Source organism: Fibrella aquatilis (genome assembly GCF_017353255.1).
In the GTDB taxonomy this organism is placed as follows: domain Bacteria; phylum Bacteroidota; class Bacteroidia; order Cytophagales; family Spirosomataceae; genus Fibrella; species Fibrella aquatilis.
Genome location: NZ_JAFMYU010000019.1, coordinates 1 through 57671, shown reverse-complemented (window position 1 = coordinate 57671; position 57671 = coordinate 1). Strand labels below are relative to the sequence as shown.

Annotated in this window: 47 protein-coding genes (1 of these 47 running past the window's edge); 28 read left to right on the top strand and 19 right to left on the bottom strand. The window is 55.6% G+C overall.

Annotated elements, in window-relative coordinates; all coding sequences use genetic code 11:
- Positions 1-587, top strand: the 3' portion of a protein-coding gene (locus J2I48_RS20375) for an efflux transporter outer membrane subunit (protein WP_207337345.1). Its footprint begins 865 nt before the window's first position; 587 of the gene's 1452 nt are visible here — the last part of the coding sequence; the start codon falls outside the window, past its left edge; the stop codon is at positions 585-587.
- A gap of 15 nt (positions 588-602) precedes the next feature.
- Here the strand turns inward: J2I48_RS20375 and J2I48_RS20370 are convergent, their stop codons facing one another.
- Both J2I48_RS20370 and J2I48_RS20365 read right to left on the bottom strand, forming a co-directional pair.
- Positions 603-1124 (bottom strand): thioredoxin family protein, encoded by a 522-nt coding sequence (locus tag J2I48_RS20370; protein ID WP_207337344.1) that lies wholly within the window; start codon positions 1122-1124, stop codon positions 603-605.
- A gap of 140 nt (positions 1125-1264) precedes the next feature.
- Complete coding sequence (locus J2I48_RS20365; protein ID WP_207337343.1) at positions 1265-3340, bottom strand: peptidoglycan-binding domain-containing protein; 2076 nt, start codon at positions 3338-3340, stop codon at positions 1265-1267.
- A 232-nt stretch (positions 3341-3572) separates the two neighbouring features.
- Between J2I48_RS20365 and J2I48_RS20360 the strand changes: the two genes are divergently transcribed.
- From J2I48_RS20360 to J2I48_RS20350, 3 genes are all read left to right on the top strand, one after another.
- Entirely contained in the window at positions 3573-4931 is a 1359-nt protein-coding gene (locus J2I48_RS20360; RefSeq protein ID WP_207337342.1) for a Gfo/Idh/MocA family protein, read from the top strand.
- A gap of 120 nt (positions 4932-5051) precedes the next feature.
- On the top strand, positions 5052-6749 hold the full coding sequence (locus J2I48_RS20355; protein ID WP_207337341.1) for a hypothetical protein: 1698 nt from the start codon (positions 5052-5054) through the stop codon (positions 6747-6749).
- 39 nt (positions 6750-6788) lie between these two features.
- Complete coding sequence (locus J2I48_RS20350; RefSeq protein ID WP_207337340.1) at positions 6789-7067, top strand: hypothetical protein; 279 nt, start codon at positions 6789-6791, stop codon at positions 7065-7067.
- Position 7068: 1 nt separating this feature from the next.
- Here the strand turns inward: J2I48_RS20350 and J2I48_RS20345 are convergent, their stop codons facing one another.
- Positions 7069-7221, bottom strand: a complete 153-nt coding sequence (locus tag J2I48_RS20345; protein ID WP_207337339.1) for a hypothetical protein — start codon at positions 7219-7221, stop codon at positions 7069-7071.
- Positions 7222-7237: 16 nt separating this feature from the next.
- Between J2I48_RS20345 and J2I48_RS20340 the strand changes: the two genes are divergently transcribed.
- The 6 genes from J2I48_RS20340 (at position 7238) to J2I48_RS20315 (ending at position 14804) form a co-directional block, all read left to right on the top strand.
- Positions 7238-8311, top strand: a complete 1074-nt coding sequence (locus J2I48_RS20340; protein WP_207337338.1) for an NAD-dependent epimerase/dehydratase family protein — start codon at positions 7238-7240, stop codon at positions 8309-8311.
- Between the two features lie 94 nt (positions 8312-8405).
- Positions 8406-9374 (top strand): GDP-mannose 4,6-dehydratase, encoded by a 969-nt coding sequence (locus tag J2I48_RS20335; protein ID WP_207337337.1) that lies wholly within the window; start codon positions 8406-8408, stop codon positions 9372-9374.
- Positions 9371-10876 (top strand): ArnT family glycosyltransferase, encoded by a 1506-nt coding sequence (locus J2I48_RS20330; RefSeq protein ID WP_207337336.1) that lies wholly within the window; start codon positions 9371-9373, stop codon positions 10874-10876. Before J2I48_RS20335 ends, J2I48_RS20330 begins: the two co-directional genes overlap by 4 nt.
- Positions 10873-11814 carry a glycosyltransferase family 2 protein gene (locus J2I48_RS20325; RefSeq protein WP_207337335.1) on the top strand — a complete coding sequence of 314 codons (942 nt, stop codon included), beginning with the start codon at positions 10873-10875 and terminating at the stop codon, positions 11812-11814. Before J2I48_RS20330 ends, J2I48_RS20325 begins: the two co-directional genes overlap by 4 nt.
- A 117-nt stretch (positions 11815-11931) precedes the next feature.
- Complete coding sequence (gene asnB / locus J2I48_RS20320) at positions 11932-13806, top strand: asparagine synthase (glutamine-hydrolyzing) (RefSeq protein WP_207337334.1); 1875 nt, start codon at positions 11932-11934, stop codon at positions 13804-13806.
- Between the two features lie 38 nt (positions 13807-13844).
- Positions 13845-14804: a glycoside hydrolase family protein gene (locus J2I48_RS20315; RefSeq protein ID WP_207337333.1), complete on the top strand. Its 960-nt coding sequence runs from the start codon at positions 13845-13847 to the stop codon at positions 14802-14804.
- Between the two features lie 97 nt (positions 14805-14901).
- Here the strand turns inward: J2I48_RS20315 and J2I48_RS20310 are convergent, their stop codons facing one another.
- Positions 14902-15780, bottom strand: coding sequence for an OmpA/MotB family protein (locus J2I48_RS20310; protein WP_207337332.1), 879 nt, complete (start codon positions 15778-15780; stop codon positions 14902-14904).
- A gap of 163 nt (positions 15781-15943) precedes the next feature.
- Here J2I48_RS20310 and J2I48_RS20305 point away from each other — a divergent pair, with 163 nt between their 5' ends.
- Positions 15944-16891 (top strand): DUF1444 domain-containing protein, encoded by a 948-nt coding sequence (locus J2I48_RS20305; RefSeq protein ID WP_207337331.1) that lies wholly within the window; start codon positions 15944-15946, stop codon positions 16889-16891.
- A 100-nt stretch (positions 16892-16991) separates the two neighbouring features.
- Here J2I48_RS20305 and J2I48_RS20300 read toward each other — a convergent pair whose 3' ends face one another.
- Positions 16992-17909, bottom strand: a complete 918-nt coding sequence (locus J2I48_RS20300; RefSeq protein WP_207337330.1) for a DUF72 domain-containing protein — start codon at positions 17907-17909, stop codon at positions 16992-16994.
- 57 nt (positions 17910-17966) lie between these two features.
- Positions 17967-19499, bottom strand: coding sequence for a S41 family peptidase (locus J2I48_RS28565; RefSeq protein WP_207337329.1), 1533 nt, complete (start codon positions 19497-19499; stop codon positions 17967-17969).
- Positions 19500-19642: 143 nt separating this feature from the next.
- Between J2I48_RS28565 and J2I48_RS20290 the strand changes: the two genes are divergently transcribed.
- Both J2I48_RS20290 and J2I48_RS20285 read left to right on the top strand, forming a co-directional pair.
- Positions 19643-20107, top strand: coding sequence for a hypothetical protein (locus tag J2I48_RS20290; protein ID WP_207337328.1), 465 nt, complete (start codon positions 19643-19645; stop codon positions 20105-20107).
- Positions 20108-20192: 85 nt separating this feature from the next.
- A complete protein-coding gene (locus J2I48_RS20285) occupies positions 20193-20642 on the top strand; it encodes an ExbD/TolR family protein (RefSeq protein ID WP_207337327.1) in 450 nt (149 codons plus the stop codon).
- Between the two features lie 26 nt (positions 20643-20668).
- Here J2I48_RS20285 and J2I48_RS20280 read toward each other — a convergent pair whose 3' ends face one another.
- From J2I48_RS20280 to J2I48_RS20270, 3 genes are all read right to left on the bottom strand, one after another.
- Complete coding sequence (locus tag J2I48_RS20280) at positions 20669-21889, bottom strand: pyridoxal phosphate-dependent aminotransferase (RefSeq protein ID WP_207337326.1); 1221 nt, start codon at positions 21887-21889, stop codon at positions 20669-20671.
- Positions 21890-21967: 78 nt separating this feature from the next.
- Positions 21968-22462, bottom strand: coding sequence for a 2-amino-4-hydroxy-6-hydroxymethyldihydropteridine diphosphokinase (gene folK, locus J2I48_RS20275; protein WP_207337325.1), 495 nt, complete (start codon positions 22460-22462; stop codon positions 21968-21970).
- A 12-nt stretch (positions 22463-22474) separates the two neighbouring features.
- Positions 22475-24016, bottom strand: a complete 1542-nt coding sequence (locus tag J2I48_RS20270) for a capsule assembly Wzi family protein (RefSeq protein ID WP_207337324.1) — start codon at positions 24014-24016, stop codon at positions 22475-22477.
- Positions 24017-24219: 203 nt separating this feature from the next.
- On the opposite strand from J2I48_RS20270, the gene J2I48_RS20265 reads away from it, so the two are divergent.
- Entirely contained in the window at positions 24220-25209 is a 990-nt protein-coding gene (locus tag J2I48_RS20265; protein ID WP_229376559.1) for an aldo/keto reductase, read from the top strand.
- Positions 25210-25330: 121 nt separating this feature from the next.
- Here the strand turns inward: J2I48_RS20265 and J2I48_RS20260 are convergent, their stop codons facing one another.
- The 3 genes from J2I48_RS20260 to J2I48_RS20250 form a co-directional block, all read right to left on the bottom strand.
- Positions 25331-26119 (bottom strand): TspO/MBR family protein, encoded by a 789-nt coding sequence (locus J2I48_RS20260; RefSeq protein WP_207337322.1) that lies wholly within the window; start codon positions 26117-26119, stop codon positions 25331-25333.
- Between the two features lie 70 nt (positions 26120-26189).
- A complete protein-coding gene (locus J2I48_RS20255; RefSeq protein ID WP_207337321.1) occupies positions 26190-27299 on the bottom strand; it encodes a carboxypeptidase-like regulatory domain-containing protein in 1110 nt (369 codons plus the stop codon).
- A 194-nt stretch (positions 27300-27493) separates the two neighbouring features.
- A complete protein-coding gene (locus tag J2I48_RS20250) occupies positions 27494-29542 on the bottom strand; it encodes a CHU_0125 family OmpA-like outer membrane integrity protein (RefSeq protein WP_207337320.1) in 2049 nt (682 codons plus the stop codon).
- A 187-nt stretch (positions 29543-29729) separates the two neighbouring features.
- On the opposite strand from J2I48_RS20250, the gene J2I48_RS20245 reads away from it, so the two are divergent.
- The 9 genes from J2I48_RS20245 to J2I48_RS20205 all read left to right on the top strand — a co-directional run bounded on the left by J2I48_RS20245 (position 29730) and on the right by J2I48_RS20205 (position 42176).
- Positions 29730-30041 carry an EthD family reductase gene (locus J2I48_RS20245; protein WP_207337319.1) on the top strand — a complete coding sequence of 104 codons (312 nt, stop codon included), beginning with the start codon at positions 29730-29732 and terminating at the stop codon, positions 30039-30041.
- Between the two features lie 36 nt (positions 30042-30077).
- Positions 30078-30887, top strand: coding sequence for a DUF6597 domain-containing transcriptional factor (locus tag J2I48_RS20240; RefSeq protein WP_207337318.1), 810 nt, complete (start codon positions 30078-30080; stop codon positions 30885-30887).
- Between the two features lie 85 nt (positions 30888-30972).
- The gene (locus tag J2I48_RS20235) at positions 30973-31587 is read left to right on the top strand and encodes a DinB family protein (protein WP_207337317.1); all 615 of its coding nucleotides are present in this window, start codon (positions 30973-30975) and stop codon (positions 31585-31587) included.
- Positions 31588-31598: 11 nt separating this feature from the next.
- On the top strand, positions 31599-32039 hold the full coding sequence (locus J2I48_RS20230) for an ester cyclase (protein WP_207337316.1): 441 nt from the start codon (positions 31599-31601) through the stop codon (positions 32037-32039).
- Between the two features lie 178 nt (positions 32040-32217).
- Positions 32218-32967, top strand: coding sequence for a hypothetical protein (locus J2I48_RS20225; protein ID WP_207337315.1), 750 nt, complete (start codon positions 32218-32220; stop codon positions 32965-32967).
- A gap of 71 nt (positions 32968-33038) precedes the next feature.
- Positions 33039-33539 (top strand): SixA phosphatase family protein, encoded by a 501-nt coding sequence (locus tag J2I48_RS20220; protein WP_207337314.1) that lies wholly within the window; start codon positions 33039-33041, stop codon positions 33537-33539.
- A 101-nt stretch (positions 33540-33640) separates the two neighbouring features.
- Entirely contained in the window at positions 33641-34258 is a 618-nt protein-coding gene (locus J2I48_RS20215) for a LuxR C-terminal-related transcriptional regulator (RefSeq protein ID WP_207337313.1), read from the top strand.
- Between the two features lie 7 nt (positions 34259-34265).
- Positions 34266-37322, top strand: a complete 3057-nt coding sequence (locus J2I48_RS20210; protein WP_207337312.1) for a ligand-binding sensor domain-containing protein — start codon at positions 34266-34268, stop codon at positions 37320-37322.
- 87 nt (positions 37323-37409) lie between these two features.
- Positions 37410-42176 carry a M23 family metallopeptidase gene (locus J2I48_RS20205; protein WP_207337311.1) on the top strand — a complete coding sequence of 1589 codons (4767 nt, stop codon included), beginning with the start codon at positions 37410-37412 and terminating at the stop codon, positions 42174-42176.
- Between the two features lie 128 nt (positions 42177-42304).
- Here J2I48_RS20205 and J2I48_RS20200 read toward each other — a convergent pair whose 3' ends face one another.
- The 5 genes from J2I48_RS20200 to J2I48_RS20180 form a co-directional block, all read right to left on the bottom strand.
- Positions 42305-43489, bottom strand: a complete 1185-nt coding sequence (locus J2I48_RS20200; RefSeq protein ID WP_207337310.1) for an NRAMP family divalent metal transporter — start codon at positions 43487-43489, stop codon at positions 42305-42307.
- Positions 43490-43638: 149 nt separating this feature from the next.
- The gene (locus J2I48_RS20195) at positions 43639-44523 is read right to left on the bottom strand and encodes a 3-keto-disaccharide hydrolase (RefSeq protein ID WP_207337309.1); all 885 of its coding nucleotides are present in this window, start codon (positions 44521-44523) and stop codon (positions 43639-43641) included.
- Complete coding sequence (locus tag J2I48_RS20190) at positions 44520-48341, bottom strand: hydantoinase B/oxoprolinase family protein (protein WP_207337308.1); 3822 nt, start codon at positions 48339-48341, stop codon at positions 44520-44522. Before J2I48_RS20190 ends, J2I48_RS20195 begins: the two co-directional genes overlap by 4 nt.
- 48 nt (positions 48342-48389) lie before the next feature.
- On the bottom strand, positions 48390-48854 hold the full coding sequence (tnpA, locus tag J2I48_RS20185; RefSeq protein WP_207337307.1) for an IS200/IS605 family transposase: 465 nt from the start codon (positions 48852-48854) through the stop codon (positions 48390-48392).
- A gap of 389 nt (positions 48855-49243) precedes the next feature.
- Complete coding sequence (locus J2I48_RS20180; protein WP_229376557.1) at positions 49244-50923, bottom strand: OmpA family protein; 1680 nt, start codon at positions 50921-50923, stop codon at positions 49244-49246.
- Between the two features lie 77 nt (positions 50924-51000).
- On the opposite strand from J2I48_RS20180, the gene J2I48_RS20175 reads away from it, so the two are divergent.
- The 4 genes from J2I48_RS20175 (at position 51001) to J2I48_RS20160 (ending at position 54106) form a co-directional block, all read left to right on the top strand.
- A complete protein-coding gene (locus J2I48_RS20175; protein WP_207337305.1) occupies positions 51001-52380 on the top strand; it encodes a UDP-N-acetylmuramate--L-alanine ligase in 1380 nt (459 codons plus the stop codon).
- Between the two features lie 79 nt (positions 52381-52459).
- Entirely contained in the window at positions 52460-52891 is a 432-nt protein-coding gene (locus J2I48_RS20170) for a four helix bundle protein (protein ID WP_207337304.1), read from the top strand.
- Positions 52892-52936: 45 nt separating this feature from the next.
- A complete protein-coding gene (locus tag J2I48_RS20165; protein WP_207337303.1) occupies positions 52937-53488 on the top strand; it encodes an LOG family protein in 552 nt (183 codons plus the stop codon).
- Positions 53489-53614: 126 nt separating this feature from the next.
- Positions 53615-54106, top strand: coding sequence for an NUDIX domain-containing protein (locus J2I48_RS20160; RefSeq protein WP_207337302.1), 492 nt, complete (start codon positions 53615-53617; stop codon positions 54104-54106).
- 74 nt (positions 54107-54180) lie between these two features.
- On the opposite strand, the gene J2I48_RS20155 is transcribed toward J2I48_RS20160, so the two are convergent.
- Complete coding sequence (locus J2I48_RS20155) at positions 54181-55404, bottom strand: MFS transporter (protein ID WP_207337301.1); 1224 nt, start codon at positions 55402-55404, stop codon at positions 54181-54183.
- Positions 55405-55529: 125 nt separating this feature from the next.
- On the opposite strand from J2I48_RS20155, the gene treF reads away from it, so the two are divergent.
- Complete coding sequence (gene treF / locus J2I48_RS20150) at positions 55530-57011, top strand: alpha,alpha-trehalase TreF (protein ID WP_207337300.1); 1482 nt, start codon at positions 55530-55532, stop codon at positions 57009-57011.
- An 86-nt stretch (positions 57012-57097) separates the two neighbouring features.
- Here the strand turns inward: treF and J2I48_RS20145 are convergent, their stop codons facing one another.
- The gene (locus tag J2I48_RS20145) at positions 57098-57565 is read right to left on the bottom strand and encodes a hypothetical protein (protein WP_207337299.1); all 468 of its coding nucleotides are present in this window, start codon (positions 57563-57565) and stop codon (positions 57098-57100) included.
- Positions 57566-57671: the final 106 nt, after the last annotated feature.

Below are 57671 nucleotides of genomic sequence, written 5' to 3'. Positions count from 1 at the left end.
TGCCCGCCATTCCCTACGCACAAATACCCCCCGACCTGGTGCGTCGCCGCCCCGATCTGGTCCAGGCCGAACGGGCTGTGCAGGTTGCCGATGCCCAGGTGTTGGTGCAACAGGCCAGCATTCAGCCGCGAGTCACGGTAATAGGATCAGGTGGATTATTATCGGGGCAAATTGGACCATGGTTTACGCCCACCAGCGCGACGTATTTGCTGGGGGTAAACGCGTCGGTGCCACTCTACGAAGGCCGGAGAAACCGCGAAACGGTGTCCTTGTCGCGGCAGCAAATCACCACAGTGCAACAGACCTACCAGCAGGTGGTACAGGTGGCCCAGCGTGAAGCCGAAACCGCCCTGGATAACCTTCAGTACCTGCGCCTCCAACTCGACGCCCAAAATCAAGCTTTGGCCCTGGCCCGCCGCACAGAACTGTACAACAGAGAGCTGTATGTCAAGGGGTTAGTTACGTACCTTGAAGTGCTGGATGCCCAGCGTACGGTGCTGGCATCGGAGCAACAGATAGTTCAGCTTCGTAGCCAGGAGGTGCAGTTTGTAGTGGCCCTCATCCGCGCATTAGGCGGCGATTTTTAAGTCATTGACCGATGACTACTTCTTCTTCCGGGCTTTTGTGGGCCGGGCGGTTTCGCTGGCGATGAGTTCGCGCTGGAGGTAGGTGGGCAGGAAAAAGCCCGTAAGTCGGCGCACTTCGGCTCCGCTGGCATCGACCACCAGCATGGTTGGGTAGGCCTCCACCTTATATTTTTCGACCAGGTCCATACCCGAAAAATCATCGATATTGACGCGGTAGGGCACAAACTTGCTGTTTACGTAGTCGCCCAGGGGTACGTCGGTGAAGGTTTCGCGGTCGAGGCGGTGGCAGGGTGCGCACCAGGTAGCCCAAAAATCGAGCAGGATCAGCTTATTCTCTTTTTTGGCCTGCTTCAGCATGTCGTCAAACGTGCCGGTTTGAAATAATACGGCGGGCGGCAGGGCCACGGGTTCGGCTATTAAAACGCTGTCGGCGGGGGCTGTCTCTACCGAATCAGCTTCGGGCTGACCTGTTTGGGCAGAGGTAGTCGTTGGTAGCAAACCAACCAGCAGGAAAAGCAAATAAGCGAGGCGAATCATAGGTTGTAGTAGAATGGTACGGGTAATATACCAAAAAACGAGGCCAACATGGTTAGCCCCGTTTTTTGGTTACCCCGGTTCACTTGCGCAAACCGTTTTACACCAGCCAGTGTGTAGCGTTTGGTTGGCGTTGGTCTTGGTTAATACTGTACGCCTAGTGAGCGCATGGTTTCAACATTCATGTTGCCTTCGGGCAGCTTATTGTCATGCTGGTATTTTAGCAGAGCGGCGCGCGTTTTGGGTCCGATCACGTCGTCGAGGGGGCCGGGGTTATAGCCTTTGGCCTTCAACGCATTCTGGATGGCAATGATGGTGGCTCTGGTCATTTTGCTGTCGCAAACTACCTCAACCCACTCACCAACTACCTGCGCCTCAACGGTGGTCGTTGTTACCGTGCCGTATTGAGCCGGGATCTCGATTTCGCTGGTTGAAGCAGGCGTTTTCACTACCGTACGCGTAACAGCCTTATATTCAGCCGGAATCTCGATCTCGCGGGTGGCGGGTGCTTCGGCCACTACCTGCTTGCTGATCGACGCGTACTGTGCAGGTATCTCTACCTCACGTGTGCTGGCAGGGCTGGCCACTACCTGACGGGTGCGGGTGGCGTACACGGCTGGAATTTCTTCCTCCTGAATAGATGGAGCGCGTACCAACTCCTGACGGGTGTGCGTGGCATACACGGCCGGAATGTCGATCTCTTTCACTTCGGCAGGCGACACCAGCGACGTTTTTGAGCGCGTAGCGTATACAGCCGGAATCTCGATTTCACGTACCGAGCCGGGCGTGGCTACTACCTGACGTTTCACGCTGGCGTATTCGGCGGGGATGTCGTACTCCTTCACTTCGGCCTGACGGGCTACAACCTCTTTCTTGATGGTCTCGTATACGGCCGGAATAGCAATCTCCTTTACTTCACTTGGGCGAACCAACACCTGCTTGGTGATCGTGGCGTATTCTGCTGCCGACGTGCTGGGGCGGGTCATGCGGCTTACGCCCGTGGCGGGATCAACCGAGGCATCGCCCACAAACACCTGCTTGGTTACGGTGGTGTACTGAGCCGGAATGTCGAACTCACGCACGGTGGCGGGCCGCACCAGGGTCTGCTTGGTCATAGCCGTATATTGGGCCGGGATAACCTCTTCACGTACGGAAGCAGGCACTTTCAGTACCTCTTTCTTTACGGTTTCGTACTGAGCAGGCACTTCTACCAGACACAGAATCCGGCAATCGTCGGGATTAGCCGAGAGACAGTTGGGATCAGCTTTACCTTTCTCGTATTTGGTGTAGGCATCACGCACTTTCACGCGCTCAGTTACGGTTTCATAGACGGGCGGTACCGTAATCAGGCGCTTGCTGGCTTCTTTCACCAATACTTGCGTGGTCATGGTTTTGTATTCGGCCGGGATGATCTCGATGCGCTTGGTGGCCTCTTTTACCAGCACCTGCTCCGTCAGCGCCTTATACTTGCCTTCCAGCGGGGTATATTGTGTGATGGCTTCTTTTACCAGAAAACGCTCTGTAACCGTCTTATATTCAGCCGGGATCACTTCATAGCGTTTGCTGGCATCTTTGGCTACCACGCGCTCCGTGGACGCTTTATAGCTGCCGGGGATAATTTCCATCCGCTTGCCGGCGTCTTTCGACACGTACTGTTCAGCCACCGTTTTGTACGTTGGTTCTACCACTTCATAGCGCTTGCTGGCTTCTTTAGCCACGTACCGCTCGGTTTCGGTTTTGTATACTGCGGGGATCACCTCCAGCCGCTTACTACCTTCTTTTACCAGTACTTGTTCAGTTACGGTTTTGTATTCACCAGGAACGATTACCTGGCGCTTCGACGCGTCACGGAGCAACACCTGCTCCTGTACGGTCTTGTATTGAGCAGGTACTACCTCTACACGGGTACCGGCGGCACGGCTAACGAGTTGCTCCTGCACCGTTTTGTACTGACCGGGTACTACCTCCAGGCGCTTACCGGCATCCTTCACCGTCACCTGTGCGGTTTCGGTTTCGTACTGAGCCTGAATGGCTTCCAGGCGCTTGCCCGCTTCCTTCACCAGTACCTGCTCTTTGTTAGTGATGAAACGTACTGGCTTCAGACACTTCGCATAACACTTGCCCGGCAACGCATTGGGGGGCAGTTCAGACGGAGCCTGAGCTAAGGCAACACCGCCGAATAACATGCCGCTTAGCAGCAATAGGTAGGACTTTTTCATAAATATTTATGGGGTTAACTACACACACCGCAAATTAGACAAAAGGCCATTCAATAAGTTTCTTCTGCAGATGAAAAAAATTTGCAAAATAGTATTCAATAATTTCCTATATAGTCCAGTATATCAATAGATTGTTAACGGTTACTACTGGATAAAGCTTACCTGCTGATGGGTAAACCCGTTACACCTGTTTCTTTTTTTGCTCTGAACCATAATAAACACAGGTACCCAGATGACTACCAAGGAAATCAACGAGTTAGCGGCTGATCGCCGTCAGTTTTTAAAAACGTCGGGGCTGCTTACGGGTAGTGCGTTACTGGCTCAACTCCCGCTTGGCCTTTCGGCAGCACCGCGCTTTGGTGCCCACTCATCGGTCGACGATACGATCAAGGTAGCTCTCATTGGCTGCGGCGGCCGGGGAAGGGGTGCCGCCATGCAGGCGCTCAACACCAAGCAGAACATCAAAATTGTGGCCATTGCCGATGCGTTTCAGGACCGAGTCGACATTGCCTATAAAACACTGACAAGCAGGCAGGATGCGGCTCAGAAAATAGACCTACCGAAAGAGCGCCAATTTGTGGGCCTGGATGCTTACAAGCAAGCTATTGCGCTCGCTGACGTCGTTATTCTGGCTACGCCACCGGGTTTCCGACCCAGTCATTTTGAAGAGGCCGTCAAACAGAGCAAGCATATTTTCATGGAAAAGCCCGTAGCTACCGATGCGCCGGGTATTCGGCGGGTGCTGGCGGCGGCAGAAGAAGCCAAAAAAAAGAAGCTAAACGTAGTAGTAGGCCTACAACGGCATTATCAAAGCAACTACCGCGAAGCCATCAAACGGATTCATGATGGTGCCATTGGCGACATCGTCGGGGGCAGTGTCTATTGGATCAGCGGGGGGGTGTGGGTAAATCCGCGCAAACCAGATCAGACCGAAATGGAGTACCAGTTGCGCAACTGGTATTACTTCAACTGGCTCTGCGGCGACCATATTACTGAACAGCACGTCCACAACATCGATGTGGCTAACTGGGTGAAACGCGGTTATCCTGTTTCAGCGCAGGGCACGGGTGGGCGGCAGGTACGCACTGGTAAAGAATACGGCGAAATATTCGACCACCACACCGTCGATTTTGTCTACGCCGATGGCACGACGATCAATAGCCAATGCCGCCACTACGAAGGCACCTACAGCAAAGTAGATGAGCAGTTTTTGGGCACAAAAGGCCGTATCGACTCGTTCAATGGCAACAAGACGATATTGAAAGGCTATAAAGGCCAGCCGATATACGCCCACGGGAGTGCTAAAACAGACATTGATCCCTACCAGGTAGAACACAACGAACTTTTTGAGGCTATTGCCAAAGGGCAGTACAAATTCGCTGATGCCGAAAACGGGGCCAAAAGCACCATGACGTCTATTTTGGGGCGGATGGCTACCTACTCGGGCAACCTTATCAAATGGGACGATGCCATCAATTCGCAGATCAGCCTCTTCCCCGATCAGCTTGCCTGGGATGCCAAACCCAAAATCCTACCCAACGCCGACGGCTTCTATCCCGTAGCCGTACCCGGCAAGACGGTGACGGTGTAAGGGTGAGGGCAGAGTTGGTGGTTTGTAGTTTGTGGTTTGTAGTTGCTTCGCACGCTCAGTGTCTAGTGCGAAGCAACTACAAACCACAAACTACAAACCACCAACTGTATTTTTGCCCCCATGACCCCGCCTACTCGTTTACCAATACCCCGCACCAGTGCCTGGCTCTTGCTTTTAGCGGGTCTGGCCCCGGTGCTTGTTTTTTATGCTATTGTCTGGCAACAGGCCGTTAACGTACCCTTCCAGGACGACTACGATGCCCTTTTCGAGCCAGTAATGGCCCTTAGCCACGGGCCTAATTCACTGGCGAAAATCTGGAAAGTCTACGCTACCCAGGACGACGAACGGCGCATTATCACCGACCGGTTTGTGGCGCACATGCAGTATCTGTTCACCGGTCAGCTCAGCTTCCGTACTCAGACCCTGATTGGTTCGCTGGTGCTGCTGGTGGTGCTGGCGGTGTTTATGGCCTGGTTCCACAGAAGCCAGCTGCCGTGGCTCTGGGCCGTGCCCATCCCGTTTGTGCTGTTCAATATACAGTACTACGACGCCGTTTTCTGGTCTATGATCCCCTTGCAGCACATTGGGGTGTATGTATGGGGGATGCTGGCCATCTGGTGGCTATCGCGCAATACCAGGTTTTTTTTCTGGCTTGCCCTGCTCGCCACGGCTGTCTCGGTGCTTTCCGACGTTACGGGCATTTTGCTATTGCCGGTGGGGGCGGTGCTGCTTATTGGGCAGCACCGCTGGCAACGGCTGGCCATTTGGCTGCTGGTTGTAGGCGGCATGGTGGGCCTGTATATGCATGGGCTGGAGGTGCCCCCCTACCGACCGTCGCTGGCCGATAACCTGAAGCACCCGCTTGTCATTATTCAGTTATGGCTGGCCATGCAGGGCCTGTGGGCCGACGTGCTGCCTCATGCCGGGCTGTCGGGGCGCGTGGTACTGACCATAGGCTGTGGACTGGTGGCAATCTGGCTGTGGGGAAGTGCCATGTGGGGCAGTATCCGGGCTTATTTCACTAACCGACAACTACCTAGTGGGCAGGATTTATTTCTGTATGGAGGGCTGCTTTTTCTGCTGGGCACGTTCACCCTCTTCGCCGCCGGACGGGCACTGGAGGGTGTCAACGCCGCATTTATTTCGCGCTATAGGGTACTTTACCTGCTCTGGCTCATACTGCTTTATCTGCTGATTTTGAGCCGATTAAACAAAAAAACGCTGTCTAACCGGCTGGCGGGATGGGGCATGGTTGGGTGCAGCCTGTTTTTTTGCCTGAATACGTATTTTCAGTCGTGGAACGACTTCACGCTCTTTCGGCAAACGTTGCTGGCCGATCTTCATGGTTGGCGCTACAACCGGGCCTTGCCCTCGTCGCCTATCTACCTCAACTACCGCGTGGCTATTGATACATTGTTTGAGAATGGCATGAAACGGGGCATTTTTCAGTACGAAAACCCTGGCTATGATGCCCTCCGCACGGCCCCGGTAGTAGGCAAAACCGAGGTGGTCGTTCAGCAGACGGCTAGCTTTGTCTCGGTAACTGTGCCGCAGCAGCCCGGTGCAGGCAGTGCCCCGCCCGATGCCGTATTTGTCCTGCTACGAACCAAAACCGGGGCGGTGCATATCTTTCCCACCAAAGCCACAACCTATTCGCCCCTAACGGCGTTACGTCGGCAGCAATACACCACCTCGCCCTATACGGCCATCCCGATTTTGCGAAACTACTTGCGCTCGTCGGTCTATGCGGTGGAGGTTGGGGTGTGGCGTGGTGGGGAGAAAGTGCGTTACCAAACAGGACAGGTAATCAGTTTCTAACTACCTTTGCACCAAAATTGACTCTCCAAGCAACCAGCTATGAAACGCGTCGCTTACATGGGTTTGTTCGTGCTGGCCGGTCTCTCATTGGCCTCATGCGACTACCAGAAGAATAACACCATCCGTCAGGAAGATTTCCGGCGTAATGATTACCGCGCTGGCTATAAAGCGGGCGATCCAGAAGTTTATGGCACTGGTAAAGATTCAGCTGCCGTGCAAGCCAACTACAAGTATACGCCCCGCCCCGAATTGGACCAGAAGGTTCAGAAAATTCGGGAGAAGCTCTTCGGCAGTGGCACCATTGGTGAAGGCGCTTAGATCAGGCTTTGACACCACTGATACTCAAAGCGATGCAACCTGCATCGCTTTTTTGTTTGTTAGCAAGTGGTGCCAGCCGATATAACTTTTTTGCGTTACTTTGCCCTTTCATCGGCTTGATGAATTTGGATTTTTTGAATAGATAATCTGCCATACAATATAGTTACGCTATGAAAGTTGCACTCGTTACAGGTTCAGCCGGTTTGATCGGCAGCGAATCAGTTGCCTTTTTTTCAGAAAAGTTCGATCTCGTTGTTGGCATTGACAACAACATGCGGCAGTACTTTTTCGGAGCCGACGGTTCGACCGAATGGAACCGCAACCGCCTGGAGGAAGCCTATTCGAACTACGCCCACCGCCCTGCCGACATTCGGGAAGTAAGCCAGCTGGAGCCTATTTTCAAGGAGTTTGGTGCCGACATCAAGCTCATCATCCACGCCGCCGCCCAACCCTCGCACGACTGGGCCGCCCGCGAGCCGTTCACCGATTTCACCGTCAACGCCAACGGTACGCTGAACATGCTGGAAATGACCCGGCAGCACTGCCCCGAGGCCGTTTTCATCTTCACAAGCACCAACAAAGTGTATGGTGATAACCCTAATTACTTACCGCTGATCGAGACCGAAACGCGCTGGGAAATTGACAAAAACCACCCCTATTTCGAGAATGGTATTGATGAGCACATGAGCATCGACCATACCAAGCACTCGCTGTTTGGCGCCTCGAAAGTGGCCGCCGACGTACTGGTGCAGGAATATGGCCGGTATTTTGGCATGAAAACGGGCGTGTTTCGCGGTGGCTGTCTTACGGGGCCAAACCATTCGGGAGCACAGTTGCACGGGTTCCTGAGCTACCTCATGAAGTGCGCCATCACGGGCAATCAGTACACGGTGTTTGGCTACAAAGGCAAGCAGGTGCGTGACAATATACACAGCTATGACCTTGTGAATATGTTCTGGCACTACTACCAGAACCCCCGCGAAGGCGAAGTGTATAACGCCGGTGGTGGCCGCTACGCCAACTGTTCGATGCTGGAAGGCATTGCTCTTTGCGAAGAAATTTCGGGCAACAAAATGAACTACACCTACTCAGAAACTAACCGCATTGGTGACCATATCTGGTACATTTCTGACCTAACGAAGTTCAAAGACCACTACCCCGACTGGAACTGGACCTACGATCTGAAACAGACGCTGGCCCAGATTCACGACAGCATGGTTGCCCGCTTAGCGGCAGCGCACTAAAAAAGAGTTCAAGGTTCAATGTCTAAAGTCTAAAGTTGGCGGACCGGTCCGCCAACTTTAGACTTTAGACATTGAACCTTGAATTGCAACCAAGATGCATACGGCTTCCACTGTATTGGTTACAGGCTGCGCGGGGTTTATTGGCAGCCACCTCACCGAAGGACTTCTTCAGCGCGGCTACCGCGTCATTGGCATCGACAACTTCGATCCGTTTTATGCTCGAACACTGAAGGAAGAAAACCTATCGAACGTATCGACTCATTCGCAGTTTCAGTTTATCGAGGCTGATATTCAGGGGATTGACTGGCAGGCGCAGGTAGAGGGTTCCGTTGATTCGGTGATTCACATGGCGGCTAAGGCGGGCGTACGGCCGTCTATTGAAGCACCCGACGCCTACGTGCAAACCAACATCGTAGGCACCAACAACCTGCTCTCCTGGATGCACCAACGGGGCGTGGGCAAATTGGTATTTGCCTCATCGTCATCGGTTTACGGCAACAATCCGAAGGTGCCATTCAGCGAAAACGATGCCGTTGAGCAGCCTATTTCGCCTTATGCGTTTACGAAACGGTCGGGTGAATTGCTGACCTACAATTACCACCACCTTTACCAGATGAGCGTGGTGAACCTGCGCTTTTTCACCGTCTTCGGCGAACGGCAGCGGCCCGACCTAGCTATCAACAAGTTTGTGCGGATGATTGCCGCCGATCAGCCCGTAACCATGTACGGCACCGGCGACACCTCCCGCGACTACACCTACGTGGGCGACATTGTGACAGGCATTTTGGCCGCGCATGACTACGTGGCCGCGCACCCCAACACTTACGAGATCATCAACCTGGGCAACAGCAGTCCTGTAAGCCTGCAAACGCTGGTCGACACGCTGTATGACCTGATGGGCAAAACACCCAATATTGCCTACCTGCCCAAACAACCCGGCGACGTAGAGCGCACCTACGCCGACGTGGCCAAGGCTACCCGCCTGCTGCAATACCACCCTTCTGTTTCGTTGCGCGAAGGACTCCGCCGGTTCATCGCCTGGCACGAAGCCAAGTCGCTATGAACCGACTAAGTACGTCCAAACCCATTCGACACCCGGCTGGCTGGTTGTTGCTGGCACTGGTGGTTAAGGGGACGTTTTTTGCCTGGTATCTGAGCCGTGCCTATTACCACAACATGGATGGCTTTTGGGGCCAAAGCAACGGCGACATGATGACCTACCTCGCGCCAATTGAGTCGTTGCTGGCGCATCAGGGGTTCAACACCGACTACCGAATGCCGGGCTACTCGGCGGTGTATCTGGCGTTTCGGCTATTTATGAGTGCCCCCCATGCCTGCAATGCCATGATCCTGAGTCAGTTAATTGTCTCAGCATTTTCCGTTTATGTGCTGGGTTTGGTGGCGCAACGGCTGTTTAAGGACCGCAGGGCGTTTTATTGGGCCTATTTCATTTATCTCTTCAGCACGTTTGTCAGCGTGTTCGACACCTACATCCTGACTGAAAGTCTGGCGGCGGCTTCATCAATCTTTTTTCTGTACGCATGGCTCCGTTTCGAGGCTACACCCCGCCAATGGGGCTGGCTGCTGGGCGCGGGGGTCTGGCTGGCTTTTTCGGTGTTTCTGAAGCCCGCCCACGCGGGTACACTGGCTATTCCGGCGCTTGTTTTCGGCGTTCAGTGGCTTCGTAGAAATCTGTCGTTCAGACAATTGGTCGTTCGTAGCATCCTTATGCTGCTACCTTTTCTGGTGGCCGATGCCGCCTGGATGGTGCGGAACTACAAGGCCTACCATGCCGTGATTCCGCTGCTGAAAAGCGCGTGGTATCCCGAAAGCTATTGGCCCACCAACTACTTTCCCATGATTGCGTTTTGCGAGACCTACGGCGAAGATTATTCATTCTGGTTTCCGAACGCGGGGATCCGCTGGTTTTCGGGTTGGGGCAATGACAATTTCCTGCCGCCCGTACGCTGGTACGTGCCCGAAACGCTTGGTCCGCCACCTAACTATGTTTATACCAGCCGGTTCAATGAAGATTCGATGCGGGTGATGCGGCAAACGTTTCTGGACATGGACCTGCTCCCCGCCTCCGATTCAGTAAAACGCCGCGCCATTCACGCTGATATTCGTCGACAGTTGGTGGCCTACACTGCATCAGTGAAGGCCGAGAAACCAAATGTGTACTATGGCATTGCGCTGAGCCGCTATACGTTTGATTTCCTGAACGGCACACGAGGCTACCAATTCCTCGACGACATGATTCAGGCCGTTTGGCCACGTTGGCTGCTGCGGGCCTACCACTGGGTGCTTGTGCTACTGCCGGGCCTGGTTGGGCTGACCCTATTGCTTATTGCTGGCTTGCAGAGAAGGTCTACTGCCAATGGCCTGGGGCTGGTGCCGCCCCTGATGGTAGGGTATGCCGTGGTGGTGTTTGCCATAGCCCTACGGCATCCCGAAACCCGTTATCTGGTACCTTTCTACCCGTTTTTAGTGTTGGGGGCCGTATCTTCGTTTTCTTTTCTGATGAATTGGCTGCGCCCACAACAGTCTCACAACCTCTTGTCATGACCTACCTCTCCGTTGTTTTACCCATCTACAACGAGTCGAAAAGTATACCCATCCTGTTCGATGCCCTTGCCAACGCCGTAGGGCAGTATGACTACGAAATCATTGCTATCAACGACGGCTCGAAAGACGATTCGTACGCGCAGCTTAAGAAAATCTGCGCTGTTGATCCCCGCGTAAAAGCCATTAATTTCCGGCGCAATTTTGGCCAAACCGCTGCCATCAACGCCGGTATTCAATATGCTTCCGGTGATGTTATCGTGCTGATCGACAGCGATTTGGAAAACGACCCGAACGATATTCCGAAGCTGCTGGGTAAGCTCGACGAGGGGTATGACGTGGTGAGCGGCTGGCGGCAAAACCGCTGGGCCAATGAGCAACTCACGCGCAAGTTGCCCTCGCGGATGGCCAACAACCTCATCAGCAGCATTTCGGGCGTTCATCTGCACGACTACGGCTGTACACTGAAAGCCTACCGCCGCGATGTGATCAAAAACGTGTCGCTCTATGGCCAAATGCACCGGTTCATTCCGGTTTATTGCGCCTGGCAGGGCGGAACAGTTACCGAAATGCCCGTTAATTACCAGCCCCGGCAGTTTGGCAAAAGCAATTACGGCATCTTCCGCACCTACAAAGTGCTGCTGGACCTGGTGCTGATCAAGTTTCTGGAAAAGTACATGCAGCGGCCTATTCACTTCTTCGGTGGGGCAGGCATTCTGGCGTTATTAGTCACGTTTGTGGCTACGATTTTGGCCGCCTATTTCAAGCTGACCGGTCAGAAAGACCTGGTCGAAACACCACTACCCACCATTGCGTCGATGTTTTTTGTGGTGGGTATTCAACTGATACTCATGGGAGTTATGGCTGAAATTTTGATGCGCACCTACTACGAATCGCAGCATAAAATGCCCTACAGTGTAAAAGAAACGATGAACTTGTAGCAGGAAGAGGCAAGAAGTGAGAAGCCAGAGACAAGAAGTAAATCGCTTCGGCAAAACTGACTATAGATCTTATCTCTTGTCTCTCACCTCTTGTCTCTCATATCTACTCTTAGCCTTATGTGTGGAATAGCAGGGTTTACGGGGCGCGGTAGTGAGGCTGACCTGCTGCGCATGATTAAAAAATTGCAGCACCGAGGCCCCGACTTTCAGGGCGGTGACCACACGCCCGGCGTGGGGCTGGGTCATGCCCGGCTCAGCATCATCGACCTTAGCTCCGGGGCCAATCAGCCGTTTTATACCGAAGATCGCCGGGTAGGGATGGTCTTCAACGGTGAAATTTATAACTACCTGCCACTAAAGGCCGAACTGGCCAAAACAGGCCGTTACCATTTCCGCACTACATCAGACACCGAGGTACTGCTGTACCTGTATCAGGAACACGGCATCGGGCTGTTCGACAAGATCAACGGCATGTTTGCCTTTGCCATCCACGATTTCGAGCGGCAACGGACGTTACTGGCACGCGACCGGATGGGCAAAAAACCCCTTTACTACGCTGTGGTGGGCCAAACACTGATCTACGGTTCTGAACCAAAGGCCCTGCTGCAACACCCGCTGATATCGAAAGAACTGGACCTGGATGCCCTCAACGCTTACCTCACGTTTGAATACGTGCCCACGCCATTTAGCATTTTCAAGGGCATTCGTAAGCTGGAACCGGGCCATTACCTGACGTTCGAACGGGGCGAAATCACCGAAAACAAGCCGTTCTGGACGGTGCAATTCAATCACCAGGACATCAGTTTCAACGACGCCAAAGAGCAGTTTGACACGCTGCTGAACGATGCCACCGCCGCCCGCCTCATTGCCGACGTGCCGCTGGGTATTTTTCTGAGCGGTGGGCTAGATAGCTCAGCTATAGCCTATTACGCCCAAAAAAATAGCACCGTTCCGCTGAAAACGTTCTCGATTGGGTTCAACGAAAAGTCGTATGACGAGGCCGATTATGCCCGGCAGGTGGCCAAGCACCTGGGCACAGATCACCACGAGAAAATCCTGACCGCCCAGGATTCGCTGGATCTGCTGCCAACCATCACCGAAAAACTCGACGAACCCTTCGCCGATGCGTCTATCATTCCTACCTACCTCCTCTCGCAGTTTACGCGGGGGCAGGTAACGGTGGCGCTGGGCGGCGACGGCTCAGACGAACTGCTGGCGGGCTATCCCACCTTCCAGTCTGACTATGCCCGGCCTTACTTCGCGCGGTTGCCACGGGCGGTGCGGGCTATGGCGGGGCAGGCGGCTAACCTGCTGCCCGTGAGCGATAACAACATCAGCTTCGATTTTAAGGTAAAGCAGTTTTTAAAAGGCTTCGAGCAAAGCCCCGCCTACACGCATACGCTCTGGCTGGGTAGTTTTTCGCCCAACCAAAAGCAAGTGCTGCTCAGCCGCGCCGTGCGGGAGCAACTGACCGACCCCACAGGTATGTCGCTGATTGACAGGCACCTGCGTGAGCTACCTGCCAACACCAGCACGTTCGACCAGACGTCGTATATTTATTACCAGACCTATTTGCTGGACGATATTCTGACAAAAGTGGACCGGGCCAGCATGTATAATTCGCTGGAGGTACGCGCGCCTTTTCTGGACTACCGGCTGGTGGAATTTATTAATACCCTGCCCGATAAATTTAAGCGCAAGGGCCTCACGGGCAAGTACATCCTGAAGGAACTGATGCGCGGCAAGCTGCCTGAGAACATCATTGACCGACCCAAAAAAGGCTTTGGCATCCCGCTGTCGCACTGGCTACGGCACGAACTGCGCGACCTCTGCGACGAGTTGCTCTCCGAATCGTCGCTCAACCAGCACGGCCTTTTCGACACTGCCTTTGTGGCAAAACTGAAGAAAGACCACTTCGACGGCAAACAAAACAACCGAAAACTGCTCTGGACACTCATGGTGTTTCAGCAGTGGTATAGACAATATATTTAAATGTACATTGTTCATTATACATTGTACATTAATTCATCATGAACTGGACCAAACTCGGCCTCATTTATAAGCCCGACGGCTCGTTGCCGTTTAGCCAAACCCACGCGCAGGTGCCGTTTGGGTTTCCCGTTGCCGACGACCGGCTGCGGGTGTATTTCGCCACGCGCGACGCCAACGTACAATCGGCTACGTCGTTTGTGGAACTGGATGCCCATGACCTCAGCCGCATACTGTATGTGCATGACAATCCTTGCATCACACACGGCGCGGTGGGCATGTTCGACGAAACGGGGGCCATGCCGTCGTGGTTTTTGCGCGTTCCTGCCGAAGATGGCACGGACGAAATCTGGCTCTACTACACGGGCTGGAACAAAAGCGAAACCACGCACTATCGCCTCGGCATTGGCCTGGCCATCAGCCGCGATGGGGGCCTGACCTTCGAGCGGAAATTTACCGGCCCCCTACTCGACCGTTACATTTTCGACCAAGTGTGGGTGGCGCAACCCTGTGTCATGCGTGAACCGCAGCCTGACGGCACCGTGCGTTGGCGGATGTGGTATTTGTCATGCACCAAGATTGAGGTCATCAACGGCCACCCGGAGCCTTTCTACGATGTGAAGTACGCCGAATCGGCCGACGGTATTTACTGGAACCGCACCGGGCAGGTATGCGTGGGCTACGATGCCTTCACCGACGCCATTGGTCGGCCTACGGTGTTCAAAGATGGCGACACTTACCGGATGTATTTCTCTTACCGCTCGGCCACCAACTACCGCACCGACGTTGAACGCAGCTACCGCATGGGCTGCGCCGAATCGGCTGACGGCATCACCTGGACCCGCACCGACGACCAAACCGGCATTGCCCGCTCAACCGAAGGCTGGGACTCGCAAATGATGGACTACTGCCACATTTTCAACCATCAGGGCCGCTGGACGATGCTCTACAACGGCAACGGCTTCGGCGCGTCGGGGTTTGGCGTGGCGGTGGAAGGGTAAGAGAATGTACAATGAATAATGTACAATGAACAATGGGCTGACGCACAGATAGTTTGCGTCAGTTCATTGTACATTATTCATTGTACATTCTCTTGCCTTACTTCCCCTGTCCTGATGAGAGCAGGTTGAAGAACTGATCCAGTTTGGGAGTCAGGATGATTTCGGTGCGGCGGTTTACGCGGCGACCTTCGGGCGTGCCGTTGTCTTCTTTGGGCACAAACTCACCACGGCCACCGGCGGTGAGGCGGGCGGGGCTAACACCAAATTTGCTTTGCAGTACCCGCGATACAGCCGTAGCCCGGAGCACGCTCAGGTCCCAGTTGTCTTTCAGGTTGGTCGATGAGAAAGGCACCGAGTCGGTGTGGCCTTCTACCAGAATATCGAGTTCGCTGTGGTCATTCACCACTTTAGCCACTTTGGCCAGTACGGCTTCGGCCTGTGGGTTTACGTCGAACTTACCTGAGTTAAACAGCAGTTTGTCTGAAATAGACACGTAGACCACGCCTTTTTTCACTTCCACCTGCACATCCTGATCGTTTATGTCGGCCAAGGAGCGTTTGAGGTTCATGACTAGGGCCAGGTTCAGCGAGTCTTTGCTGCGGATCGAGCTGTTGATGTTGTTGACGTAGCGGGTTTGCTCGTTGAGCGTCTCCAACGATTTCTTGATACTCTCAGCACCCTGCTTGCTCACCACCGACAGGTCAGACATCCGGTCGAGGAGGTTGTTGTTGGTCTTCTTCAGGTAATCGATCTGGCTTTGGAGGTCGGCCATTTGATTGGCACGGGTGGCCAGGTCGCTGTCTTTGCCTTTAATCGTCGCCTGAAGTTCAGCCGTTTTTTTGTCGCAGTTGTTGAGGTCAGCAACGGTTTTTTCGTGAGCTGCCTGAAGATTAATCAGATCTAGCTTCCGTTTCTTGCTGGCAGCGCAGGACGACATCAGGGCCAGTCCGGCGCAGAGAATCAATACATTTTTCATGTAACTTATTGGAAAGTTATTGTAACACTACTCACAGGCCATTGCCTTAGACTAACCCTGGCACCAGTGCCACGAATTCAAACTTAAACACAAAACAATTTTTGAGCCATTTCTTCTCATGTACCAACTGTAAAATTAGAAGTATTCGTATCTTGTTACCACCATGTTTGGACTGTTCAAGCGCAAAAAGCCAACCGAAAGCGCCGCTATCAGTAGCCCGCTGTACCCCTTACCAGCCCACCTGACTTCGCTGATTACGCCGGAGGAGTACAACCGTGTGCTCCAGTTAACCATTGAACAACTGAGCCTAAAGGGTACCATAGAAGCCATTCACGACGATGGCAGCCTGTCGGTGCTGTTTGCTGGACAGAACGGGGCCACGCTCTTTTTCTTGGATAACCTGCTACGCAAATGTAAAGCGGCCGACGTGAGTGAGTGGGAAGCCATCGTGATCAACCACGTGAAGATCTTGCCCATCAACAGCGCGGCCATTACCTATATCTACAAAGATTTCGAGTTTGCGGCCCCCTTGCTGAAGGTGCAGGTGAAACCTAAGGGTTTTGCCAAAGAAGTCATGCAGGACTGTGTGTATCGTCAGGACTTCCCTGACACCTACACGTTTCTGGTCATCGATTTCCAGGACGCCCTCCACTATGTGCGCAGCAATGAAGCCGAAGAGTGGGAAAAACCTATTGATCAACTCTTTGACGTAGCGTTGGCCAATATTGCCCGCGAAAAAACCGACGTCAACGCTTACCTCCTCGCCGAACGACTGCCGTTTTTTACGCTCTTCCACAACGACTTTGCCGCCGCCTACGCCATTGAGCTAGGCCAGAACATCGAACAGGCCATTGGCTCATTCGGGGCTGTGGTGAGCATTCCGGCCAAGGGTGTGGCGTTTGTTCACCCCATCGAAACCGACACCGTTTTCGACTACATCGGGGCCTCGCACGAACTGGTGCAGTCGTTCTACACCGACGAGATTTATACCGTCACAGACCGGTATTATTGGTATTACGAAGGTCAGTACCAGCTATTTCCGTACCGCGTAGAAGGCAACAAAGCCTACCTCTCCTACCCCGCCAAGCTGCGTACGTTGTTGGAGGAATAGGTCATAAGTCATTGGTCATTCGCTACGCTGTCATTCAATGGTCATTAGTTGTAAAGACAATGAATGACTACCGAATGACAGCGTAGCGAATGACCAATAACTAAAATAAGCTTCCCTGCACTACCTGCGGTTGCAACACGGGTTCGCTGAGGTTCAGGCCGCAGTGTTCATTAAGTTGGCGCACCCAATAGCGAATCAGTTCTGGGGCGGTGTCGTTGTCGCCGCCGCCGTGAACAAACAGATAGGCCGTTTGCAGGCCCTTATCGAACCACTTTTTCAGGCGTTGCACCCACTCGTCGGTCCGGCTGTAGTCGGTGGGGTGGCCCTCATTAGCAATGAAGCGGAGGGTTAGCACGGGGCTGCTGAGGCCCATGTGTAGTACGTCGCGCCGCCCGGCCACGTCAGTAATGACCGTGTGGCGGTGCAGGTTGCGTAATTTCTCCAGCGTTTGGCTCCAGATTTGGGGCTTGAACCAGTCGGGGTGGCGAAACTCAACGGCCACGTCGAGGTCGTCGGGCAGGTGGCTGAGGTAACGTTCCAGCACGGGCCATTTGTTCGGCGCAAACACGGGCGGCAACTGCAAAAACGACATACCCAAGAACTCTTCCAAGCCAAAAATGGCGTTGATAAACTCATTAGTAAGGTTTTCGGCCCCTTCCAGCAGGCGCTCGTGGCTGATGATCTGCGGAAACTTCGGGCAAAAATGAAACGAATGCCCCGCCCCGGCGGCTTCGGTTTTCCACTTTTCAATCATGCCCGCCGTTGGGATCTGGTAGTGCGTCAGGTTCAACTCAATGGTATTGAATTGCCGGACATAGTGGTGCAGAAAATCGCGCTCTTTGGCCGTGGCCGGATACACTTTTCCGACGTAGTCTTTATTGGCCCAAACCGGCCCACCAATGTAAACGTCGGGCCGACGGCTGGGCGTCACGTCGGTCCAGATGCGGGCGTTGAACGCGTGGCCGGGTGGCAACGAGAACGTGACAGCGCCGGGGTTGATTACTTTGCCAAAATCCATGATGAAGTGTGCAGCAGGGTGCTTTGCTGCTATAAGTCAAAAGCCGTGGGCATTGTTTTACCTACCTGCTTTTGCACTGATCAGGCCGTAAACAGCCTCCACGTCAAGGTCTTGCCCGGCCGTTACGGCGGGCAGCGTATAGGTCACCGGCACGTCGGGCATGACGCCGTGGCCCTTGTCCTGACCCGGAATAGCCAGCACGATTTTATAGAGTGGCAGGCGCAGTTGCACACCCGTTTCGGGCAGGGTCAGGTAGGGCGACGTGAACGCATTGCAGCCATACTCGCCGCCGCCGCTTTCGCGACCTACCACCGTTACGCGGTCGGGGGCATTGTGTTTGGCAAGCGAGGCAAAGATGGCCGCCGCCGAAAACGTGCCGCCGTTGATAAGAACAAACACCCGCCCCCTGAAGCCGTTGCGCCGAACGGGTTTAATGATACCCGTTTCGCCGGTGCGGCGGTAGGTGCCTTCAGGGGTGCGGCGGGTGAAGAAGTTACGGAGGAAAAAGCGCCAGAATTTCCAGCCTAGGTGCTCATTAAACGACACCTGCCGTACGGGCGCATCCACCTGCGTATAGGCCTGAAAGGGTTTATTCACCAGGTACGACACCAGGTTGATACTCGCCCCCGAATTGCCCCCCAGGTTGCCCCTGACATCGACAATGAGGTTTTTGATGCCTTTCTGTTGCGCCAGCGTGTGAAAACTTTGCTTGAAAAATCCCCGCTGCCCCCCACCCGAAAACGAGGTGATGGTCATGATGGCCGTGGTGGTGTCGCGGTCAGAAAAAACAAACGACCGGAGTTCGTCGGGCTTGGTTTCGGTAGCGGGCTTACGTTTGGGCTTTCCAGCCGGAATGGTGCGCTTATCGAGCGAGTCGAGGCGGGGTTTAATGCGGTCGGGGCGGGTGCGGAAGCTCAGCGTCTGCGTATTGCCGGTCGAGTCGCGAAGGGTAAGCTCGTGCGCCACCGAATCGGCTCCGAACGCCAGCGTATAATAGCTACCAAAACTGCCCGTATTAATCACAAACGGCTTAAAGGTCTGATTGTAGCCGTCAGACGAGATATAGTTATAGATCCGTTCCAGCACCGCCTGCGCCGCCCGCCCATTGATCTTCGTAATCTCGGTACCCCGCCGAATGGTGGTGTCGGTGCTGCGATTTTCGCGTACGTAGAGCTTGTTATTGAGCACAATAGCGTCTACCGGAAACGGCTTCAGCGGGTTGCGCTTTCTAAACCGGGTAAAGGCTTTTGAAGCGTAGAGGTCGGTATGTCCGCAGCCAATGTGGTCAACGGCGGGTTCGATGGCCCGGCGAAATTGCAACTCGGTCATGGGCCGATCAATGCGGGCGGCGGCAGCATCGAACCAGCGGTTTACGCTGTCGCGGGGATGGTAACGGTACAAGCCGGGATGGGCTTCTTCAAGCGCCCGACGGATAAGTGCGAAATCGCTGCGCAGTTGATCTACCGAATAGACATGGTTGAGTGGGTTGGGCGGTGGCGTCAGTAGCGGTTGTGCCGCAGCCTCCGTATTGAGCAGCCGTAGCAGCCCAAAAAGCCAGTAACAAATGCCGCGGATAACGAAACGTGTCACGAAGATTGGTGGTGTTATAGGCCAAAGGTACACCCCGGTTGCCAGACAACTAACCCAAAATATGACAGGCGGATTCCTTAATTTAGTAGCCGAACAAATAGGCCAAACAACACGTTGTGAGGGCACAAAAGATAACTAGAAAGATGGCACGTCCAACCCCGGAATTGATCGACGCTCTCCGTCGCACGGCCCGCAAAGTAGCCGACGGCGCCCCCTACCAGTGGGGCCATATGGGGAGTTGCAACTGTGGTAACCTGGCTCAGGAACTGACCCGGATGACCAAAGACCAGATTCACCAGTATGCGATGCAGCGCTACGGTGACTGGAACGAACAGGTAGCTGACTACTGCGACACCAGCCAACTGCCGTTCGACGTGATTATCAACCAGATGCTTGGCGCGGGCTTGTCGCTGGAAGACCTGAAGCACCTGGAAAAACTGGACGACCGCGAAGTATTGCGCCGGTTTCCGCTGGAGGCTCGCTTTCTCAAACACAACCGCCGCGACGATGTGGTAGCGTACCTCAATGAGTGGGCTAACCTGTTGGAAGACAAGCTGCTGGAGAAAATCAAACTTCCCGAAGAATTGTTTGAGCTGCAAGTGGCGTAGCGGAGTTTATACGTAAAAAAGCCCTGCTGGTGAGCTATTTAGCTACATTAGCAGGGCTTTACTTTGACCTAAACTCGACCACAGTATGCGTATAATCTGGATTATTCTGGCCCTGCTTGGCTTGTTTGTTGCCTTTTTCGTCGTGGCCACCGCTTTGAGCAAACCGTCGACTATGACGCTGAACGTGCCAGACACCAAAGGCCCCAAAACGCAGGTGGATGTACACAAGACATTGACACTGTATTTGGGTGATAAAAAGACGTACCTGCTCGACCGGGTAGATCCCAACACTGTCAACGCCGCCAAAGCCCTCGTAGCCGTGCCAACCGACTCATTATCGGGGGCTATTAAACGCGTAAAGCAGCAGGCTGAAGCCACCCTCGGTACCGATTCGCTCGTGCTCATTATCAAGCCATTACCCACGTCATCTTACAAAAATATGGTCAATACGCTTGATGTGCTGGCCGCGCTGAAGATCAAAAAATACGCACTGGTCGGTGAATTGACGGAGGAGGAGAAGGCGTTGGTGAAGTAGATGAATGAATAATGTACAATGTACATTCACTTTAACGTACCCACAGCCTCCCGAATCCGGCCTACGGCTTCGACGAGGGCTTCGTCAGACGCGGCGGTTGAGATACGGATGCAGTTGGGCGCGCCAAAACCCGAACCGGCCACCGTGGCTACATATCGGGTATTGAGCAGCCAATTGGCAAAATCGTCGGAGTTATGGATCGTGGTGGTGCCGTCTGACTTGCCGTAGTGGGCGCTCACGTCGGGGAAGGCGTAGAAAGCTCCCTGCGGCACGTTCACTTTGAAACCGGGTATCTCTTTCAGCAATTTCACCACCAGATCGCGGCGACGCTGGTAGGCCTGGGCCATTTCTTTTGTCGGCTCCAAGGTGCCATTCAGGGCCGCTACGGTGGCTTTTTGGGCAATCGAGTTTGTACCCGACGTTACCTGACCCTGCAATTTCTCGACCCCTTCGGCAATCCATTTGGCCGCGCCAATGAACCCAATGCGCCAGCCGGTCATAGCAAACCCTTTGGCCACGCCGTTGACGGTGATCACACGGTCGGCGATTTCGGGCATGGAACCCATGCTGAAATGACCTTCGGGCGTGAAATTGATGTATTCGTAAATCTCGTCGGCCAGGACGTAGACCTGCTCGTGGCGGGCTACTACCGCGCCAATGGCCCGGAGTTCGGCTTCGGTATAGACTGAGCCGGTAGGGTTGTTGGGCGAGGCGAACATAACCACTTTAGTGCGGTCGGTGATGGCGGCTTCAAACTGTTCGGGCGTGACTTTGAAATCGTTGTCAAACGCCCCGTCGAGCACCACTGACACACCTTCCGATAGCTTCACCATCTCGGAATAGCTAACCCAGTAGGGCGAGAAAATAATGACCTCATCGCCGGGGTTTACCAGCACCTGCAACACGTTGGCCAACGAATGCTTGGCACCGGTTGACACCACCACGTTTTCAGCTTTCCAGTTCAGGCCATTGTCACGGCTGAACTTGTCGGCAATGGCTTTGCGCAGGTCGGGGTAACCCGCCACGGGGCTGTAGCCGTGGAAGCCGTCGTCGATAGCTTTTTTGGCAGCTTCGCAAATGTGGGCGGGCGTTTTAAAGTCGGGTTCGCCCACGCTGAGGCTGATCACTTTATGACCCTGCGCGGCTAGTTCACGAGCCATTTTGGTCATTCCCAACGTCGATGATTCTTCCAGCGCGTTGATCCGGTCGGCTAAAAGAGTGGCGGTACTCGCTACGGCGGCAGACATAGTTTTTGTCTTTTTATTGAAAATTTGGCAAGTATTCTTACACAAAATTAATGAACTTCAATTGATTACGCCCCGTTGTTACGAGAATTTAATTACCTCACTCCCATCTTGGCAGACCTCAAGCAGTTGCCATACGGGCATTTTCAAGACGGGATGAGTCAGGTTGGGGGCCACATCGGCAAGGGGCTGGAGCGTGAACCGGCGGAGATGCAGGTACGGGTGCGGCAGGGTGAGGGCGGGGGTATTCAGGATCAGGTCGTTGTAGAAAAGCAGGTCGATATCGATTACGCGGGCACCCCAGCGCTCGGCCCGGACCCGGCCCAGGGCCTGTTCAATGGCCTGCGTTTGGGTCAGTACAGCCTCAGGAGAAAGCACCGTTTCCAGCAACAGGACCTGGTTGAGGTAAGCCGGTTGGTCGGTAAGGCCCCAGGCGGCGGTTTCGTAAAGGGGCGATGCCTGCGTGAGCGTGCCTACCTGCTGCGCCAGCTGCGTTCGTGCCTGCGCCAGCGTCTGCGCTCGGTCGCCGAGGTTAGCCCCCAAAAGCAGGTAAAGCAGTTGCGACGGTGCAGTCATGCCAGAAGGGCATTATCGTTGTAAATAACGGGGGCTAACATTAGACGAACGTTGGTCAGAAGCACTTCTGGAAGACAGCAAGCCCGTTTTTCGCAAGCCCAGATACACACCCACGCTGCTAGGCAACAGCCCGCCCAGGTCAACTCCCAGCGATCCATTTAGCAACGTGCCACCAAACAGTGTAGTAGGCAACGCCGCCGTAATCAGCCCCGAAAACTGCCTCGGCTGCGTGGGGAAGGGCTTGCCATAGGTACCCAGGTTCTGGCTGAACGAGAGCTTCGAGGTTACTTCTATTCGATTAAACAGCAGCCCGGCCATGCCCACATGCACCGCGCTCACCCGATTGTTAGTAATGCCGATGGGGTTGGGCAACGATGGCCGGGCTTCACCCTGCGGCGTCAGAAACGGGGTGCCGATGGTGTGGTGGAAGTATTGCCAGCCATCGATGAACTGCCCCTGGTTGAAGTAGTTGTCGCGCCCACGCTGGTCGGGGTCGTCAACAACAAACGCATCGCCGCCCTGGCTTTCGGTATATAGAAATTCGGCAGTGATCTGACGGAGAAAAAAGGCCTCGCCAGCGGGCTGACGGTGGCTTTTGAGACGCAATCCATTCAAGCCGTCGGCCAGGTTGGTGCCGTAGAACAGGGAGCCATCGTCATATACAAACTGTCGGTAAGCCAGCAGATTCCAACCGGAAAAATCAATATCGGCAGCCACGTCGAGCGAGCCGAGGTGATTGCCGATGCGGTTGTCTTCAAACGAGGTTACGTTGGGGTCGCTACGGTCACCCTGCCCGCGTGTACCAAACACTACAGCGGGGTAGTACTTGATACCGGAGGGCAACACGCCGTTGTTTGACAGGTTGGGGCTGAGCACACCCGGCGGTGCTTTACCCGACCACACCACCTGATGATTGAAACCACCATAAAGCCGAAACCGCCAGGTGGGTTTGCCTAGTCGGCCGTAGACGTATTTTTGATGCAGGTAAGAATCAGTCACGATACGCCCGTTATTCTCGAACCAGCCGTGATTGTAGGCCCCCATCACCGAAATCACGCCTTTGGTGAAGGGCACAGCCGTAAACACGGGCAGGGCAATCTGGATTTTTGGTATGGGCAGGGCATTGCCCGACCAGGCGTAGGCACCCGTGGTGAGTAGCGTATCGACCAAACCCACGATCTCGCGCCGACGACCCACATATAGCTCAAAAGCACCCAGACGGCCTTTTATGTGGGCTTCGGGAAGGAAAAACTGGTTGGTTACCCCCACATTGACAACCCCATCAACGGCATACCCCCAATCTACTTTGGGTCGATAGCCGGTACTGTCGGCCAGGCGGTAATCTGACCGGATATTGGCTTGCAGGCGCAGAACGGGGCCTTTTAGGGGCACAATACCATATTGGTTGGCCCGGAGCCAGAACGGCGTCTGGTCGGTGGCCAGGATTGTGCCGACTTCAAGATTGGTTTGCGTAAGGCGCTGTGTCTGAGCCAAAACCGGAATGGTCAATAAGGTCAGAACACTACCCAAAGACGCCGATAAGCAACGATGCATAGTTGGATGATAAATGAGGCGGTACCCATTATATACGTACGAAGGTACGGCTTTAGACATTGCCCTCGCGGCCGGTCCGTTGCCTCAATATCTGGATCAGGTGGCCAGCGGCGCCTTGATTTTATAGCCCGGCGGGGCATCATAACTCACCACTTCCTGTTCAACGAAATGAGGGAAATCACCCACGTCAAAAAATGATTACGATGAAAACTAACACATTGGGCCAGTCGGGTCAGTCGGTTTCAGCCATTGGCCTGGGCTGCATGGGCATGTCTGATTTTTATGGTCAACGTGATGACAATGAGTCAGTTGCTACCATTCATGCTGCGCTGGATGCAGGCCTGAACTTTCTGGATACGGCCGATATGTACGGCCCCTTTACCAACGAAGAGCTGGTAGGCCGGGCCATTCGTGACCGCCGCGCCGATGTGTTTCTGGCTACTAAATTCGGCATTGTGCGCGACCCCAACGACCCCACCAAACGCGGCATCAATGGCCACCCCGACTACGTGCGTCAATCGTGCGAAGGGAGCCTGAAACGCCTCGGCATTGACCACATCGACCTCTATTATCAGCACCGGGTAGACCAGAATACACCTATTGAAGATACCATTGGCGAGATGAGTCGACTGGTAGACGAAGGTAAAATACGATTTCTGGGCCTTTCGGAAGCTGGTGCTGATACCATCAGGCGGGCCAACGCGGTGCATCCCATTGCAGCGGTGCAGTCGGAATATTCGCTCTGGAGCCGCGACATTGAGGCCGAAGTGATCCCCACCGTGCGCGAACTGGGTATCTCGCTGGTGGCCTACAGCCCGCTGGGACGGGGTTTCCTGACCGGCCAGATCACCCAGTTCGAGGACCTCGACGCCGATGATTACCGCCGCCAGTCGCCCCGGTTCCAGGGCGACAACTTTCAGAAAAACCTCGACGTGGTGAAGCAGATTCAGCAGTTGGCAGCCGAGAAGGGGGCCACGGCTGCGCAACTGGCCTTAGCCTGGATTATGGCGCAAGGGCGGGAATTCATCCCGCTGGTAGGTACCAAACGCCGTGCCTACCTCCAGGAAAACCTTGGCGCCCTTGATCTCACTCTCACCCCCGACGACCTCGCCAACATAGATGCCATTTCGCCCAAAGGCTTCGCCGCCGGTGAGCGTTACCCGGAAGTAGGCATGAAGTTGGTGAACGGGTAAATACTAGTGGTAAGTGGTGAGTGGTAAGTGATGAGTTTGCTGCCGCCGGAACAAATACGCTGGCGGCAGCAAACTCATCACCGGGCGGCGGGCCGCTTACCACTCACCACTTATCACTCCCTTAAACGATTGCCCGTTGCTGCCGTGGGGCAATCAGCCCCCAGATGGCGAGGAGCAGGGCGACGGCGGCACCGGCCCAAGCTACAATTTGGAGCGTGGGGTAAGTGGCCTGTTTTACGGCGATGGCGGCATAGGCCCACGTAAACACCAGCATGTAGGCCACGCTACGGTACCGATTGTACAACACTGCACCCACAACAAGGGCCAGTACTAGCACGCCCGATGCCCAGACAGTCTCGGAAATACCCGACAGACTAAAGTTGGTCGCTTTGAGCCAGAGTGTGATGTTGAGGATCGTGGCCACGGTGAGCCAGCCGAAATAAACCGAGAAAGGTACGCGTGCCAGCCAGGTTTCGGGGGCTTTCACAGGGCGCATCATAGCGGCCTCGGTGCGGGGGTTGATGCGCAGACCTTCCATGACCATAAACAGGCTGGCAAACATCAGCAGGATTACCACCAGCGCCGTGCCGATCCACTCCTGGTTGAAAATGGGACTCCAAAGCGCGTTGCCGATGCCGTTGATGATGTACCAGGGGCCAGCGGCGCGGAAACGGGGGTTATGGCGTTGCGAGGGTAGCGCCTGATAAACGGCAAAGCCCAGCAGACCCAGAAAAATGAGTCCCCAAATAGAAAACGCATAGCCTGCTGGTGTCACCAGCGTAGTGTATTTGGCCGAAACGTCTGCGTTGGTGGTAGGGCCGAACATGCGCACATTCGACAGGCCGTTCATGACAATGAGCGACACCGTGACGAAGACAACCAGAATCTGACGTAGACGATCATTCAGCATGAGAAGGGGGGATTATTGATGCAAAACAGACAAACCAACAAACAACCAAACAGACAAACAGCCTCACCTGTTAAGGTTCGTACGTAAACGGCAGCATATCGGCCATTTTTTCCCAGCCCCAATACCCCTCAAAAATGACGCCCAGCGGGTTGTAATAGTTGCCGTTGGCTTCGACCAGGATGTAAGGCTGTACCAGTCGCATGATCGACGTTTGGGGAGGCGCAGTGAATGTACTCGAGTTGAAAGTTGTGTGCTCGTTTCGGTACTCTGTTGCCTCTTTTTCAAGCGTATACGTTACCTGCACCAGGTTTTCAAACTGCACTTTTGTCAGTTCGGCCGATGATGAATCACTGTCGACCAGGAAAGAGCCAGGCAGGGGGTCTTTTACCAGATACCGTTCTATTTTTACCCGGTTAGTCAGGGCCGTTTTCGAGCTGTCTTTTCGTTCAATAATACGCCGAATCACAAAGCCCTGCTGCTCGGTCATACCGGCACAAAGCGCCCGCATAAAGTGCATACTCGACCCCCGGAAGGCTTCTTCACGGGCTTTAAACCACCGTTTTTCCTGGGCGTTGCTGCGGGGTTTCATAGCCTCGAAAACAGGGTAGCCGAGGTAGCTCACGTAGCGGCTTCCGTAATCATAATCAAACTGAGCCAGCACGTAGCGAATCCGGTAACCCAGAGCACCATTTTCAATCTGCAACGGCTCCCGCGCCCCGCCCCTGAGCACCAGGCTGTCGCGGTTATCGTCGAACCAAAGAACGTTTGGATTCAGGATTTTACAATCACGCGCATTTTTCGACGTGCCAATAAACAACTTCGTAAACTGCTCCAGATTGACCAGCCATTCCGGATCACGGTTCGCTTTTACCTGAACCTCAGACAGCTGCATGGCATTAGCTTTCATCCTGATCAGCAATGAGGCCGTTTGCCTGGTCTGTATAGGCGCGGCCACCGTCTCGAACCCCACACTCGACGCCACCAGGTCGTAGCGCCCATCGGGCAGGTTGGTAAGGGTGAAATTGCCGTTCTCGTCGGCGGTGGTGCCTTTAGTGGTGTTGGCCAGAAACACGCTACAAAACGGCACCGGCTGCGCATCGGCGTCATTAATAACGCGGCCTTTGAGGGTAAGCTGGGCGTGGGCGGTGAGCGTAATGAATAGTAGGAAAACGGTTTTCATAGACCAAATGTAGGGGCGGGCCGGCCCGAATCGGTCGTGCCCGCCCGCTCTCGGACACGTAGTGGCCGCTAGATTTATTCACTCATTATGCAAAAACCCCGCCTGTGAGGGCAGGGCTTGCGCAGTACAAATTGTTGTTTCCGCTCGGTTTGGGCGACCTTCGGCCGAAAGCGGGCGGGCACTGTGGCCCGCCCCTACAGTGCCAGCACTTTAAACTCGGTGCGGCGGTTGCGTTGGTGTTCTTCCTCGGTGCGGGCGTTTTTCACCACGAGCTGCGTTTCGCCGTAGCCTTTGGCCGTAAGCCGGTCAGCGTCAATGCCTTTCGATACAATATAGTCAACGGCGGCTTTAGCCCGATTTTGCGAGAGGCGCAGGTTATACGCATCTGGCGAACGTGAATCGGTGTGGGAACTCAATTCGATTTTCAGCGTCGGATTGTCTTTCAAAATCGTCACCAGCTTGTCCAATTCAGGAGCCGCATCGGCGCGGATGTTGTATTTGTCGAGGTCGTAATAAATGTTCTCCAGCACAAATTTCGTGTTCAGTTCCACCTTGTCGAGCAGCAGGGCTACATTAAACGTGGTGTCTGTTTCGGGCTTAATCAGGAAAATGTCGGGGATACTGCGGCCCTGCATCGTGAAGGGTTCGCGGCGGGTGAGGTAGCCCCGGCGTTCGGCCAGGATGCTGTAGGTCTTGCCCTCCTGCACCGGAAACTTGCCGAACGTACCCGGCTGACCTGTGGTCACTTCGGCCACGGTGGCATCGTTGGCATCATCCACAATTCGTACCCGCGCCGAGTCGAGGGGGTTGTTAGGTGTGGTGTTGGTGGCTACGGAACCCGCCAGGAAATACCGAACTACCTTGGGGGCGCCCGGTGTGCCCGGCTTGGGTGGGTCTTTTTTGGCAATGGTTGTCGTGTCTGGCTGACCTGATTCGACGAGATAGATGTCATCATCGCCTTTGCCCCCCGCCCGGTTGCTGGCCATATAGCCTTTGTTAGCCTCCGGAAAAGTCAGGCCGAAATCGTCGGCGGGCGAGTTGATGGGTTGGCCCATGTTCTCGATCCGGATCACCCCGCCCGAACGCGTGGCTACAAACACGTCGAGCTTACCCAGACCCGGATGCCCGTCAGACGAGAAGTATAGTTTGCCATCGGCGGCTACGAAGGGGAACATCTCGTCGCCAGGGGTATTAATGTCGCGACCCATGTTGACGGGGCGGCCAAACCGGCCCGACGCGTCCATGTTGGCCCGGTAGAGGTCGATTCCTCCCACGCTGCCCGCCCGGTTGGAAGCAAAATAGAGTGTCCTGCCATCGGCCGAAAAAGCCGGAGAGCCATCCCAGGCCAGCGAGTCGGAAATGGGCAGGCGAATAGGCATCCCCCAGTTGCCACTCTGATCCTGTCGACTCAGGTACAGGTCTACGTCGGCACCGCCTTTGCGCTTGCCGTTGTTGCCCCGCGCGAAGACCATGGCCTTGCCATCTTTCGAAAACGCAGGCGTACCCTCGTTCACGTCGCCCTGGAACACGTTTCCACTGAACAACTGCGGCCCGCCTGCACCAGTCTCATCGGGTGTTTGGCCCGTTTTGACTTTGTAGAGGCCCGTCATCGGGATGCCGTTGTTCTTGTAGACCACGTCTTTCCGCGAAGCCGTAAACACCAGTTCGTCGCCGCGCAGCACAGGCGCATACTCAGTACCGGCCGAGTTAACGCCGCCCAGGTTTTTGAGCCGGAAATCGGTTTGTTTGGCCGAAATGGCGGCGATAGCTTTCAGCGTTTCTACCTCGCGGCGGGCTTTGTCTAGGGTCACTTTGTTCTTCGGCCGGGCATCTACGTACTGTTGCAACTGAGCCAACGCGGCGGGGTAGTTACCCTGCGCTTTCAGGGCGTAGCCGTAGTTGAGCCGCAGATCGGTCACGGCGGCGTCTGAAATGCCCGCTGCTTTGGTGGCGGCATCGGGCGCAGAAACGGTCCCTACGCCCGCGTCGAGAGCTTTTTGGTAGAATGGAGCCGCCTCGGCAATGCGGTTGGAGAGCCGGTACGATTCGGCGGTGTAGTAGTTGAGCCGGGCGGGGTCAATCTGGCCTTTGCCAGCCTTTTCAAACTGACCAAGGGCCATGTTGTATTCTCCCGCCTCAAAATGGCGAACGCCTTTTTTGTAGGCCTGCATGGCTGAGTTGCAGCCTCCTAACCCAACGGCAACGGTCAGTATCAGCAGCGAAAACTGCGTATGGAATCTCATAAGTCGAACAGGGCAAAACAGATTAACCGGCCCAAGATAATAACGTTTTGGCGCGGTCTTATACTAAACGAATGAGACACTATTTTATTAGCTAACGCGCCACCGCTGCCGATGGCTGGATTTACGCTACCATTTCGGATTTCGTGGCATACCTTTTGGACTATAAACCCTTTAAACCGGCCAGCTTATGTTTAGTGTAACCGTTCTATACCCTAACACCGCCAATAGCCAGTTCGACATGGACTATTACCTCAACAAGCATACGCCGCTGGTGCACGAACGCCTGAGGCCCATGGGCCTCACCGGGGTGGATCTGAAAGAAGGTATTGCAGGCGGCGCTCCAGGCACTCCACAAGCCTATACCATGATCACGCAGTTAAATTTCGACTCGATGGAAGAACTCCAGAACGCACTGGCCACCCACGGCCCCGAACTCATCGGCGACATTCCCAACTTCACCAATGTGCAGCCCCAAATGCAGATCAGCCAGTCGGTTTAGATTGACGCGGATTTTTTTGACAGGATTATCGACTATATGCACTACCAGAAATACAAACCGGCCCCATATCTGGCTCCGTTTGTGGAGTGCTATTTCGACTGGTCGACGGATGGGCCGCTGGGTGCTCCGCTGCGCATTGAATCGCCGCCCACGGGGTTTGCCTCAATGGTATTTACGTATAGTGATCCCTATCAGGTACGTGTGGGGCAGCACACAACCGTTGCACCCCCGGCGTTTCTGACCGGGCAGGCCACCCAACAGTATGAACTGCACGTGTCGGGCCGGATTGGCATGACCGGCATTGTGTTTCGTCCGGCGGGGCTAAGCACACTCTTCGGCCTGCCCATGCACGAATTTACCGATCAGCGTTTGCCTCTCGCCGATGTACTTGGCACCTCGGTAACGTACCTGTACGAACAACTGGGCGAATGCCCGACTTCCAGCGGTAGAGCAGCCCTGCTGGAGCAATTTTTAAACCGGCAGTTTCTGCGTCGTGGTGATTGTTTCGACCGGACCGATTTTGCCGCCAATTTGATCGTTGATAAGTTTGGCGTGTTGACCGTCAACGAGTTGCTAGATGAACTGTACGTTTGTCGGCGGCAATTTGAACGCCAGTTTCTGCAAAAAGTGGGCGTCAGTCCCAAGTATTATGCCCGCATCCGGCGCGTAGGGTATGTGTGCGCGCAATTGGCCACGCAGCGCTGGCAGATACACGACTGGCAGGATTTCATCTTCCGGGCGGGCTACTACGATCAGTCGCATTTTATCCGGGAGTTCACGCAGTTTACCGGAAAACGGCCCACGCTCTACGTAAAAGACAATGTGGAGCTAAGCCACTATCTGTGAGCAACGTACCTGCGAATGTCGCATTTATACAATTGGGGTTGGGTGATGGGGCGTAGTTTTGACCCAGCAAAAATCATCCGCAACCATGAAACAAATCTTATTTTTCCTGCTGATTACCAGTCCATTACTAGCCCAGACGCCCACGAAACTCTGGACCGAAACCGACCGCCAGTATACCCTCGATAACCTGCGCCGCACCCGCGATGAGCTAACCCGCGAAACCGAAAACCTGACCCCAGCGCAGTGGGCCTTTCACGAATCGCCCGACCGGTGGAGCATTGGCGAAGTGGTAGAACACCTGGCCTTATGGGAGATTATCTGGGCGCGCGAAGTCAACGAGGGCATCAGCAACAAACCTCAGCCCGACCTCAATCAGACCAGCAAACCCGACAGTTTTTATGCCGAGTGGATCATGGAACCGGCCCCGCACCAATCGCCCGACTATTCGCGACCAACCGGGTTTATCGAGGGCAAAAACAACCTTGCCTTTTTCCTTAAACTACGTGCTCAGACCATCGGCTTTGTTGAGAAAACCACTGCCGATATGCGTGCTCATTTTGGCCGAACCAACGGCAACGGACCGCGCAACATGCACCAGGTCTACATCTTCCAGTGGGGCCACGTAGACCGGCACCTGCGCCAGATCAGGAAAATAAAACAGCATCCAGACTATCCACAGGCTACTCTTTCAACCAAATAAACCACACGACCATGCAGACCAACACACAAGAATCTCTTACCGACCTCAGCCGTCAGGGGGCGGCGCTCGCTTTCTTCACAGCCTATGACGACCTCGACACGGCCCGCATGATCAACCTGGCCGCACCAGATGCCACGGTGCATTTCCTGCCCCTCGGCAAAGACGGGGTGGGTACGTTCTGGGAGTTTGGCAAAGCCGTCTGGGATTCGCTCATCGACTGCTTCCCCGACATCAGTAACACCGTGGATAGCCTGTCGGCGGAAGGCAACACCGTCACGGCCAACGTTAGCATTGGCGGCACGCAGGCGAAGGAATTTATGGGTATTGCCAGCAAAGGATTCCGCTTCGATAGTGACCACGTATTTGTGTTCACCTTCAACGAAGCTGACCAGATCCAGAGCCTGACCATCAACTGGGACGGAGCCAGTTTTGCCCAGCAGTTAGGGGCGTAAGTACGTTCGATAAGTTGACGCAACGGCATCACTTACCAATTAGTACATTGCGCCTGACGCTAACGTTGCAACCAACGTACCTGACAGCGCAGCCACCCTGATGCAACACTATTGTTTTAATAGAAGTCTGGTTATCAGCATTTTATTTGTCTCAGCTTTAGCCCTATCTACTACCAGTGTGGCGCAGTCGCTGGGAGGTACGTCGTGGCAGGGCACGCTCACGTCGGCGCAAAATACCGCCCTGGCGTATCCATCTACCATCACGTTCCGCGTCGAGGGGACGCAGCTAACTGGGAGCATCATCATGGAGGCGCAGGGCCTGAAGGAACTGTATGTCTTGCAGGGCATAGCCCAGGGTGGTCAGGCGGCAGGCACGGCCACCTACCCCAAAGATGGCTCGGTGTTTCAGTTCGAGGCGCAGCTCAACGGGGCGCAGCTGGCGTTTGGGGTGGGCCTCAACAACACGCCCATCATGGCGGGTATGCTGTCCCGACTTGGCGCGGGTGGGCGGGCGGCGGCACCCCAGGCACAACGCAGCACACCGACCGCACCTAATGACCGCCTCCCACGCGACGGCCGACTGGTAGGCGTGTGGGCGCACACGAGTAGCTACCGCAGCGAAGGGCTTCACGCCTCCACGCGTACCCTGCTCTATTTTTTCCCCGACGGGCGGCTGGGATCAGGCGGGGGGCAGGCCTTGGCCAGCTACGACGGGGCCGATGGGTCGTCGAGCCTGAATACGGGGGCGGATGGGGTCAATGTTGAACAGGGTTTGGTTTGGTACACGAAGGGCAACCAAATCTGGCTACATGCCACGCAGCAAAAAGTACCTGACCAGGTATGGGGGCAATTTGTGCTATCCAGCAATGGCCAGGGCATGCACCTCAACCGGGGTACTGGCAACGTCCTCTACGAGCGAACGCAGTGAGCTTAATTACATTCGTTTGTCTAGTCGTTCTCACCACAATCCGTATCACACCTGTATACCATCCCGCCATTATGCCATTTTTGAGATTACCCATCTTCGTCGGACTGCTCCTGCTCATGGTGAATTGCAGCACCCGCACCTACTACATTGTTCGCCATGCCGACCGGGTGCCCAACGCCGATGCCATCACGCCCGCCGGGGTGACCCGTACCCGCGTTCTGGCCGATTCGCTGAAAAGCAAGGGCATTCAGCGGATTTTCAGTACTAACACGCTCCGTACCCGCCAAACGGCGCAACCGCTCTCAGAGGTTATCAGCGTACCCATCACACTCTACGGTGCCGACACGCTCGCGGGCTTCGCCAATTTCCTGAAAACACAGCCGAACAGCCTGGTGGTGGGTCACAGCAACACTATTCTGGAAACGGCACGGGCCTTGGGCGCTACCCCCACCGCCACCACCATCGGCGACCAGGAATTCGACCGGCTGCTGATTGTTACGCGCAAAAGGCAGTGGTTCAGCCCTATCCGGATTTCGGTGGTTGAGGCTCGCTACGGAGCAGCGGCGCATTGATATGCGCCGCAAAGCCCAATACCTGCTCACCTGCGTTTACTAAAAATAGCTTTCAGGGACAATCAGGAATAGATACATTCGCTGCACTACATCAACTGATTATGAGGCAGCTACTTATCATCGACGATCACCGGCTGTTTGCCGACGGCCTGCGGTTTATGCTCGCCCAAACACCAGCCTACGCGGTGGCAGGGATGGTGCATACGGTGGCCGAGGTAATGCCGTTTCTGGCCCGGCACCCCGTTGATCTGTTATTGCTCGACGTTGATCTGCCCGATGGGTCAGGGATCGAACTGGCGGAGGTTGTTCGGGCTGTTTATCCCACGTTACCCATGCTGGCCGTGTCGATGCTCGATGACATCAGTTCGGTTCGGCGCATGATGCAGGCTGGCGCAACGGGCTACTGCGTGAAAAGCGCGGGCTACGACGAGTTGCTCGCAGGCCTGGCATGTGTATCGGCGGGCACCCCCTATTTGCCCGCTGCCTACCTGCAACAACTGCAAAACCGGCAGCATGGCCTCGACCGAACCAGCCTCACCGACCGCGAAGTTGACATTGTTCAGCTAGTGGCACAGGGCATTGCCAACCATCAGATTGCCGACCGGCTTTGCCTCAGCACCCGCACCGTCGAAACGCACCGGAAGAATATCTACCGCAAACTGGGTGTCCACAACAACGTAGAACTGATCCGGTTTGCCCGGCAGCATTGCCTGCTCTGACCGCCCTATGCGTTGTCGTCTATTTTGCCTGCTACTTGTTAGCCCGCTAATTGGGCTGACCCAGCCAACCCCGCCGCCCGAACCGTTTCAGTTCGAGCACTACGGCCAACGCGAGGGCTGGGAGATGGACTATGTCAATGACATTACCAGCTGCGGCGGTTTTGTGTGGTTTGCTACGCAGAACGGGCTAAATCGGTTCGACGGGGTGGGGTTTCGGGCGTTTCGGAAAGGGGGTCGCCACTCACTCACCGATAACCTGGTGCAGGCGCTGCTGACCGATGCTCAGGGCCGTCTCTGGATTGGCACAGGCAGCGGCATTGACCTATACGACCCCAAAACAGAGCAAATGCAAACCTTCGCGGAGGCATTTGGCATGAACCCGCTCGCCGGGCGGGTGGCGGTACACGCGCTCCTCGAAGACGCCCAACGTCGCATCTGGATATTGACCAACGCCCAGGGCCTGTTTTGCTTCGATCCGCGCACTCGTCAGATACAGCACTTCTTTCCGGGAAACAACGAGCTGATTAACAGCAGTTTATCGCCAGATGGGCAGGTCTTCGTAACCACGTTCACAGAGGTCTACCAGTTCAACGAAGCCGCCCGCTCATTTCGACCATTGGCCATCCGGCAACGGCTGGGTGCGTCGGTGCTGTTGCGCGATATGCTCTTCGATAAGCAGGGCACCGTGTGGCTGGGTACGTCGGGCGGGGCGTTTACCTTCAACCGGGCCGAGTGGGCCATGCCGGGCCGGGGTACTCGCCGCCACTACACCCAGGGCAACACCCCAACTACGCTCACCGACGGCGACGTAACGAACCTCCTCTGCGACCACACGGGCCGCGTGTGGGTTGGCACGCGCAAAGGCGGCATATGCCTGTACAGTCCTAAAACAGGTCAGTTTCAGCAACTTCAGCATGACCCTTTCAACCCGCGCAGCCTGGCCGAGGGCATGATCTCGTTTATGTATGAAGGACCGCAGGGCATTGTGTGGGCGGGGGTGGGCAACGCAGGCATCAGCAAATATGATCCTGGCCGGTTTGTGTTTGGGTTGCTTCAGAAAAACAGCTTTGCGCCAGCCAACACCCTGCCCGACAACAAAGTACTGCGGCTCGAAGGCCTGAACGACGACCTCTACATTGGCACCGACGTGGGCGGCTTTGCGCGCTACTCCATTCCGCGCCGCACCCTCACAAACTACCCCCCAACCTACCTGCCCAGGGCCTCGGCCCTGCATGACCAGGTGTGGGGCATCACCGCCGACAAGACCGGGAAACTCTGGTTTGCTAACTGGCGCGAACTGACGGCGTATGACCCACGGCGGCAAACGGCCCAGACCTACCCCGTCCATAACCCACACCAGCAGTTTGCTTTTGGCACCCATGTGCTTTACGACCAACAGGGAACACCTAGCGAGGTGTGGGTGGGCGGGCACAGCGGCCTCACGCGTTTCGACCTGCGCACCAAACGCTGGCGCAACTGGGACGACAACCCCGCCCTGCGGGCCATCTCGACCTACAATATCCGGTTTATGTATCAGGCTACACCTAGCCAGATCTGGTTTGCCACGCTCCGCACGGCCCTGGTTGGCTATGACCTCCGCACCCGCCAGACCATCCACTACGACTCTACGCGGGGTCTCACCTGTCCCTACATACGGTCGCTGTGGCAGGCAGGGCAAACCCTCTGGGTGGGTACGCCCTGCGGCCTCTACCGGGTCGATTTGCGGCGGGGGCGCGTGGTGCGGCACTATACCACCGCCACCGGCCTGCCCAACGACGTGATCTACGGCATCCTGCCCGATAACCGGGGCAACCTCTGGCTCAGCAGCAACGCGGGTCTTGCCTGCTTCTCGCCCTCGCGGGGGGTGGTGGTTAAAACCTACGACGTAACAGATGGCCTGCAAAGCAATGAGTTCAACACCAACGCCTGCTACCGCCACCGCGACGGCACCTTGTTTTTTGGGGGCGTGAATGGCATCACCTACTTCCAGCCCGGCCAGTTTCGGACCAATACCTTTGTGCCGCCTGTGCGCATCACGGCGGTGTCGGTGTTCGACAGTGCCTGCAACCCCAGTCAGCCGCACCTCTCGCTTGGGCCAGACCAGAATTTCCTGACGTTTGAGTTTGCCGCGCTCAATTTTTCCAACAGCCGAAAAAACCAGTACCAGTACCAGCTGGAGGGTATTGACCATACCTGGGTGCGAACTACCACGCGACGTACGGCCAACTACACCAAACTCCCCCCCGGAAACTACGTGTTTCGGGTAAAGGGCAGCAATGACGACGGCCTCTGGAACGAAACCGAGGCCACGCTGCGCTTCACCATCCGGCCGCCCTTCTGGGCTACCACCTGGTTCAGGGCGGGGCTGATCGGGCTGTTGCTGGGGGGTGCCTACGGCCTGTATCGCTACCGGCTGGGGCAACTCAGGCGGCAACAACAGCACACCCTGACCGTGACGGTCCGCACCCAGGAACTGGAACGCCAACGCTTCGCCAAAGAACTCCACGACGGCATCGGGGCCAACCTGGCCGTGTTGAAACTGTACCTAAGCGGCCTGAACCAACCCGGTTTTTCGGTGAGCGACATCCACAGCCGGGCGTCGGCAGTGCTCGACGCTTCGATGAGCGAGTTGCGGTCGCTGGTGCATGATATGCACCCACGTGGCCTGCGCAACGATGGCCTCGTTACCACCCTTTGGCAGATGGTACAGTTGCTGAACGAGAGTCATCAGCTGACCATCGCCTACACAGCCCGCGACCTGCCGCCCAAGCTACCTGAGAGCCTGGAAATCAACCTGTTCCGGGTGGTGCAGGAGTTGCTCCAAAACGCCATCAAGCACGCCCATGCTACGCACATCAGCCTTAGCCTGCACACCGAGGCCGACACCGTGCAGGTTATCTACCACGACAATGGCCAGGGCTTCGACCTCACGCAGGTGCGGGCAGGCAGCAATGGGCTGCTCAACATTCAGCAACGTATAGACCTGCTGAAAGGCACCTGCCAGATCGACTCAGCACCGGGCGCAGGCACAACCATACGGGTGAGTGTGCCCCTTTTCGCGTAAAAACACCCCCCGGAATACCGTATGCATGGTATGGACTTCAGCGCCTAAAGTTCCCAATTTTGGCTTGACTAACAGGCACTTAGGCACATGAAAACCACACTCGTTCTGCGTAATGAAGGTACCCGGCCCACCGTTTCTCTCGCGCTTCACGTTTCTTATTTCGTAAAGGCGAAAACGGGCGTTCAAATCGACTCGCAGCGTTTTTCCGTTACGCTCAAGCCCGCCCACGACGAACTGATCTCGGTCGATTTCGGCACGGCGGCCCTGACCGACCATGAGGTGATGCTCCGGCTGCAGCAGGTGGAAGGAAGCACCGTGACGCAGAAGCAGTTTATCCTGGGCGACGTCATCGACAAAGAGGCGCTGGTGGCGGTGCAACTGAACGAAGAAATCAACCCCGACGCCACCCCCGAACCACCCGCCGAACCCGCCCACCCGGCCTTTGTCTACGGGCGCCTGCTCGACAAAAAGGGCGTTCGGAAGATGGACGACGTGCAAATTATCATACTGGTACAGACCGAAGCCGAGGGCAATTTTGTGCCACTTACCACCGTCAGGACCGAAGCGCAGGGCTATTTTGCCATGGATTATCCCGTCGGCACGTTCATTGCCGCCACGGCGCAGGTAGGCCTCAACCTCACAGAAAACCCCATTCCGATTAAGCTGGAGCCGCAGAAACGGCTGGTCGCCAACCCAGACGGGGGAGAAACGGAGGTAACGGAACTGGTTTTCCCACGCCGGGTCATCCTGGTGGCCAACCTTGCCGACGCAACCACCCCCACCCCTGACGCCGGCGACTGCGATTGCGGCTGCACAGCGGGTGAATTCGACCAGAAGCGGGTGTTGGAAGAGTTTTCGTTTTACTCCCTCGTGCGCACGTCCGAACCAGCCATTAAGGGCTATGTGCTTGAAGATGAAGACGAACTAACCCTGGGCGACATCCTGCGGCAACTGCCCTACACGGTGTTTGAGTTGCTGGAACCGCTGAAAGCCCTGCCGTTTATTGCCCGCGAATCGCCCCTGAAAACAACGGCTACCATACGCAACCGTAGCCGCGCTGCGGCCGCCGCCGACGACTTTCTGAAGACCATCGAAACGGTGAAAATTCGGAAAGGCGTACTGGCTGATTTTCTGAAAGACGAAAAGACAATTACTAAAGAAAACATCAGTAAGCTCTTTACCCTCAACGAGATACGTACCTTCCAGACTACGCTGGTGGCGCCGTTGCCCCCACCCCGGCCGTTAGGGCGCGTTGAACTGGGCCCAACCAACACCGTTGACTGGGACGATGAACCCACGATCTACCAAGCCGTGGAGGTAGCGCACGGGCATCTGCTGCATTTTAAGTCGGAATGGGTGGCCGATGGTTATTCGCTGGGCGATCTGCTCTACAGCCTGCCGCTGGCACCGGGTCAGAAAAAGCAACTCGTGGTGTTCGACTGGGAGCGGCGCGAGTCGGCGGCCAACAGCCAAAGCGTCGATGTGGAGGAGAGCCTCTCTAACTCTCTCAGCCGCGACCGCGACATTCTGGAAATAGCCAGAGGAACCACTTCAGAAAACCTGCGGGGCAGTTCGCGGGCCTCAACGGGCGGGGTGTCGGGGTCGGCAGGAGGCGTTTTGGGCGGGGTGCTATTTGGGGTATCGGGCGGCTACAGCACGTCAAGCTCGCGGGCCTCGCAAGACAGCTTCCGGCAGGTATCGTCGTCCGATCAGCAGCGACTCAGCGACCGACTGATGCAATCGGCCAACTCGGTGCGGAGCATGCGGTCGACGGTTATTCAGACCGTATCGCAGGGGGAGCGGTTCGAGGTGTCTTCAGAAAGCGTTGCCAACTACAACCACTGCCACGCCCTCACCATTCAGTATTACGAAGTACTGCGGCATTTCAAAATCCGGCAGCGGTTTGCCGAAGCCCGCGAGTGCCTGTTCGTACCGCTGCTGATGAGTAGTTTCGACCTGAAAAAGATGCTCCGCTGGCGCGAACCGCTGGCGGCGGGCCTGCTCGACCGGCGGCTCCGTGCTGGTTTCGACGCCGGCGACCGGGTGGCCCACGAGTGGCAGGACAGCAATTTCCCGTCGGGCACGTTTGCCTCCGAACCCATCATTACGGCATCGGGGCAGTTGCAGTTCCGGTTTTCCATTCAACGCCCGCTCGACGATATTGTGGAAGTTGATGATACCGAACGCCCCCCGGTGTTTGCCGGCGGGGGCGGACTGGGGCCGATCTGGCACAAAAAGAAGGTCGGGCGAATTATCGAAGCCAACTGGGCCAAGCTAAGAAGCGTGGTGAACAACCCCACCGAATTCTATACCGATTTCCTCGCCAACGCGGCTGACAAAGACGCCGTATTCCACCAAATGCTTGGCGAACGCATTGCCCGCCAATTTGTTGATTCACTGCTGTTTACGGTACAAAACGAAGGGGGTAACGGCATCGGTGCCATTACGTTCGACCCTTCGGTGTCGTCGAGGTATGTGCGCAACGGGTTGCTGACGGTATCGCTACGGATACAGGGGCCAACGGGTCTGCCCCGCGACCGGTTCCACTACCTGCGCATCGGTATTGACCCGACCAAAGATGTACTCACCGAAGGCTCATTCGCCACCGTGCAGTCGGGGTCGATGCGCTACCGCACTCGCCACCACAGCGACTTTTTGTTTCGCTACCAACGGCTCAACGACGACCTGACGGCCAACGACGCGGCCACGATCTACACAGGCCCCACCGACGAGGAATTGAAAGACCCGCGCAAGGAGGATCTGGTGCTGGTAAACAAATTGATTGCCCACCTCAACGACAACCTCGAATATTACCACGAACGCAGCTGGCTCGGCATGTCGGAAAAACGGCGTTTCATGCTGCTGGATGGCATTTTTCTGAGTGGCAAGGGCGAAGGCCGCAGCCTGGCCTCGCTGGTGCAGAACGAACTGCTGGCCATTGTGGGCAACAGTCTGGTGTTTCCCGTGGCGCCCGGCCTGAACCTCAACCCCGATTTTGGCATGAAGGAGTCGCTGACCGAGTTCTACATGACCGCCACCGCCGACCCCGTCAGCGTGAGCGTACCCACAAAAGGGGTCTTCGCCGAGGCCGTCATGGGCAAGTGCAATTCGTGCGAGAAGATCGACGACAGCCGGTTCTGGCGGTGGGAGGAATCGCCCATTCCCGACAGCCCCACGGCCATTAGCCCAATCAGCACCGACAGCCGCCGCGCCGACCCCGGCACCTTGCAGCCGTCGGCCCTGCCGCAGTCGTTGGTCAGCATCCAGAATGCACCCAACGCCCCCGACCCTACGGGCCTCGCCGCCACGCTGGGCGTATTGGGTCAGGCCAGCCTGTTTAAAGACATTACGGGGCTAGCCGAAAACCAGAAAAACGCCATACAGACGTTCCAGACTTCAATGGAAGCCGCCAAAACAATTGCCCAGGAAGCCGCTAAACTCGACGTGCAGAAAACAATGGAACGCCGCCTCGACCGAAGCCTGAACGCCATCGACAACGACAAATCGCTCTCGCCAGCGAAAAAAGCCGAATTGAAAGAGAAAGCGTTGAACGCCTACATGGGCAGCGGGGCCACCACCGTCGAACCCGAAAAACCAAAAGACCCCAGCAATGCGCAGTTCAAAGAGGGTATGCAGTTGATCGACGACCTTCAGAAAGGGGGTGCCCTAACACCCGAACAAGCCAAAACGGCAAAAGAAAACCTGGCGAAGAAATACGCCGAAAGCGGGGCAAGCGAAGCCAAAGCGATCATCGAATCGGCGGCGCAACATGGCGTAGAAGCCACCGTGACGAAACCCGACGGCACCAAAGTCGATGTGAAAAAGCCGGGCGGGGTGGGTATTAGTGGGCGAACCGAACTTCACACCATGAACCTGCCACACCTAAAAGACCACGAAGGGTACGAAAACAAGTTTCGGTTCAAACTGACACTCAACGACCGCACCTTTGTGGTGGAATTGGTCAACGACTCGAACGATTTTGCCGAAATTGGCCCTCTCCACGCCAAAGACGAGTCATCGTTGACCTTGACAGGCAACAGCCTTCGGTTCGGTACTATTGTGCCGCTTAATCCCAAGTCCACCACGCAGCTCTACGAAGGCACGGTGAATGCCGGGCGTGAGATCACCGATTTTCTGCCGGGCGGGATGCCAATGGCGGTCGGTATCCGCTTCAACACTACCAAATCAGACCTGCACTATACACTGCCGTTTGCGCCGGGTACGAAGGTGCCGTGTGTGCAGGGTCGGGGCGGAGCGGCCTCCCATACAGGCGCGCAGCAGTTCGCCGTCGACCTTGGTGTACCGCGCGGTACCAAGGTGTTGGCCGCCATGGATGGCCTGGTGGTCGATATCGTGCGGGTTCACCCCAATCAGGACATCGGTACGCGAGGTACCGCCGACACTGGCAACATTATCCGAGTGCGCCACGACGACCTGTCGTATGCGGTCTACGGCCACCTGACGGGGTCGTCTATCAACGTGACGGTAGGGCAGCGGGTCAATGCGGGCGATCTGCTCGCGCTATCGGGCAATTCGGGCAATACCAACGGCGACCACCTGCATTTTGCCGTCGAGCGGCGAGGGTCTCCCTCCTCAGAAACCATCGACTGGGACTTCTACGACGCCAACGGGCAGACGTATGTTCCCGTCACAAACAGCCTCTATGAGCAGGCGGTAGGGCTGGCACCGGGCCAATTCAGCTTCGGCAATGGGTCGCCCGAAGGGACTGTGGCGGGCAACTTGGGCGACATCTACGCGCAACTCGATGGCACGCCGGGAAGTCTCTATTATGTAAAAGCAACGGGAGCCGCCGGTACCAAAACCGGATGGGTAGCAAAAGCCGTGTTCCCCTAGTATGCGCCCGCTCAAACGCTACCGCGCTTTAATCGGGCTAATTCTTTCTTTATTGGCCATTGGCGTTGCTGTAGCGGGCCTGCTGCTGCTCTGAGATGCCATTCGCTTTCTGAAGGAAGTGTATGCCCCTACCGAACCACGGCCAGCCACACATTCCAGCCGCCCAGCATGGCCGTAACGAGTACGACGAAGCCCATGGCCACGTTTTGGCCCGTTGAATTACGGTGTTCGCCCAGCAAAGCCCGGTCGTTGACAACCCGCCAGAGAAACACCGTGACAAAGGGCAATAAAATGCCGTTTATGGCCTGTACGGCCACTATTACGGGAATAGGCGTCACGTTGAACAGGCCAAACGTGACACCCGTGGTCAGCACCACCAGCCAGATTCCCCGAAAAATGGGGCTGTTTTTAGGTACGTTTAGCAGGCTCTGCGCCGTAATAGCCGCCGCCAGCGGAGCCGTGAGCGACGAGGCAAAACCCGCCGCAAACAGGCCAAACGCAAACAGATTCCCCGCCCACGGTCCCAACCGTTCGGCGAGGACCGTAGCCATGTGGGGGTACGAAAAATCGTCCGGAATAAGCATGCCTGCCAGCAGCAACACCACCGAAATGATGCCGCCCAGAATGACCGCTACCCAGATACCCAGCCGCATATCGGCAAGGGATTGGTTAGGCGAAATGCTGGACCCGAAAAAGAGGTTGTAGGGCACAATGGTGGTACCGATTAGCCCGTTGACCAGCAGCAGTGAGCCGCCAGGCAGGTTGGGTACCACCAGTGCCTTGGCCACGGCACCGGGCGTGACGGGTGCGCCGAAGGCCACATAGACAAAGGCCCCACCCATGGCAAAAACAATAATGCCCAGAAAGTTGGCGAGGTTCTGCGTAGACCCTACCCAGAGCAGCCCAACGCAGGCTAGACCCACCACCACCGTGAGCGTGGGCGCGGGCAGACCCGTCATGAGAGAAAGCCCCGCCACGGCTCCCAGAATGTTACCCGCCTGATAGGCCGCGCACCCCAAAAAAATAGCCAGAAACAGCGCCCAGGCCACCCGTAGGCCAGTTTTTCCCGAATAACTCTGCCGAATTACCTGCCCCAGATCACGCCCTGTCGTGATCGTAATGCGCGAGGCTGCCTCTTGCAACCAGACCGTGCCGAGCGTGGCAAACGTAAGCACCCACAGCAGATTCAGCCCGTATTTGGAACCTGCCATGGCACAGGCCGTTACCGAACCCGGCCCAATAAACGCCGCCGAAATAACAGACCAGAACAGAATGCTGCCAAGACCAGCACGAAGGGAGAGAGATTTGGGCATAAGAGAAGATTTCGGATTGGGGCGGTCCGCCGTTGCGGATTTCGGATTGTTGCTTTCGCTAGAGCAAACCCATGCCGCACCGGCGGACCGGTCAGCAACAATCCGAAATCCGCAACCGCAACGGCGGACCGGTCAGCAACAATCCGAAATTAGTTAAACACACACGCCCCTTCATCATTCACCACATAGTGCGCTTTGTAGTTTTTCGCCCTGCGGTTCATGCAGCCTTTGAGGTTCAGGAGCTTCAGGTTGCGGAAGTCGATTGGATGGCTTTCGGCTTGCAGAGCAATATACCCTTTAGTCAGGGGTTTGCCGGCTCGTGCCCGCCAGAAGGCGGCATCGGCTACGCCTGCCTGCTCGAAGTCATTGCTTTTGCTGATGAAGTATTCATCAGTAACCGGGTGTTCGTAGGCCAGTACCGTTTGTCCGTCAATGTGGTGTTCAATGAGCGAATCGCCCAAGACTAGCACTTCCACAGCTACCCACTGATCGCCGTCGTAGGTTTTCGAACTCGATTCGATGCAGTGGAGGGGGTTTACCTGCCCTTTCTGCTTCACCAGCGTACCCGGCGAACAGAGGTTGGCCGTTGGTCGGGGTTTACCGTTGCTCAGGCCACCCAGCGTCTGCACCTCCAGCGAAACGGGGAAATCCTGCTTTAAACTCACGCTCTGCGCCGACTGCGAATGAAACATCACGCCGCTATTCCGCACATTCCAGACAGCCCCGCCGGGGGTCTGGTTGCCCGTAAACCGATATTCGAACCGGAGGATATAGTGCGAAAAAGGCTGTTTGTAGTACATATGCCCAAACCGCCCGTCGAAGGTTTTGTATTGGTCATAGGTAATGCGAATCATGTCGTTTTCCACCCGGAAGGTGTTGCCGTAGTTTTCACCCAACGGATAGCCCGTAATTTTGATATCCCAGTTGCTGAGGTCTTTACCGTTGAACAGCGACAGCCACTCCTTCTCAGCAGGGATTTTTTGTGCAAAAGCAGGGAAGGCAAGGCAGGTCAGAAAATATAAGAGCTTTTTCATGTCAGAGAGGGAGAAGGCTGCTCACCCCCCACCCCACCGCCGCCAGGAGTTTCCAGACGGATGCGTTCGTTGGGGAGCATCTGCCGGGTAAAGATGCCGGGCAGGGTTTCTTCCTTACCATTAGGCGAAATCAGCGTCTGATATCCTATTGCGCCAGCTTGCCCACCGTTGAGGCCGTAGGGTGCCTGCACCCGGTGCTGACTCAGCAGCGTTACCTGCATGGGGGTCAGAAATTCAATCTCGCGGATGAGTCCGTCGCCACCACGCCACCTGCCCGCCCCGCCCGAATGGGGCCGGAGGCTGAACCGCCACAAGCGCACGGGGTAGCGCCGTTCCAGGGTTTCAGGGTCGGTGAGTTTGGTGTTGGTCATGTGCTGATGCACCCCCGACCGCCCCGCCATACCCCGCACGGCCCCCGCCCCGCCACCGATGGTTTCGTAGTAGCCTAATGTATCATTGCCAAACAAAAAGTTGTTCATCGTGCCCTGACTACACGCCGCCAGCCCCAGCGCCTTCAGCAACGTATCGACCAGCCGCTGACTCACCTCCGTATTACCCCCCACCACCGCCGGACACTCGGCTGGTTTTGCCGAAAAAATGGGGTTCAAAAACGACGATTCGGGCAGTACCAACTCTACCGGAGTCATCAGTCCTTCATTGAGTGGAATGTCCTGCGCTACCCACAACCGCAACACATACAGCACTGCCGAATGCAGAATAGATACGTTGGCGTTGAGGTTATTCGGATGTACACCCGACGTACCCCGGAAATCAATAGTGAGTCGTTTGTTGCTGACTATCAGTCTTGTGCAAATTTGATGACCATCGTCTAACGACTCAGTTGTGCTAAATTCCTGCCCTTCGTGACTGGCCAAAACAGCCCGGATGGCCTCCGTAGCCGACTGTTGTAACCGACCCATGTAGCGATGAACCGTTTCGATGCCGTGTGCTTGTGCCAGCGTTTGCAAGGCCGTTTCGCCCGCCCGCAACGAAGCCAGCGCCGCCTCCAGGTCAGCCCGGTTTTCGGCCAGGGCGCGGGTTGGGTAGGGGGCCTGGGTGAATAGGTCAGAAAGACCGTTTTCCCACAGAAACACACCCTGCCTGACAATGAACTGCGGTTCCAGCACCACGCCCTCTTCCATCAGCGACGTGGCATCGGGCGGCATGGAGCCGGGCGTTTTACCCCCAATTTCAGCATGGTGCGCCCGGTTAATCACGTAGCCAATCAGTTGCGGTCCGGCCACCTGGTTGTCAGCCGAATAGACCCCCTGCAACAACGTCACGTCGGGCAGGTGCGATCCGCCGTAGGCCGGGTGGTTGGTAATGGCTACGTCGCCGGGACCGAGGGGCGTACCGTCCTGCGCCAGCTTGGCCAGCACCAGCCTGGCGCACACACCCAGGCTACCCAGATGCACGGGTATGTGCGGAGCGTTGGCCACCAGCCGGGCGTCGGCATCGAGCAGGGCGCAGGAAAAATCGAGGCGCTCTTTCACATTGACTGAAAAGGCCGTGCGCTGCAACTGCGCGCCCATTTCCTCGGCAATAGCCCGGAACCGCTGGGTGAATAGTTCAAGCTGGATGACCTCATTATCAACCGACTGTCGCTGTGTTTCTGCCGTCGATGTCCATTCAATTCGCGCTGTTCTATCCGCCTGAATAGCCACCGACCACCCTTCCTCCACAAAGACCGACGAGGTTGTATTGAGCAATAACGCCGGACCAGAAAACGTGTCGCCGGGCTGTAGTTGCGTCCAGTCATAGTCGGGGTATTGGTCAGTCTGAAAGGCTGGAACGGCGGGACGAGGCTGGAGAGGAATTGTCTGACTTGGTACGTTGTCGAGCACAGTGCTAACCCTAACCCGAACGCTTTCAACCTCGATAGGCTGGTTGGTAGGCGCATAGCCGTAAAGTTTGCGATATTCCTGTCGAAACGTTTTTGCTAAGAAACTGACCGTATAGATATCGTCGTCCTGGAAATAAGCGTCATCACACTCAATATCTAGTGCTGTTTGCTGCCCAACAAAGCGGAGATGCAGCCAATAGCGATACGTTACTTTACCTATACCGTTAGGCATTTCGTCAATAAGTTGATGCCATGCGTTTTGCTCTGGTTCATCGAAAATAGATTCTAATTGCCCCCTGTTAAAGGAGGCGAGTGGCTTCAATATGTACTGTATTGCCATGCGTTCAACCTTCGCCTGACCCATGCCATAGGCGCTCAGCAAGCCCCCATCGAAAGGCAAAAACAGACGGCGCATGCCCAGCAGCTCAGCCACGGCACAACCGTGCAAGCCGCCCGCCCCACCAAAAACCAGCAAACTATACTGCGCCGGGTCGAAGCCCCGCGCCACCGAAATTTTGCGGATTGCCCCGGCCATAGTCTCGTCGGCAATACGCTCGAAACCGCGCAGTAACTCATCCAAAGGCATTTTTTGGCCCGTAGTCAGGGCAATTTGCTCAACAACAGCCTCTAGTGCAGCCTGGGCTTTTTCGGGGAAAATCGGAATACCGAACTGCCGGGGGTGCAACTTGCCCAGCAGCAGATTCACATCGGTAATAGTCAGCAGTGGCACCGCGCCGGAGGGAGTAGCGCCATAACAGGCCGGGCCGGGACTGGCCCCCGCGCTCTGCGGCCCTACGCGCAATTGCCCGGCCACCCCATCGAACCAGCAGACCGAGCCACCACCCGCCGCCACGGTCTCAATAGCGAGCGAGGGTAGTTGCAGTTCAAAGGGGCCAATGGGCGTGGAAAAGCGGTAGTCGGGCTGGCCATGCTCAATCCGGGCCACGTCGGTGCTGGTGCCGCCCATGTCGAGGGTAAGTATGGCCTCCTGCGGGGCGACAGATGCTGCCCCAATCACGCCCCCCGCCGGGCCGCTGAGCAGGCTGTCTTTTGGCTGGAACAAATCAGCCCGGACCAGCCCCCCAGCGCTCGTCATCACACGTACCTGATGCCCCCCCAACTGAGTTTGAATGTTGGCCAGGTAGGTTCGTAGTACTGGCATCAGGTAGGCGTTGGCCACCGCTGTCTGGGTACGTGCTACATAGCCCGGTGCTGTAGACAGTGCCGTAGAATAGGTCACGAACTGAAAGCCCGCTGCCGTAATGGCGTCGGCCAGTTGACGTTCGTGTGCTGGATTCTGATAGGCATTGAGCAGCGAAATGGCTACCGCATCTGGGTTGATTTCGCCCAGTTGTGCTACAATATGGGTAATGGCCTCGTCTGTCAGTTGAGCCAGTTCAGTACCGTCGGCGGTCATGCGTTCGGGCACTTCCAGCACCGTTTCATAGAGTACTTCAGCGGGGGGGATGGCCAGTTGGAAGAGATTGGGGCGTTGTTGGGTGCCAATCACCAGCAAATCGCGGAAGCCCTCGGTCACGAGCAGGGCCACCCGTCCACCCCGCCGTTCGAGCAGAGCGTTGGTGCCTTTGGTCGTGCCTAATCGCATTTCCAGCACTGGAAACGGCTGATTCAGTGGCGTTTGCGTCAGCAGCCGCGTGGCTAGTACGGGGGCTTCTTCGCCTGTGAACAGTTCTACGGTTAGAAGCGTGTGGTTGGGAAACCCCTCCTGCTTTACCACCAATTCACCCGTCACCGACAGCGATTGAATAGTAAACGTTTCATCGGCCTCCACCACCCGTAGGGTATACCCGTCGAAAATAGGAGCGGTAAGCCATGCAGCCTGCAATTGGCCGTTTATGAGTTGACCGCGCAGCCGGGCGCTGCTGAGCACTTTGGTTCGGTGAAGGGTGCCGATGGGGGCGCGGGCGAGGCCGTCCGTGAAGGTGCCCCCGGTGTCAATCCAGATTTGCCACATAGTTGGCAAAATAAGGCAACAGAACGCGGATTGGGCGGATTACTTATTTCAATCCTGAATTGAAACAAATACATATCGTTCATCATAGGGAATATCGAATTTTCGCAAGAGGGCTTTATATTCTTGCAAAAATGTCCGTTCACGGTGATGATGTTCCTGATTTTGAATGTACTTAACTACTACGTCTATTTGTGAATGACCGTAAGAAAAAGCGCCATAACCCGTTTGCCATTCAAACTGAGCTGATGTCAACCGCTTTTCGTTAATCCATTTCGATGAATCCATTTTAAGGTATTGCATCAATTCTGAAACAGCCTGTTTAGGATTGAAACCAATGAAAACGTGAACATGGTCAGACATTCCATTGATGGCAATCAGTTTGTGACCCTGCTTTTGGATAATACCTGTCATGTAGCGGTAAAGATCTTCCTTCCATTCGGGTCTAATTAATCCGTGGCGGTGTTTTACAGCAAAAACGACCTGTATATATAGTTGCGTATAGGTGTTAGGCATCTAATAAAAATGACAGTTAGGTGAATTTAAATATAGCCGTCACGTGAACAGATACATAGTCAAATCGAACATAACCTTTATTAGAAAGGAGCCAGCGCGTTTTTTCGTCGCGTAGCGACCCAATGTTTGTAGAAAAAGGGGTTCATGCAACAGATTTCCGTCGCGTAGCGACCAAACAATATGCGTTAATCGTTTGGTCGCTGCGCGACGGAAATCTGTTGCATGAACCCCTTTTTCTACAAACATTGGGTCGCTACGCGACGAAACGATGTGCTGATCACGCTTCGGTCCAATTCCTTCCGAAAAGCGCAATTGACCATTCTGAAAAATCTGCGCTGATTCCGCACCGGCAGACCAGTTGCACTCACCCAATTTGCGTTTTCACGCTCCTACTTCTTCACGATTAAAAACTCCACGCGGCGGTTGCGCTGACGGCCTTCGTCGGTGTCATTGGGAGCCACGGGTTTTGTTTCGCCAAAACCTTTGCTGGCTAGCCGGTCGGGTTCAATGCCCTTGCCAATGAGGTACTCCCGCACCGCGTCGGCGCGGTCTTGCGAGAGCTTGGCGTTCAGCTCGTTTGAACCTACGTTATCGGTATGACCGCCCAGTTCGACGCCCAGTTTGGGATTCTCGTTCATCACCGTCACCAGCCGGTCAAGCTCCGGGGCGGACTCGTCGCGCAGGATGGCCTTGCCCGTGTCGAAGAAGATATTCGTCAGCCGCACCGATTGGCCCACTTCGATAGGTACAAGCTTGAGTTCCTTGCCTTTGATCTCCTCGAAACCCTTGTTCTTATCGGTTGGGCCACCCGTCAGGTCCACGTTGGCTCCTTCGGCAATGAAATCCGGGGCTACGGCGCGCATGGTGTATTTCTGGCCGTAGGGCAAAATGATCTTGTATTCGCCCGTGGTGGGGTCGGCAGTAGCGCGACCGGCTTCGGCCCCGTCGGGCAGGGTGCTATAAATGATTTCGGCGGCAATGGGCCGACCGGTTTTCTGATCGATCACCTTCCCCGAAATCAACGCTACTGGGTCGGGGCTGGTCAGGTCAGCTGGATTTTTACCACCGCCCACCTGTCCCGGCGTTTGCGCCAGCGTGGTCGAATCGCCGCCGGGGGGCGTAAGTGACCGCAACCGGATTTGCACAATATCACCGCCTTTGCCGCCTTCGGTGCCCACATGTTTGAACGTGGTCAGGTAGGCTAAGTCGCCGAGGGCCGAAATGGAATAGTAGGCATCGTAGCCGTCGGTGTTGGTGCCGGGACCCAGGTTTTGGGGCTTCGACCAGCGTTTCCAGGTCTTATCCACCCGACGCGCCACCCAGACGTCGTTGTCACCTTGCCCACCAGGGCGGTTAGTTGAAAAGTAAAGCGTGTTGCCGTCGGGGGCCAGAAAGGGCGTGGTCTCGGTATAATCGTCGGTATTGACATCAGCCCCTAGGTTCATGGGCTGGCTCCAGGAGCCGTTTTTCTGCCGAAACGAAACGTAGAGGTCGTCTTTTTGACCGTTACGTTTTTCGCTGAACGACAGCAGCAGCGTCTTCCCATCTACGGTCAGGTACGCAAAGTCGAACTGGCCTTTGCTCATTTTTTCGTAGTTGGCAATGTTCAGCGCTTCGGGGGTGCTCCAGCCGCCGTTGGTGCGTTTGCTGATCGAAAAGCCACGCGTTTCGTAACGGCCGTTGGTATACGCACCGCGTAACAGCAGCGTGTTGCCGTCGGGTGTGATGCTAAAAACGGCGTTGTGGTTGAACTGGTTGAGTGGAGCACCCATGCGTCGCGCCGGTCCCCATTGGTTGCTGGGTTGCCACTCCGAATACCAGATGTCGGCGCTGCCGTTTTCTTTGTCGGCAAACATCGTGTTGTTGGGATGGTCTTCGCGGGTGTAGTACAGCGTTTTCCCGTCGGGGCTAATGAGCGGGTTGCCTTCGTTATAGGTCGAATTGACCTGTGGACCCAGATTTTCGCCCCGATACGGCGACGCAGCCGACACCGACGTAGGGGCCTGCGCATGGGCAACGAGGCCGTTTAGCAGCAACATTCCAACCGCAAGGCCGTTATTCCATTTCATAGTCAGTGGGCAACTCATTATTCGCTAAACGAAGATAGTAGCTACCTTCGTCTACCAGTCAATACATACCAATCTTCATGCCGCAGGCCTATCATTTCATTGCCATTGGCGGAAGTGCCATGCACAACCTCGCCTTGGCGCTCCATCAGCAAGGCCACACGATCACGGGTTCCGACGACGAAATTTACGAGCCTGCCCTGAGCCGATTAACCCAAAAAGGCCTCATTCCAGCCGAAATGGGCTGGTTTCCACAACGCATCCACGCCGGTATCGACGCCGTAATCCTGGGTATGCACGCCCGCGCCGACAACCCCGAACTGGCCCGTGCGCAGGAATTAGGCCTGCCTATCTTCTCGTATCCTGAATTTATCTACGAACACAGCCGCCAGAAACAGCGCGTGGTCATTGCCGGCAGTCACGGTAAAACCACCATCACGTCGATGATTCTGCACGTGCTGAACTACCATAACCACCGCTTCGATTACCTCGTAGGTGCGCAACTGGAGGGGTTCGAGACCATGGTCAGCCTCACCGACGACCATTCGGCCACGGCTGCGCCGGTGATCATTATCGAAGGTGATGAATACGCCTCCTCGCCCCTCGACAAGCGGCCTAAGTTTTTGCATTACCAGCCCCATATGGCCCTCATTAGCGGCATTGCCTGGGACCATGTGAACATTTACCCGACCTATGACAGCTACGTGGCGCAGTTTGAGCTGCTGGCCGAACAGATGCCCAAATCAGGCGTGTTGCTCTTCGACGAGACCGACAACATGCTCGACGTGGTGGGTCAGAATGGCCGCGAGGACGTGCAAAAAGTGCCCTACGATGCTCACCCGCACGTGATCCGCGACGGACATACGTACCTGACCACACCCGACGGCACCGAGGTTCCGCTACGCATATTTGGCTTGCACAACATGAAAAACATCGCGGGGGCCATGGCCGTCTGCGATAGATTGGGCGTGACCGATGCGCAGTTCTACGAGGCCGTCCAGACCTTCGGTGGGGCGGCGCGGCGGCTGGAAACCGTAGCCCAAACCGCCGATCAGATCGTGTTCCGCGACTTTGCCCATGCGCCTTCCAAGGTGACGGCCACTACCGAAGCCGTGAAAGCGCAGTTTCCCGACAAACACCTGCTGGCCTGCGTGGAGTTGCACACCTTTAGCAGCCTCAACAAAGACTTTCTGGCTCAGTATGCGCACAGCCTCGACATGGCCGATACAGCGGCAGTCTACTACAACGCTCATACGCTGGCAATCAAGCGCCTCGCCCCCATCGCCCCCACCGACGTACTGGCTGCGTTCAGCAAACCCGGCCTGCAAGTATTTACCGAATTGACTGATCTCCAAACGTTTATCACCCAACACGCCCCCGACGCTGACGTCATTCTGATGATGAGTTCCGGCACGTTTGGGGGGATGGACCTGCGGTCAGTGGTAAGTGCTGAACGGTGAACGGTAAGTAGGTGGTCTGGTCATTAGAATAATAATCGTTTTTGTGGTAGACTTGGCTAACCATCGAACGCAAAAGTCCATGAAACCTCAAAGTCACAAACCCAGTGTACTGCGTGATAAAACGCTAGAATTGGCCATCAGAATTGTTAATCTCAACAAGCACCTTGTTCGTGAGAAAAACGAATTAATAATTAGTAAGCAGATACTTCGATCTGGTACAAACCCAGGCGCAATGGTCCGGGAAGCCACGAACGCGGAATCAGGCATTGACTTTATTCATAAACTGAGTATCGCTCAAAAGGAGGCTGGCGAGACACTATATTGGCTCGAGCTTCTCTACAAAACACAGTATATCACTCAAAGCGAATTTGAATCGATCAGTGCTGATACAGAAGCCGTACTACGGATGTTGAGCAGTTCGATATTAACTCGTAAGAAGAGCTTGGCTATAAAGGCAAGTTCTGTTTTACTTGCCTTTATAGTTAGTTGCCTTGCGTTCTCAACGTTTTAAAGCGGCCTACTTACCGCTTACCGTTCATCACTTACCACTAAATAGATGCAAAGCCTTGTCGTGTATTGCGGGTCCTCGCCGGGGACCAAGCCTGTGTTTAATGAAGTCGCCACCGAATTGGGGCAGAAAATGGCCACGCGGAACATCCGCCTCATCTACGGCGGCGGGGGCTACGGCCTCATGGGCACCGTGGCCGACACCGTGCTCAGCAACGGCGGTGAAGTGACGGGCGTGATTCCCAACTTCCTGGCCAGCCTGGAAGTAGCCCACAAAACGCTGACTGAGATGCACTTTGTGGAAACGATGCACGAACGGAAATACAAGATGGTGACCCTGGCCAAAGGCGTGATCACCCTCCCCGGAGGCTATGGCACCTTCGACGAGTTATTCGAGATACTGGCATGGCGGCAACTGAAGCTCTACGACGGCCCCATTGCCATCATCAACGTTAACGGCTACTACGACCTTATGCTTCAGCAACTCGACCGCTGCGTAGCCGATGGTTTCCTGAAACCTGAAAACCGCGCCCTGCTTATCGTGGCAGAGTCTGTAGATGATGCTCTTACAGCGATTGAGGCCTTCTGGGAGGAAAAATAAGTCCAAGGTTCAATGTCTAAAGTTGTGGTTCCGTTTTAATATCAGCGTACAAACACGCTAAGACGTTGGCGTGGCGGGATCGCAACTTTGGAATTTGGACATTAAACATTAGACCTGAAACTCGCCTTGAAACACAACTTCTGTCCCAACTGCGCCGCGCCGCTGGTGCTGGCCGAAAACGCCGGACGGGAGCGGCTCGTTTGCTCGAAACCCTGCGGTTACGTTTTCTACGACAATCCGCTGCCGGTGGTGGGGGCCATTGTGGAGTATGACAACAACGCCGTGGTGCTGGTGCAGAGCATTGGCTGGCCCGCCGAGTGGTTTGGCATCGTAACGGGTTTCCTGGAAAAAGGCGAAGAACCCGCCGAAGCCGTGCTACGTGAGGTGAAAGAAGAGATTGGCCTCGATGCCGAGATCGTGGAGTTTCTGGGCATCTACACCTTCTACCAGCGCAACGAGGTTATTTTCACCTACCACGTCCGCGCCAAAGGCGAAATTGTGCTGGACACCACCGAGCTACAAGCTTACAAAGTCACGCCCATCCCCGAACTCCGCCCGTGGCCTTTTGGCACTGGCCCCGCCCTGAAACAGTGGCTGGCGAAACGCCGGGATGTGTAAAGGACGGGTTATGCACATGATAGGTAATCATCCAATAGCGCTTGGCGTTTTTCGATTCGATACACCACCCTCGTCTAACCCTGTATTCTTCTAAAAACGGTAAGCAACACGAGCAGCAGGGCAATAGGCACAAGCAGAAAATAGAAGGCGGTTTGGCCGTTGTAAGCTTCGAAAATGCGGGCCATGAGGAGTGAGCCGGTGGTACCACCCAGGGCCGAAAACACTACAATCAGGCCTGCCATAGGGCCGTGCTGCTTCAGGGGCAGGCTGCTCAGAATAGCCGAGTTGATGGCCGGGTAGATAGGCGCGATAAACAGACCAATGGCCGGAAACAAAAACGCCGCTAGCGGAGCGTCGGCCCAGCCATAGTTGGTGCCAGCCACGGCTGCCAGATTGGCTTTTTCGGCCAGGGGAAGCGCCAGCAGCAAGAGTGCGGCAGCTACCACAAGCGAGGTGATTAACAGCCAGTACCACGCTACTTTTTTCAGGACAAAACCACCAATAAAACGCCCCAGGGCCGTGGTAGCAGGCACAATGCTGGCCATCTGTATGCTCAGCGACGTAGGCAGTTTCAGGTAGTCTTTGTTAAATGTGGGTAGCCAGCTTTGCAGTCCCTGTTCCATTAGCACGTAAACAAATGCCGTAGCCACAAACACCAGCACCAGCGGGCGTAGGGCCAACTGAAGCATGTCGGCGATGTTATTGAGGCCCACGGCCTTGCCCTCGTCCCGTATCTGCGACTCGTCGAGGGGTGTGGTGAGCATGAGCACAAATGCCAGCCCGGCAATGCCCGCCAGCACATAATAGGTGTTGAGCCAGCTAGTCGAGGCCGGATTGTCATTGTCGACAAAGGCGCTGAATAAGAAAAACGTGGACATGACCCCCACCATAAACAGCGACTCCAGGAAGTTCATAAAGCTGGCGTGCTCGTTAGTGTCTTTAGTAATAAGGCCAATGGTGGCAAAGACCGATACTTTGATGAACGCGAAACTGGCTCCTACGGCTGCAAACAGCAGTTTGGTGGTCCAAAACGCCGGTACTTGCGGCATCAGCAAGCAGGCCACCGTAACAACGCCGAGGGCAATGAGCATGGCCCGCTTGTAGCCGATGCGGGTAATGTAGGAAGCCACCAAAAACGACACTATGGCGATGGTCAGGTCTTTAAACGCCTCCAGTATCGAAGCATCTGTTTTACTAACGCCGTAGCTGCCTTGGACTTGCAAAATCACGATCCCGACACTATTGAGCAGGATAGCAAAAACGATGTAATTCAAAAAGAGGGAAAATTTTAGGCGCATGGGTGAAAGAGTGAGAGAGTGGAAGAGCGAATGCTTAGAATGCTGAAAGTATGATTTCTTTGCGGTTAATAGAGCGCGAAGCTATGCAAGCTCATTCGCTCTTTCACTCTCTCGCCCTTTCACTCATGTCTCTCTTCAACGCGGTACAGCTTGGTCAGGTGTTTCCCGACCAGAAAACGTTTGTCGATTGTGTGCCGAAGCAGGACCCGACGCAACTGGAGGTGCTGTATGAACAAGCCCGACAGCAACCCGATTTTGATCTGAAAGCGTTTGTGTATGAGCAGTTTACGGTGCCAACGCCTGCCGCCTCAGACTACGTCAGCGACACCAGCCTAAGCACCGCCGAGCATATCAACCGCCTGTGGGACAGCCTCACGCGCCCGGCCGACGTGCCCGTACCGCACGATTCGCGGGTGGCGCTGCCGCACCCGTATGTGGTGCCGGGCGGACGGTTCAACGAAATTTTTTACTGGGACAGCTACTTCACCATGCTGGGCCTGCGTGAATCGGGCCGGACGGATTTGATTCGGGACATGCTGGCCAATTTTGCCCATCTCATCGACACGGTTGGCTTCATTCCCAACGGCAACCGGACGTATTTCCTGAGCCGGTCACAGCCACCGTTTTTTGCCCTGATGGTGCAGCTTCTGGCCGAAATCGACGGCCCCGACGTGCTGACTGCTTACCTGCCGCAGCTTCAGAAAGAATACGATTTCTGGATGCACAAAACGACCGTAACGCCCTCTGGACAAACGACTTACCAACGACGCGTCACCCTGCTTAGCGGGCAGTCGCTGAACCACTATGCCGATGACCTGACCACGCCCCGCCCCGAATCATACCGGCAGGAGATCGAACTAACCCCCGACGCCGAAGCCCTGGGCATAGCGCCCGAAACGCTGTACCGCCACATCCGCGCCGCCTGCGAATCGGGTTGGGATTTCAGCAGCCGGTGGTTTGCCGACGAAAAAACAATGGCCATCATCCACACCGCCGACATCGTGCCGGTGGATTTGAACTGCCTGCTTTTTTCACTCGAAAAGACCCTGCAACACGCCTACACGCGGGCGGGCAATCAGGCGCAGGCGGTTGATTTCAGCTACCTCGCCAGTCAGCGCCAAACGGCTATGCTGGATCATTGCTGGAATGACGAAACCGGCTTTTTCCACGATTACGACGCCGCGCATTTCCAAAAAACGTCCGCCCTGACGCTGGCAGGGGCATTTCCATTGTTTCTGAAACTGGCCACACCCGAACAGGCCCGCCGCGTACATGACCGGCTCAAGGCCGATTTCTTACAGTCGGGCGGGTGGGTGACCACGCTGAACCACACCGGCCAACAGTGGGACTGGCCCAACGGCTGGGCACCGCTGCAATGGATCGTGTATAAAGGATTGTTGAACTACGGCTACGTAGAAACCGCCAACGAAGGCCGCAACCGCTGGCTGGCGCTCAACGACAAGGTCTTCAAAGCCACGGGCAAGCTCACCGAGAAATACAACGTAGTGGATGCCGCCCTCACCACCGGCGGTGGCGAATACCCCAACCAAGACGGCTTCGGCTGGACGAATGGGGTTTATTTGGGCTTCTTAATGTACAATGCATAATGAACAATGTACAATGGGCTGACGCGAACACACTTTTGCGTCAGCCCATTGTACATTGTTCATTATGCATTGTACATTAAGAAGCCTTACCCAAACAACTCACTCCACATAGCCTTGGCTTTGGCGGTGGCAGCGTCTACTTGCTGGGCGGCTTCGGCTTTGATCTCGTCAAGTTTGGCTTGAGCAGCCGCGAGTTGCACGGCAGCTTCGGCGCGGACGTCGTCAAACTTGTCTTCGGCCAGGTCCTGAAGTTCATCGGCTTTGGCGGCGGCAGCGGCATAGGCGGTTTCGGCCTGCCCCTGCAAGTGGGTGAGGGTTTCGGCGGTGGCGGCTTTAGCGGTGTCGAAGTGCTGCGCGGCTTTGGCTTTTAGGTCTTCTACGTCAATGTCTTTGCCCATTTCCTGCGCCTTGGCTACCAACTGATCCTTCAACTCATCCAGTTTAGCGGCGGCAACGTTGAGATGTTCACCCGCTTCGGTGCGGATGGCATCTAGTTTCTCGGCGGCAACAGCTTTCGCGGCCTGTAGTTGTTCGGTGGTTGTTTTCGTCTCCATGAATGGTTTTTTTAACGGGCGAAAGATAGGGTAGGTTAATGTACAATGTATAATGAATAATGGCTTCGCGCTCTAGGCCCCGCAGCGGCGGACCGTCTCGACTGCG

Bases quoted from the DNA above. Each gene is read 5' to 3' on its own strand.
- J2I48_RS20370 (WP_207337344.1), bottom strand. From the start codon at position 1,124: ATGATTCGCCTCGCTTATTTGCTTTTCCTGCTGGTTGGTTTGCTACCA.
- J2I48_RS20365 (WP_207337343.1), bottom strand. From the start codon at position 3,340: ATGAAAAAGTCCTACCTATTGCTGCTAAGCGGCATGTTATTCGGCGGT.
- J2I48_RS20360 (WP_207337342.1), top strand. From the start codon at position 3,573: ATGACTACCAAGGAAATCAACGAGTTAGCGGCTGATCGCCGTCAGTTT.
- J2I48_RS20355 (WP_207337341.1), top strand. From the start codon at position 5,052: ATGACCCCGCCTACTCGTTTACCAATACCCCGCACCAGTGCCTGGCTC.
- J2I48_RS20350 (WP_207337340.1), top strand. From the start codon at position 6,789: ATGAAACGCGTCGCTTACATGGGTTTGTTCGTGCTGGCCGGTCTCTCA.
- J2I48_RS20345 (WP_207337339.1), bottom strand. From the start codon at position 7,221: ATGGCAGATTATCTATTCAAAAAATCCAAATTCATCAAGCCGATGAAA.
- J2I48_RS20340 (WP_207337338.1), top strand. From the start codon at position 7,238: ATGAAAGTTGCACTCGTTACAGGTTCAGCCGGTTTGATCGGCAGCGAA.
- J2I48_RS20335 (WP_207337337.1), top strand. From the start codon at position 8,406: ATGCATACGGCTTCCACTGTATTGGTTACAGGCTGCGCGGGGTTTATT.
- J2I48_RS20330 (WP_207337336.1), top strand. From the start codon at position 9,371: ATGAACCGACTAAGTACGTCCAAACCCATTCGACACCCGGCTGGCTGG.
- J2I48_RS20325 (WP_207337335.1), top strand. From the start codon at position 10,873: ATGACCTACCTCTCCGTTGTTTTACCCATCTACAACGAGTCGAAAAGT.
- asnB (WP_207337334.1), top strand. From the start codon at position 11,932: ATGTGTGGAATAGCAGGGTTTACGGGGCGCGGTAGTGAGGCTGACCTG.
- J2I48_RS20315 (WP_207337333.1), top strand. From the start codon at position 13,845: ATGAACTGGACCAAACTCGGCCTCATTTATAAGCCCGACGGCTCGTTG.
- J2I48_RS20310 (WP_207337332.1), bottom strand. From the start codon at position 15,780: ATGAAAAATGTATTGATTCTCTGCGCCGGACTGGCCCTGATGTCGTCC.
- J2I48_RS20305 (WP_207337331.1), top strand. From the start codon at position 15,944: ATGTTTGGACTGTTCAAGCGCAAAAAGCCAACCGAAAGCGCCGCTATC.
- J2I48_RS20300 (WP_207337330.1), bottom strand. From the start codon at position 17,909: ATGGATTTTGGCAAAGTAATCAACCCCGGCGCTGTCACGTTCTCGTTG.
- J2I48_RS20290 (WP_207337328.1), top strand. From the start codon at position 19,643: ATGGCACGTCCAACCCCGGAATTGATCGACGCTCTCCGTCGCACGGCC.
- J2I48_RS20285 (WP_207337327.1), top strand. From the start codon at position 20,193: ATGCGTATAATCTGGATTATTCTGGCCCTGCTTGGCTTGTTTGTTGCC.
- J2I48_RS20280 (WP_207337326.1), bottom strand. From the start codon at position 21,889: ATGTCTGCCGCCGTAGCGAGTACCGCCACTCTTTTAGCCGACCGGATC.
- folK (WP_207337325.1), bottom strand. From the start codon at position 22,462: ATGACTGCACCGTCGCAACTGCTTTACCTGCTTTTGGGGGCTAACCTC.
- J2I48_RS20270 (WP_207337324.1), bottom strand. From the start codon at position 24,016: ATGCATCGTTGCTTATCGGCGTCTTTGGGTAGTGTTCTGACCTTATTG.
- J2I48_RS20265 (WP_229376559.1), top strand. From the start codon at position 24,220: ATGAAAACTAACACATTGGGCCAGTCGGGTCAGTCGGTTTCAGCCATT.
- J2I48_RS20260 (WP_207337322.1), bottom strand. From the start codon at position 26,119: ATGCTGAATGATCGTCTACGTCAGATTCTGGTTGTCTTCGTCACGGTG.
- J2I48_RS20255 (WP_207337321.1), bottom strand. From the start codon at position 27,299: ATGAAAACCGTTTTCCTACTATTCATTACGCTCACCGCCCACGCCCAG.
- J2I48_RS20250 (WP_207337320.1), bottom strand. From the start codon at position 29,542: ATGAGATTCCATACGCAGTTTTCGCTGCTGATACTGACCGTTGCCGTT.
- J2I48_RS20245 (WP_207337319.1), top strand. From the start codon at position 29,730: ATGTTTAGTGTAACCGTTCTATACCCTAACACCGCCAATAGCCAGTTC.
- J2I48_RS20240 (WP_207337318.1), top strand. From the start codon at position 30,078: ATGCACTACCAGAAATACAAACCGGCCCCATATCTGGCTCCGTTTGTG.
- J2I48_RS20235 (WP_207337317.1), top strand. From the start codon at position 30,973: ATGAAACAAATCTTATTTTTCCTGCTGATTACCAGTCCATTACTAGCC.
- J2I48_RS20230 (WP_207337316.1), top strand. From the start codon at position 31,599: ATGCAGACCAACACACAAGAATCTCTTACCGACCTCAGCCGTCAGGGG.
- J2I48_RS20220 (WP_207337314.1), top strand. From the start codon at position 33,039: ATGCCATTTTTGAGATTACCCATCTTCGTCGGACTGCTCCTGCTCATG.
- J2I48_RS20215 (WP_207337313.1), top strand. From the start codon at position 33,641: ATGAGGCAGCTACTTATCATCGACGATCACCGGCTGTTTGCCGACGGC.
- J2I48_RS20210 (WP_207337312.1), top strand. From the start codon at position 34,266: ATGCGTTGTCGTCTATTTTGCCTGCTACTTGTTAGCCCGCTAATTGGG.
- J2I48_RS20205 (WP_207337311.1), top strand. From the start codon at position 37,410: ATGAAAACCACACTCGTTCTGCGTAATGAAGGTACCCGGCCCACCGTT.
- J2I48_RS20200 (WP_207337310.1), bottom strand. From the start codon at position 43,489: ATGCCCAAATCTCTCTCCCTTCGTGCTGGTCTTGGCAGCATTCTGTTC.
- J2I48_RS20195 (WP_207337309.1), bottom strand. From the start codon at position 44,523: ATGAAAAAGCTCTTATATTTTCTGACCTGCCTTGCCTTCCCTGCTTTT.
- J2I48_RS20190 (WP_207337308.1), bottom strand. From the start codon at position 48,341: ATGTGGCAAATCTGGATTGACACCGGGGGCACCTTCACGGACGGCCTC.
- tnpA (WP_207337307.1), bottom strand. From the start codon at position 48,854: ATGCCTAACACCTATACGCAACTATATATACAGGTCGTTTTTGCTGTA.
- J2I48_RS20180 (WP_229376557.1), bottom strand. From the start codon at position 50,923: ATGAAATGGAATAACGGCCTTGCGGTTGGAATGTTGCTGCTAAACGGC.
- J2I48_RS20175 (WP_207337305.1), top strand. From the start codon at position 51,001: ATGCCGCAGGCCTATCATTTCATTGCCATTGGCGGAAGTGCCATGCAC.
- J2I48_RS20170 (WP_207337304.1), top strand. From the start codon at position 52,460: ATGAAACCTCAAAGTCACAAACCCAGTGTACTGCGTGATAAAACGCTA.
- J2I48_RS20165 (WP_207337303.1), top strand. From the start codon at position 52,937: ATGCAAAGCCTTGTCGTGTATTGCGGGTCCTCGCCGGGGACCAAGCCT.
- J2I48_RS20155 (WP_207337301.1), bottom strand. From the start codon at position 55,404: ATGCGCCTAAAATTTTCCCTCTTTTTGAATTACATCGTTTTTGCTATC.
- treF (WP_207337300.1), top strand. From the start codon at position 55,530: ATGTCTCTCTTCAACGCGGTACAGCTTGGTCAGGTGTTTCCCGACCAG.
- J2I48_RS20145 (WP_207337299.1), bottom strand. From the start codon at position 57,565: ATGGAGACGAAAACAACCACCGAACAACTACAGGCCGCGAAAGCTGTT.